Source organism: Streptomyces sp. NPDC003032, from assembly GCF_053591415.1.
Genome location: NZ_JBSFTT010000003.1, coordinates 351843 through 406122 on the forward strand (window position 1 = coordinate 351843; position 54280 = coordinate 406122).

Sequence of the window (54280 nt, forward strand, 5' to 3'; positions counted from 1 at the left end):
TCCGTCTTGCCGGTGAGCAGGTCGAGCGCGATGAGCAGCAGCAGGAGCCCGCCCGCGATCATCAGCGCCGGGACGGAGACGTGCAGGTAGTCGAGGATCTGGTGGCCCACCAGACCGAAGACCGCGATGACGCCGAAGGCGACACAGACGGCCTGGAAGGCCATCCGCTGCTGCACCTTGGCGGGTCGGCCCGCGGTCAGGCCGAGGAAGATCGGGGTGATCCCAGGGGGGTCCATGATCACGAAGAGAGTGAGGAAAAGGGAGCCGAAGACGGCGACGTCGAACACAGTGATGGCCTTGCGGAGAGTCGTACGAAGGAGCCGCACCGGACACCGCCGGGCGCGGGGCACGGCGACCACCGGCACGCAGCAGCGGAACAGTGGAGCGAGGGAGAGGGGGTGAAAGGGAGGGGCAAGGGAGGAGAACGGAACCGTGGAGAAGGGGTGCGCGCGAGCGCGGAGGCGTTACGCCGCCGGGCCTCCGCCCGCTCCGGGCACGGGGAACGCCCCTGTGGCCCGGCGCGTGATCTCGCCGTAGATCTCGGGGTCGGTGGTGAACTCCCCGAGCACGCATGTCTTGCGACTGCCGTGGTAGTCGCTGGAGCCGGTGACCAGCAGACCGAGGTCCGCGGCGAGGCCGCGCAGCCGGGTGCGGGTCTCGGGCGCGTGGTCCATGTGGTCGGCCTCGATGCCGTCGAGGCCCGCCGCGGCGAGTTCCGCTATCGCGTTCTCGGGCACCACCTGGCCGCGCTTGACGGCGGCGGGGTGCGCGAAGACGGTGACGCCGCCGGCCGCCTTCACCAGGCGGATCGCGTCGAAGGGGTCCAGCTCGTGCTTCTCGGCGTACGCGCGGCCGCCGTCGGCGAGCCACTGCGGCGTGAAGGCGTCGGAGACGGTGGGCACGACGCCCAGTTCGACGAGGGCCTCGGCTATGTGCGGGCGGCCGACCGAGCCGTCCCCCGCGATGCGCGCGACCCGCTCCCAGGTCACGTCCACGCCGAGTTCCTGGAGCTTGCCGACCATCGCCTTGGCGCGCGGCACCCGGTCGTCGCGCACCAGCTCGCGCTCGCGGGAGAGCTCCGGCTCCTCGGGGTCGAAGAGGTACGCCAGCATGTGCAGCCCCACGCCGTCGAGGCGGCAGGACAGCTCGGCGCCGGTGACCAGGGTCAGGCCGGGGGGCAGGGCGGCGATCGCCTCGGCGTGGCCGCGCGTCGTGTCGTGGTCGGTCAGCGCGACGACGTCGAGACCGGCGGCTGCCGCGTTCCGCACCAGTTCGGCCGGGGTGTCCGTGCCGTCGGACGCGGTGGAGTGAGTGTGCAGATCGATGCGCACGGCGCTGACTCCAGGCTCTGACGGGGGCGGACGAAGGGGACGCTCAAGGATAACGGGAATCGAATGCTCGCCCGCCCGCCCCGCCCAAGGCGCCCCCGCCGGCCCGCTCAAGGCCCCTCAAGGCCCCTCAAGGCATGAGCAGCCGCGGCGAGAGCGCCCCGCACGGCACCAGGTCCGTCTCGGCGCCCGCGTCCCGCAGATCGGTCAGCACCAGCTCGTCGTACATGAGGAGCCCCGACTGCTCCGGCCACGCGATGGCCCACAGCCACAGGCCCCGCGCCTCCCCCGCGAAGACGGCCCGGTCGTCCGGCGTCCCCGACAGGTGCCACAGCGGCGTGGGCCGCCCGGCGGCGAGGACCTTGGTCTGCGGCGGCTTCTCGACGCTCATATAGGGGCCGGGGTCGGGACCGTCGACGCCCGCATACCGCGCGCCGAGGCCGACGCCCAGTTCCTCGGCGACGAGCACCAGTTCACCGACGCCGCCGAGCGGCGCGGGCCCCGAGCAGGCCACCGCGGTGGCGCGCCCGCCGCTGCGGTCGTCGCCCGCGCAGGCCACGCCCGTGTACAGCCAGCCGACCGGCAGGGGCCACGGCATCCACACCGGCACCTGCGCGCGGTGCACAACGACTTGGAGGGCCTCGACGCTGGGCGGGATCACGGGCTGCAGCGGGTGCACGGTGCCGTGCACATCGCACTGCCAGGAGTCGGCAAAGAGACCGGGAGCCCTGACCCGGCCACCACACTTCGGGCAACTGGGTTCGCCCCTCATAGCGACCAACGGTCCTCTCCGGTCGTCGCCCCGTCAAGGACGATCACCCGTCCGGTGGCCCTGTCACCAGGGAAATTTAGATGTATCTTGCACCATTTAGGCTGTCTAATTTAGTATGTGTATTCGCCAACGAAATCCCTCAGTGGAAGCAGTGAAGGAGCGGCTGCATGAACAGCAGCACTGGATCGGTCAGCATCCTGCGGCAGCCCAAGGCCGTCTGGGCCACGGCGGGCGCCTCCGTCGTCGCCTTCATGGGCATCGGGCTCGTCGACCCGATCCTGCCCTCCATCGCCAAGGGCCTGGACGCCACCGCCAGCCAGGTCTCCCTCCTCTTCACCTCGTACTTCCTGATCACCGCCGTCGCCATGCTCGTGACCGGCTTCGTCTCCAGCCGCATCGGCGGCAAGAAGACCCTGCTCCTCGGCCTCGCACTCGTCGTGGTCTTCGCGGCTCTCTCCGGTACGTCGGGCTCGGTCGGTGAGCTGGTCGGGTTCCGGGCGGGCTGGGGCCTCGGCAACGCGCTCTTCGTGTCGACCGCACTCGCCGTCATCGTCGGCGCGGCGGCCGGTGGCAGCGCGGCCGCGATCCTGCTGTACGAGTCGGCACTCGGGCTCGGCATGGCGTGCGGGCCACTGGTCGGCGCGCTGCTCGGCGACGCCAGCTGGCGCTACCCGTTCTTCGGCACCGCCGCGCTGATGGCGATCGGCTTCCTCTGCATCACGGCGTTCCTCAAGGAGCAGCCGCGGCCCGCGAGGAAGACGTCCCTGCTCGACCCGGTGAAGGCGCTCGGCCACGGCGGGCTCGCCTCGGCGGCGGCCTCCGCGTTCTTCTACAACTACACGTTCTTCACCGTGCTGGCCTTCACACCGTTCGTGCTGAACATGACCCCGTACAAGTCGGGCGCCGTCTTCTTCGCCTGGGGCGTGCTGCTCGCGGTCTTCTCGGTGATCGTCGCACCCCGGCTCCAGAAGCGGTTCGGCTCGCTGAAGGTGCTCGGCGGTTCGCTGGTGCTGCTCGCCGTGGACGTACTGGTGCTCGGCTACGGCAACCACGCGACGGCCATCGTCTGCACGGTCCTGTCCGGCGCCTTCATCGGCGTGAACAACACCGTCTACACCGAGCTGGCCCTCGGCGTCTCCGACGCGCCCCGGCCGGTGGCCAGCGCCGGCTACAACTTCGTACGGTGGTTCGCCGCGGCCGCGGCGCCGTTCTTCGCGCCGAAGATCGAGGAGTGGAGCGACATCCACATCCCGTTCGTGGTCGCGGCCGTCACGGCCGTGCTCGGCGCCGTCGTGGTCCGGGTGCGCCGCACCTCGCTCGCACACGACGCCGAGGAGCTGGAGTCGAAGCACGCCACGGAGGACGGCGTCGGCGTCTTCGCCAACTGACGCCGCCGTTCAGGGATTTCACCGTTCAGGGATTCACCGATCAGGGATCGATCAGGGGTTTCAGTCCAGGGACACGGACTTGCGCAGCGGATCGCGCAGGTCCGTTCCGCTGTTCAGCCAGCGCTCCTGGAGGGCCGCCGCGCCGTGCACCCGCTTCCACGCGGCCTCGTTCGGCGTCATGGGCAGCAGCGGCAGGAACCGCACGGGGTCCATCGGATCGTCGAGGTCCAGGTCCTCCACCAGGCCGCCGGACTCGGCGACCAGGACCGAGGTGAACGGCGCCCCCGGCCAGAGCGGTTCCCCTACGTCCAGCGAGGCGCCGGGCGCCACGACCAGGCCCTCCACCTGCGGCGACGCGGCCAGCACCGCCAGAGGGCGCAGCACCTTGTCCGTATCGGCGAGTCCACCTCGTACGGAGAGCACCAGCTCGGCGCGCGGGCCCTTGACGGGGTCGGCGAGCGCGGCGGTGGGGTCGGTCATCGGCTGGGCCGACATACCGAGCGTGGCGTAGCGCACTACGTCGCCGTCCGTGAACCGCAGCACTTCGACGCGGTCGGTCCCGAGGAAGGTCACCGCGGCGCGCGCGTCCGGTTCCCCCAGGCCAGTACGGAGACGGGCTTCGACCAGCGCAAGAACATCAGCCATGACGTGAGCATAGAACTCGTCAGTGAAGGGTAAAGCGGGGACTTGACACTTCAGTCGGCTGATAGTGTTGGCCGCTGGTCAGGGCAGCACGCAGAAGCGTCGCTTTCAAGCCCTGCTGACAGACACTGACTCTGCGCCACGGGCGCAGAGGGCGCATGGGACTTCCCTCACGGGGGACCGGCCGGAGGAGGTGGGGCTGCAATGGACCGAAGTCGACCGTGCAGTACCACCCGCTCTTCCGCCCGGTGAATCACGCAGCCCCGTAGCTGCAGAAGCACACGCACGCACACCCCGCATGCACCGCATGCGCCGTCCGTGCCGTGTGCGACGGAAGAGCACTTCGTTTCCACCTGATCTGTCTGAGTTCTCTGATCTGTGTCAGTAGCGAAGCTGCCACCGCGACGGTGCGGTGCTCCCCGCTTTGTGGACGTGCCAAACATCCCGCAGCAGGACGTCCCCATTCCGGGCAGTTCCAACCGTCGTAGGCCGCCTCCCTCGAAGGAGCCTGCCCATGTCGATGATCCGCGACCTTCGTGCCGCCGTCCGCCCCTCGCTCCGCAAGGACGGCACCGCCTACCCCGCCTCGCCCACCTCCTCGTACGACTCCTACGACGCGACCCGTGAGGCCGCGTCCGCCGTCGTCGACTGCGCCGTCTACCAGGACGGCCGGCGCGTGGAGTGCGCCGACATCCTGACCCCGCACGAGGCGATGCTCCACGTACGCCGCGAGGGCGGCTTCGCCTGGATCGGACTGCACGAGCCGACCGAGGGCGAATTCGCCGGTATCGCGGCCGAGTTCGGGCTGCACCCCCTCGCCGTCGAGGACGCCGTCCACGCCCACCAGCGGCCCAAGCTGGAGCGCTACGACGACACGCTGTTCACCGTCTTCAAGACCATCCACTACGTCGAGCACGCCGAACTCACCGCCACCAGCGAGGTCGTGGAGACCGGCGAGGTGATGTGCTTCACCGGACGGGACTTCTTCATCACCGTCCGGCACGGCGGCCACGGCTCGCTGCGCGCCCTGCGCCGACGCCTCCAGGACGACCCCGAGCTGCTCGCCAAGGGGCCCTCCGCCGTCCTGCACACCATCGCCGACCACGTCGTCGACGGCTATCTCGCGGTCGCCGACGCCATGCAGGACGACATCGACGAGGTCGAGACGGAGGTCTTCTCCGCGCCGAGCAAGGGCAAAGGATCCGCGCGCGGCGTCGACGCCGGGCGGATCTACCAGCTCAAGCGCGAGGTCCTCGAATTCAAGCGGGCCGTCTCGCCACTGCTGCGGCCCATGCTGCTGCTCAGTGAGCGGCCGATGCGGCTCGTCGACCCCGACATCCAGAAGTACTTCCGTGACGTCGCCGACCACCTCACGCGCGTCCAGGAGCAGGTCATCGGCTTCGACGAGCTGCTCAACTCGATCCTCCAGGCCAACCTCGCGCAGGCCGCCGTCGCGCAGAACGAGGACATGCGCAAGATCACCTCGTGGGCGGCGATCATCGCCGTGCCGACCGCCGTCTGCGGGGTGTACGGCATGAACTTCGACCACATGCCGGAGCTTCACTGGCGGTTCGGCTACCCGATGGTGCTCGCCCTCATCGGCGGCGTCTGCTTCGCGATCCACCGGACCCTGAAGCGCAACGGCTGGCTCTGAGCGCCACCGATAGGCTGCCGCCATGACTGCTGACCCGCTGACTGCTGACCCGCTGCTCGGCCGCGCCCTCATCGAGGAGGCCGGCAAGAAGTCCGGCCTCATCTGGGTGCAGGGTGAGGACTCGCCCGTCCGGGCCCTGTGGCACGTCTGGCACGACGGTGCGGCGCACGTCGTCGGTGACGGACCCGGCGAGCAGCCGCTGCCGGGGCTCGTCGACGGGGGGCACGCCGAGGTGACCGTACGCAGCAAGGACAAGGGCGGGCGGGTCGTCGCCTGGACGGCGACCGTGCGGGAGCTTGCGCCCGAGTCCGAGGCGTGGGAGGCGGCTGTCGCCGAGCTCAAGGGGAAGCGGCTCAATGCGGTGGATGCCGAGCGGATGACTGCGCGGTGGGCTTCGGAGTGTCGGGTCGTGCGGCTCACTCCGCGTGGGGCGGTGGGCGAGTTGCCCTCGGGGTCTCTGGCTGCGGCGCCCTTGGCCACTGGGGCTACTACGCGGCAGGCTGTGCCTGCGGGGCTTCCTCGGCTGTTGTTCCGGCGCAAGCGCCGTTGAGGGCCGGTTCGTCCTCGCCCTGCGGGTGGGTTCTGGTTGCTCGCGCAGTTCCCCGCGCCCCTGAAGCTCGCCCCTGCGGGGCTTGCTTCTTCGGGGCTTGCTTCTTCGGGGCTTGTTTCTTCGGGGCTTGCTTTCTCCTATGACGTCGGGAGTTGTTTGCCGTAGTCGACCATCTCGGTCCTCGGTGGCTCCTGGAGGGGGAAGTCCTTGTTCCAGTCGGTGAGTTCGAGGGTGCCCGCGTGGCCGCCTCGCTCCAGGCGCAGGGGGTACGGCTTTCCGTCCAGGGAGACGCTCAGCGTGCCGCCGGCGCCCTTGTCACCGGTGATCTTGATGGTGCGTACGGTGCCCGATTCGCCCCGGTCGCCCTTGGCGAGCCGGCCGTGCAGCGTGAGCATGCCCTCCAGAAGCACGTCCTTGTCCGTGAAGCCGCTCAGCTGCTGGTAGGCGGGATCCCCCTGCGGGACCTTCACGTACTTGCCGTCGAGCTTGGCCGCCGCGGTCTCGTCCGCCTTCTGGGGCGTTCCCTCACCCTGGCCGCTCTCGTGCGTCCAGAACCCCGAGTCGGCCTTCAGGAACAGCTGCTCCCCGACGCGCAGCAGCTGGAACGTCTGCCCCTTGGAGGTGACCGAGCCCGTGCCGCCCTCGTCCTTGAGCCGCATGTCGAGGGTGTACGTGTGGCCCTTGCTCACCACCGTCCCGGAGAGCCGGACCGCCGACGCCGCCTCCGCCATCCGGGACGACTTGCTCTGGATCTTCGGCGCCGACAGCTTCCCGACGCCGTTCGTGCCCGCGTCCGGATCGTCCTCGGCGCCGCCGCCGCAGCCGGTCAGACTCATGACCGCCGCGACCGTGCCCGCGCACACCGCGCTCACGAACGCTGCCCTGCGGGCTCGGCTGGCCAGGGGAAGTGCGGTCACAGGTGGCGCTGCCTCTCGTGCGGACGACCTCTACGGCTTCGGCAGTACGGCAGCGTACCTGTGTCGGCCGAGCGGTTCGGCGCCAGTCCGTACGGACCCTCCGCCGGGGCGTATCCGACCGGGACGGGCTAGCCTGAAGCCCGTATTGCCGGACAGAACGGCAGGAATTACTTCGGGCTCGTGAGAAGGAGGCGCACGCATGGCGGCAGGTGCCCCCCGGGTCTTCGTCTCGCACCTCGCCGGCATCCCCGTCTTTGACCCCAACGGCGACCAGGTCGGGCGGGTGCGTGACCTGGTGGCGATACTCCGCGTCGGCCGCAAGCCACCTCGGCTGCTCGGTCTCGTCGTCGAGCTGGCCACCCGGCGCCGCATCTTCCTGCCCATGACCCGTGTCACCGGCATCGAGTCGGGCCAGGTCATCACCACCGGCGTGGTCAACGTGCGGCGCTTCGAGCAGCGGCCCACCGAGCGGCTCGTCCTCGGCGAGATGCTCGACCGCCGTGTCCACCTCGTGGAGACCGGCGAAGAGGGGACCGTCCTCGACGTGGCCGTCCAGCAGCTGCCGGCCCGCCGCGACTGGGAGATCGACCGTGTCTTCGTACGCAAAGGGAAAGGCGGAACGTTTCGGCGCAAGGGCGAGACGCTCACCGTCGACTGGTCCGCCGTGGACGGTTTCTCGCTGGAGGAGCACGGGCAGGGAGCCGAGAACCTCCTCGCCACCTTCGAACAGCTGCGCCCCGCCGACCTCGCCAACGTCCTGCACCACCTGTCGCCGAAGCGGCGGGCCGAAGTGGCCGCCGCCCTCGACGACGACCGGCTCGCCGACGTCCTCGAAGAGCTCCCCGAGGACGACCAGATCGAGATCCTCGGCAAGCTCAAGGAGGAACGTGCCGCCGACGTCCTGGAGGCCATGGACCCCGACGACGCCGCCGACCTCCTCGCCGAGCTGCCCGAGGACGACAAGGAGCGCCTGCTCACCCTGATGCAGCCGGACGACGCGGCCGACGTGCGGCGTCTGATGGCGTACGAGGAGCGCACGGCCGGCGGCCTGATGACCACGGAGCCGATCGTGCTGCGCCCGGACGCGACGGTCGCCGACGCCCTCGCGCGGGTGCGCAAGGAGGACCTCTCCCCCGCGCTCGCCGCACAGGTGTACGTATGCCGTCCGCCCGACGAGACGCCGACGGGCAAGTATCTGGGCACCGTGCACTTCCAGCGGCTGCTGCGCGACCCGCCGTACACGCTCGTCGGCTCGATCCTCGACGACGACCTGCAACCGCTCGCGCCCGGCGCCACGCTGCCCACCGTCGCCGGGTTCTTCGCTGCGTACGACATGGTGGCGGCCCCCGTCGTCGACGAGGGCGGCGCGCTGCTCGGGGCGGTCACCGTCGACGACGTACTGGACCACATGCTGCCCGAGGACTGGCGCGAGACGGAGTTCCACCTGGAAGAGGAGGCAGCGGACCATGGCGGCGGCTGACCGGGAGCGCGAGAACCGCGCCGAGTCCAGGAGCCCACGGTTCCGCCTCGACCAGCCACGCACCCCGCGGCCCAAACTGCTGCCCGACTACGACCCGGAGGCGTTCGGGAGGCTCTCGGAGCGGATCGCCCGCTTCCTGGGCACCGGCAGGTTCATCGTCTGGATGACGGTCGTCATCATCCTGTGGGTGGTGTGGAACATCGCGGCCCCCGACCACCTGCGCTTCGACCAGTACCCGTTCATCTTCCTCACGCTGATGCTCTCGCTCCAGGCGTCGTACGCGGCCCCGCTGATCCTCCTCGCGCAGAACCGCCAGGACGACCGCGACCGGGTCAACCTCGAACAGGACCGCAAACAGAACGAGCGGTCCATCGCGGACACCGAGTACCTCACCCGCGAGATCGCCTCCCTGCGCATGGGCCTCGGCGAGGTGGCGACGCGGGACTGGATCCGCTCCGAGCTCCAGGACCTGGTCAAGGAGCTGGAGGAGCAGCGGGCCGAGCAGCGCGCGGAGAAGCGCGTCGTATTCCCGTCGGAGGGCGGGCGCGGACGTGACGTAGGCGACCGCTGACGGCCCTTTCCCGGGCGGGGTTACCGCGCCGTACTATCGGCGTATGGCTACGGAAGACGCGGTGCGTGAAGCACTGGCGACGGTGAACGACCCCGAGATCCAGCGACCCATCACCGAGTTGGGGATGGTCAAATCAGTGGATATCTCCGCTGAGGGGGCGGTAGCGGTCACCGTGTACCTGACGGTCTCCGGCTGCCCGATGCGCGAGACCATCACCAAGAACGTCACGGACGCGGTCGCCGCCGTCGAGGGCGTCACGCGTGTCGACGTCACCCTCGACGTGATGAGCGACGAACAGCGCAAGGAGCTGGCGTCCGCGCTGCGCGGCGGCACCGCCGAGCGCGAGGTCCCCTTCGCCAAACCCGGCTCGCTCACCCGGGTCTACGCGGTCGCGTCCGGCAAGGGCGGCGTCGGCAAGTCCTCGGTGACGGTGAACCTCGCGGCGGCGATGGCGGCGGACGGCCTGAAGGTCGGCGTCGTCGACGCGGACATCTACGGCCACTCCGTGCCCCGCATGCTGGGCGCCGACGGCAAGCCCACCCAGGTCGAGAACATGATCATGCCGCCGTCCGCGCACGGCGTGAAGGTCATCTCCATCGGCATGTTCACCCCGGGCAACGCCCCGGTCGTGTGGCGCGGCCCGATGCTGCACCGCGCCCTCCAGCAGTTCCTCGCGGACGTCTACTGGGGCGACCTCGACGTGCTGCTGCTCGACCTGCCGCCGGGCACGGGTGACATCGCGATCTCCGTGGCACAGCTCGTCCCGAACGCCGAGATCCTCGTCGTGACGACGCCTCAGCAGGCGGCGGCCGAGGTCGCCGAGCGGGCCGGTTCCATCGCCGTACAGACCCACCAGAAGATCGTGGGCGTCGTCGAGAACATGTCGGGGCTGCCCTGCCCGCACTGCGGCGAGATGGTCGACGTGTTCGGCTCGGGCGGCGGCCAGAGGGTCGCCGAGGGCCTCACGAAGACGACGGGCGCCACGGTGCCGGTCCTCGGCTCCATCCCGATCGACGTGCGGCTGCGCGAGGGCGGCGACGAGGGCAGGCCGGTCGTCCTGACGGACCCGGAGTCCCCGGCCGGTGCGGCGCTGCGCGCGATCGCGGGCAAGCTGGGCGGCCGCCAGCGCGGCCTGTCGGGCATGTCGCTGGGGATCACGCCGCGCAACAAGTTCTGATCCGGGGGCGCGCCCCGAAGGGGCGCGGGGAACTGCGCGACCAGCCACGACGGGCCCGCGCGGAACCCCGTGCCCCACGCAGCGCTACGCGTACGCCCCGATGTCCTCGATGACGGAGAAGCCTAGGCCGTACGCGCTCATGCCGCGCCCATAGGCACCCAGGTGGACGCTCCCCTTCGTGGAACCGGCGAGGACCCACCCGTACTCGGACTCGCGGTAGTGGAAGGGCGTGGGCACCCCGTCCACGGGCAGCGACAGCGTCGACCAGTCCGCGCCCTCCAGGTCGTCCGCGAGGACCCAGGCCGTCTCCGTCTGCTGGTCCAGCCAGTCGTCGCGCCGAGTGTGGTCCATCTGCCCCGGCCAGGTGTACGAGAGCAGGCCGACGCCGGCGAGCCAGGCCGCCGAGGAGACCGACGTGGCCTCCAGGACGCCCGTGCCGTCCGAGCTGCGCCGCACCGGGTTGGCCGCGACGGTCACCACCACCGCGAAGCGCTCCTTGTCGCTGTCGCCGAGATTTCCCTCGGGGCGGACCGACGGTTCGTCCCCGTGGCCGATCGAGCCGTGCTCCACGGAACCGTCCGCTGTCGCGCCGACCTGCATCAGCCAGCGCTGCCCCGTGAAGGCCTCGTCAAGGCCGTACCAGGGGAAGGGCGCCAGCAGGTAGCCGTCGACCGTGCGCCGGGCGGAGGGCACCGCTTGTGCGGTGCCCTCCGCGGCCGGCGCCTGCGCGCCTACCCGACTTGTCGTCTCCATGTACCCGGCCGCCTCCTCGCTCTCGTCCGTCCGGAGCGGCCCACCCCCCTCGGGCGTCCTCACGCCGGACAACAAGGCAGGATAGCCACACCGATCGGCGGCGAGTGTTCAGGCGCTGCCTCAGGTGGCGTCCGCGTCGAACGGCGGGCGGTCGCCGGAGTCGGCCTTCGTGGGCTCCTCGGACTTCTTCCGCATGTCCACGCGGGCCCCGCCGGAAGAGGCCGCCGCGGCCTGGGAACCGGCGTCGGAGGAGTCGCTGTCGCGGCCGTGCACGGCGTCCGCGACCTCGTTCATCTCCTTCTTCAGGTCGAAGCCGTTGCGGATTTCCTTGAGCCCCAGCTCGTCGTTGTCGAGCTGCTTGCGGATGAACTTCTTGGGGTTCAGGTCGTCGAACTCGAAGTCCTTGAACTCCGGGCCCAGCTCTTCCCTTATGTCCGCCTTCGCGCTGTCCGAGAACTCGCGGATCTTGCGGATCGTGCGGGAGACGTCCTGGATGACCTTCGGCAGCTTGTCGGGGCCGAAGATGAGCACGGCGAGGACGACCAGCGCCACTATCTCGAGTGCGCCAATGTCATTGAACACCTAGAGCTCCTTGCGATGTCCTCAGCCCGCAACAGGTCGTCGTCCGAGGTCTGGACCGGGTCCACGGTACCCGGCGCTCATGTCTGTCCGGTAGCCGCTGCACGACAACGGAGAAGGACGTGGCCGGCCCTTTACTCAGTCACCTACTCAGTCACTACTCAGTCACCGTCCGCCGAGCCGAGCACCAGGGTCACCTCGCGGTCACGGCCGTCGCGCTCGACCGTCAGATCGAGGCGGTCCTTGGGGCGGTGGGCGCGGACCTTGACGATCAGTTCGTCGCTGGAGTGCACGGGGGCGCCGTCCACTTCGGTGATGATGTCGCCGGGCTTGAGGCCCGCCTTGTCGCCGGGGCCGTCCGTGTTGACCGCGGGGCCGCCGCCCTTGCCCTTCTCCGCGATGCGGGCGCCGTCGCCGCTGAACTCGGTGTCGAGCGTGACGCCGATCACGGGGTGCGTGGCCTTGCCGAAGTTGATCAGCTCTTCGGCGACGCGTTTGCCCTGGTTGATCGGTATGGCGAAGCCGAGGCCGATGGAGCCGGCCTGGCCGCCGCCCGAGTCCGAGCCGTCGTCGGCGGAGCGTATGGCGCTGTTGATGCCGATGACCCGTGCCTTGGAGTCGACCAGCGGGCCGCCCGAGTTGCCCGGGTTGATGGGCGCGTCGGTCTGGAGTGCGTCGACGTACGAGACGTCGCTGCCGTCGCCCTTCTCGCCGCCCGCGGTGATGGGCCGCTCCTTGGCGCTGATGATCCCGGAGGTCACGGTGTTCGCCAGGTCGAAGGGGGCGCCGATGGCGACGACGGGGTCGCCGACCTGGACGTTCTCGGAGTTGCCGAGGGTCAGGGGCTTCAGGCCCCGCACGTTGGAGACCTTGACGACCGCGAGGTCGTAACCGGAGTCGCGGCCGATGACCTTCGCCTTGGCGGTCTCGCCGCCGCTGAACGTCACCGATATCTCGCCGCCGGTGCCCGCGGGCTCCACGACGTGGTTGTTGGTGAGGATGTGGCCCTTGCCGTCGAGCACGAACCCGGTGCCGGTGCCCTGCGCCGATTCGCCCCTGACGTGCAGGGTCACGACGCCGGGCAGCGCCGCGGCGGCGATACCGGCGACGCTGCCCCTGGGGCGGTCCTTGGACTCCGGGTCGGTCTGCGGGAGTTCGATCGCGTCGACGCGGTTGCGCTCCAGGTACGACCCGAGTGCGCCGCCGATGAGCCCGGACACGAGGGCGACCAGAGCAACCCCGACAACGATGATCCGCCTGGCCCGCGTGCGCTGCCTCTCCTCACTGGCCGGAGGCACCGCACCGGTCTGCTGAAGGGGCGCGTTCCAGGGATCGTACGGCTGCCGAGGAGCACCGGCACCGAGGACACCCTGGGGCTGCGCGGGCGGCGCTGTGGGCGCGCCCTGGGGCTGCATCGGGTGCGGGGCGGCCCCGCCGTGAGGCTCCGCAGGCGGCACCGCGGGCGCGCCCTGCGGCTGCGTCACATGCCCGGAGGGCCCACCCTGAGGCCCCGCGGGCAGCACCGCGGGCGCGCCTTGGCCGTGGGGACTGCTGCCGTACGGGGTCCCGGGGGCGGAGGCGGGCGGAGGCGCGGCATGCGGGGGCGTGGCGCCGGGGAGCGGCGCGGGCGCGGGTGCGGCTTGCGGGGGCGTGGGTCCGGGGAGGGGCGCGGGCCCGTGGGCGGCGTGCGGGGGCGTGGCGCCGTGGGCCGACATGCCGTGCGGGGGCGTGGCACCGCCATGCGTGACCGGTGAGAGTGAGGTGCCGTGGGCTGGGGTCGCCACCGGGCGCTGTACCGGGGGCGCGGGCGCCCACGGTCCCGGCTCGCCGTACGGCGGGGTGCTGTACGGGTCCGGGTCATGCAGGGGGCGTGGCCGCTCGGCCGGCGCGGCGTCGCCGGAACGGACGGTTCCGGCAGCTGGGGTGCCCTGCGGTGGAACGGCCGGCGCGGGGTCGGTCGGGGCACCGCCCGGACCGGGAGCGGCACCCGGCTCGGGGGCGGCGCTGGGCTGCTGGTCCGTGCCCGTCTCGGCACCCGGCCCGGGGGCGGCGCTGGGCTGCGGGGCGGCACCTTGCAACGGGGCGGCGCCCCGCTCAGGGGCGGCGCCAGGCTGCGGGCCCACGCCCGAGTCGGAGGCAAACCCCGGCTGCGGGGCACGGGTCTGTTCAGGCGCGGTACTGGGCTGTTGGGTGACCTCCGCCGGCGGGGCAGCGCCCTGCTCGGGAGCCACCCCAGGCTGCTGGGCCCCGTCCCACTCCGAGGCAGCCCCCTGCTCAAGGGGGCCCGGCGTATTTGGCCGGGGGCGGCTCCACCACTTGGCCTTCGTGGGCTTGCCCTCGTCCATGCTCTCCCCACAACTGGCCCGCGGCGGACGCCGATTAGATGCTGAACTCCGCGCCGCCAAGTCCCCCCGGCAGGCACGGCTCACCGAGATTCAACCAGGTTCCCGCGCCGAAGCGCAGGGCACCCGTCGCGTCAGTGGACCTGCGAGGTGCCCTGCAAGGGGCCCGAACCGGGGGGCGCGGCGGCGGTGTTCACTGGATCCGCGCCTCCCGCCCCCGTGGGGCCCACCGCGGGCGGCCGCGCGAGGCCGGGCGTAACGGGGGCGTGGTGGACCGGCTGCGGCGGGCGTATCAGCGGGGAGAGCGTCGCGGCGCCCGCCAGCAGCGGCGCCGTCAGTTCGTACGCCGCGTCGTGCGTGCGCGGCGGCCGCGCGGCGTCGGGCAGCAGCGGTCCCGTCACCTCGGTCGGCGCGACCGGCGCCGACAGGACGCCCGGGCGCTGGCCCTGCGCCGACAGCGGATTGCCGGCGCCGCGGCGCCGCACGGAGTCGGGGGTCGCGGTGACGCCCGAGCCCTGGGCGCGCTGCGGCGTCACGTTGCTGTTGGCCTTGGAGCCGCCGGCGCGGGGGTCGCCGGGGTCGGTGGGGGCGCCCGTGGTGACGCCGCCCAGCGCGATCGCCGCCAGCGACACCGCGCCCGCCGCGGCGAACGCGAAGCGGCGCCCGCGCCAGAGCGAGCGATCGCCCTCGTGCCGGGTGACGTCGTGGATGCGGAAGCCGCGCCCCTCGCTCGGCAGCACCGCGGCGTGGGCGCCGGACGGGACATACCCCACGAAGGACTCGGTGCTCACGCCGAAGAGCCCGGTCCGCGGCAGTCCGGCGGAACCGGATGATCCGGTGGCGAACCCCTCCCCGTCGCCGGGGTGTCCTGGACCGCCGGGCGGCGGTTCGGAGCCGCCCGCCGGCAGACCTTGGAGGCGGGCGAGGAAACTCTCGCTGGGCGGTGGCGGCGCCGCCTGCGCGAAGACGCTCTTGAGCCGGCGCTGGGCGTCGGCCTCGGTCTTGCACATCGGGCAAGTCGCCAGATGCGCGAGGACACGCTCGCGCGCGTCATGGCCCAGCTCCCCGTCCACCAGGGCGGCGAGTCGGTCCCCCAGATGCTGCTCCGCGTCGGCCAGTTGCCGCTCGGCGGGATTCGACCGTGATCCACTCACGCGGGCGCGCCCCCTCCTCCCAGCGCCACGGCTCCGGTGACCGCGAGCGAACGACGCTCGGCGCGGGCTTCGGGAGAGCGGTGCTGCAGGGCCTTGCGCAGCTGCGAGCGGCCCCGGTGGATACGGCTGCGGACGGTGCCGAGCTTGACGCCCAGTGTGGCGGCGATCTCCTCGTACGAAAGGCCCTCGATGTCGCAGAGGACCACGGCGGCGCGGAATTCGGGCGCGAGGGTGTCGAGCGCCTGCTGGACGTCCGCGTCGAAGTGCGTGTCGTTGAACACCTGCTGCGGCGACGGCTCGCGGCTGGGCAGACGCTCCGCCGCGTCGTCCCCGAGGGCGTCGAAGCGGATGCGCTGCTTGCGGCGCACCATGTCCAGGAAGAGGTTCGTGGTGATGCGGTGCAGCCAGCCCTCGAACGTGCCGGGGGTGTAGGTCGAAAGGGACCGGAAGACACGGACGAAGACCTCTTGGGTGAGGTCCTCGGCGTCGTGCTGATTGCCGGTCAGGCGATACGCCAGGCGGTACACGCGGCCGCTGTGCGTGCTGACGATCTCCTCCCAGGTGGGCGGAGTCCACGCCTGCGATTCCGCGTCAGCGGCAAAGGTCGCGGTCTGAGCGGAGTCGTTGGCACGGATGCGGTCAGCGGTGTCGGTCACGGATTTCGGCTCACCCGCCAACCCGAGAAAACGCCGGAGCGCTCCTCCCCGATCCGCGGACGCAGCCGCACCTCCCCTGTCGGCTCTGGTGGTGGCCAGTGGAGCCCCTACCATAACCACCTCGCCCGTTAGCTCCGGATAAGCGTTTTTACGTGAATTTGGTACGGGCTTCTCTGCGAGTGTCCTGTCGCTTCGACGCGCCCGCTTCCGGTCTTGATCCATCCGTTACCCCCGCCGTCCTCCCACCCCCTATAAACGCCCGGTCCCATCTGCGAGTTCCCGGCCCCAACGGATACAGTCACGGCCAGGCAACCACGGGGACAGGAGAGGGCCATTACCGGCAACCGGCAGACGAGCTGGGCGTTCGCCGACGCCTTTGTCGCCGAGGACGAGGCGCTGCGCTGGGCCCGTGACCGGGCCCGGGAGGCAGGGCTGCGCTCGGTGTCGCCCGGCACCGGCGCCGCGCTCGGGATGCTCGCCGCCACGGCTGACGCGAAAGCGGTGGCCGAAATCGGTACCGGGGCCGGAGTGTCGGGCATTCATCTGCTGCGCGGCATGCGGCCCGACGGCGTACTGACCACCGTGGATCCCGAGCCTGACCACCAGCAGTTCGCCCGGCAGGCGTTCCGCGCCGCCGGCTTCGCGGGGAACCGCGCGCGGTTCATCCCGGGGCGTGCGCTCGATGTGCTGCCGCGCCTCGCCGACGGCGGTTACGACCTCGTGTTCTGCGACGGCGACCGCATGGAGTCCCTCGAATGTCTCGCTGAATCGTTGCGCCTGCTGCGGCCCGGCGGGCTCGTCTGCTTCGAGGGCGCCTTCGCGGACGGCAGGACCGTGGACTCCGGGCCGCAGCCCGTGGAGGTGCTGCGGCTGCGGGAGCTGCTGCGGGCGGTTCGGGAGAGCGCGGATCTCGTGCCGTCGTTGCTGCCGGTGGGGGATGGGCTCCTCTGCGCCGTCAAACGGTAGCGCGGCGCCGGCGGGAGCGGTCTCCTGCTGCCTCGTCGGCCTGTCCCGTCAATTCGGCTTGCCGTCATCCGCTCGTCATCATCCGGGGGCATTCGTAGCGGGTCGCGCAGTTCCCCGCCCTCTTTGGGACCCGGCACCTCAGCGCCCTTCACTCCTTTGGAGCGCCCCTCCGGTCCCGGAAAAAGAGCACTGCCCCGGCATCGTCGTACGATGCCGGGGCAGTGAAAATTTGTGCGCGCTTCCGCGTCAGCCGACGACCTTCTTCAGGGCGTCGCCGAGTGCTTCGGCCTCGTCCGGAGTCAGTTCGACGACAAGTCGTCCGCCGCCTTCGAGCGGAACGCGCATGACGATGCCCCGCCCCTCCTTGGTCACCTCGAGCGGGCCGTCGCCCGTCCGCGGCTTCATGGCCGCCATGCTCGTTCCCCTTCCTGAAACCAGCTCATCGCAGCCGACAACCCAGGTGTCACCGGCATCGAACACATTGCTTCCAGGCCATTATCCCGCATGGCGGGACCCGATGACCAACATCGGTCGGCATCGCTTGAGCAACGCGCGTCCGCAAAACCACCCAATTCGGCGATGTGGCTGCGATACTTCGCCGCCCCATAGGCCTCACAGACCAGAAATTCTTTGACGCAGGTCACATATCCGGCCTCGTGCCGGACCCCGATGATCTCCGTCATGCTGATGTCCACGTACTGGACCAGCGGAGGGGACCACCATGGCCGACAGCGTGCTCTACGAGGTGAGCGACGGACTCGCGACGATCACGATCAACCGTCCCGAGGCGATGAACGCCATGAACACCGAGGCGAAGGTCGCCCTGCGGGAGGCCGTGCGGGCGGCCGCCGCCGACGCGGCCGTGCGGGCGGTGCTGCTCACCGCGACGGGGCGCGCCTTCTGCGTCGGGCAGGACCTGAAGGAGCACATCGGCTTCCTCGCGGCGGACCGCGAGGCGGGCACCGGGCAGACCATGAGCACGGTCAAGGAGCACTACAACCCCATCGTGCGGACGCTGACGGGCATGCCGAAGCCGGTCGTGGCCGGGGTCAACGGCGTCGCCGCCGGTGCGGGCCTCGGTTTCGCGCTCGCCGCCGACTACCGCGTGGTCGCGGACACCGCCAGGTTCAACACCTCGTTCGCCGGGGTCGCCCTGACCGCCGACTCGGGCGTCTCCTGGACGCTGCCGCGCGTGGTCGGTCCGGGCCGCGCCGCCGACCTGCTGCTCTTCCCGCGCAACATCACCGCGCAGGAGGCGTACGACCTGGGCATCGCCAACAAGGTCGTGCCCTCGGACGAGCTGGCCGCCGAGGCGGTGAAGGTGGCCCGCACCCTCGCGGAGGGGCCGACGCTCGCGTACGCGGCGCTCAAGGAGTCCCTCGGCTACGCGGCGGAGCACTCCTTGGACGATGCGCTGGACAAGGAGGAGGAGCTCCAGGGCAGGGCGGGCGCGTCACAGGACCACTCGATCGCCGTCCAGGCCTTCATCGCCAAGGAGAAGCCGAAGTATCTGGGCCGCTAGGGCCTATGCCGGAAGCGCCGCCTCGCGGGCCACGCAGTCCGCGAGGTGGTCGTTGACCAGGCCGCAGGCCTGCATCAGGGCGTACGCCGTGGTGGGGCCGACGAAGCGGATGCCGCGCTTCTTGAGGGCCTTGGACAGGGCCAGGGACTCGTCGGTGATCGCGGGCACGTCGGAGAGCGCCTTGGGCGCCTCGCGGGACGCGGGGTCGGGGGCGAACGACCAGATCAGCGAGTCCAGTTCGCCCTCGGGCCAGTCGGCGAGCACGCGCGCGTTGGCGAGCGTCGCGTCGATCTTGGCGCGGTTGCGGATGATCCCCGGGTCGGCGAGGAGCCGCTCGCGGTCCTCGTCCGTGAACCGGGCGACCGAGGCGATCTCGAAGCCGGCGAAGGCCGCGCGGAAGCCCTCGCGGCGGCGCAGGATCGTGATCCAGGAGAGGCCGGACTGGAAGGCCTCCAGGCAGAGCCTCTCGTAGAGCGCGTCGTCGCCGTGGACCGGACGGCCCCATTCCTGGTCGTGGTACGCGACGTAGTCCTCGGTGGACAGGCCCCAGGGGCAGCGCAGGCCGCCGTCCGGGCCCGCCAGCGCGCCTGCTTCTATGCTCACTGCTCGTCGCCGCCCTTGTGATCGTTCTCGCGTGGTTCGTACCCCTCGAAGAGGGCTCGGCCCGCGACCGCCGTGGCCTGGGCGCCCGCCAGGGCCGACTCCAGCTCGGCGATGCGGGAGTCCCGCTCGGCCAGTTCCGCGCCGAGGCGTTCGAGGGCGTCGTCCACGTCCGCCATGTGATAGCCGCGCAGGGTCGTCGGGAAGCGCAGCTCGTCGACGTCGGCCCGGCGCAGCGGCCGGTCGTGGGGCAGCGGGTCGGTGAACCGCTCGGGCGGGGCGTCGGGAAGGGCCGCGCTCTCGCCGCCGCCGACGACGGCGAGGGTGACCGCGCCGACCACCACCACCAGGGCGATGACCAGGAACAAGAACAAGACCATGTCGTCAGGCCCCCACGCTCGACTCCCGTGCTGAAACTGTCAGGGTCCGATCGTGCCATGCGCCTGTGACAGTTAAGGTCGCAGGCGGCCGAACCGCGACAAGGACCCAGGAGGGCCACAGGGGATGCTCAGGCTTGGCAGGCGCGAGTTCGACGCGCATGAGCCGGTGATCATGGCGATCGTCAACCGGACCCCGGACTCCTTCTACGACCAGGGCGCCACGTTCCGCGACGAGCCGGCGCTCGCCCGGGTGGAGCAGGCGGTGGCCGAGGGCGCCGCCATCATCGACATCGGCGGGGTCAAGGCGGGCCCCGGCGAGGAGGTGACGGCGGAGGAGGAGGCGCGCCGCACGGTGGGCTTCGTCGCCGAGGTGCGCAGAAGGTTCCCCGACGTGGTGATCAGCGTCGACACGTGGCGGCACGACGTCGGCGAGGCGGTCTGCGAGGCCGGCGCCGATCTGCTGAACGACGCGTGGGGCGGCGTCGACCCGAAGCTCGCGGAGGTCGCCGCGCGGTACGGGGCGGGCCTGGTGTGCACGCACGCGGGCGGCGCCGAGCCGCGGACGAGGCCGCACCGCGTCACGTACGACGATGTGATGGCCGACATCCTGCGCGTGACGGTCGGCCTGGCCGAACGCGCGGTCGCACTGGGTGTGCCGCGCGAGTCGGTCCTCATCGACCCGGGGCACGACTTCGGCAAGAACACCCGGCACAGCCTCGAGGCCACCCGCAGGCTCGGCGAGATGACCGGGACGGGCTGGCCGGTCCTGGTCTCCCTGTCCAACAAGGACTTCGTGGGCGAGACGCTGGACAAGCCGGTCAAGGAGCGCGTGATCGGCACGCTGGCGACGACGGCGGTCTCGGCGTGGCTGGGCGCGCAGGTCTACCGCGTCCACGAGGTCGCGGAGACCCGGCAGGTGCTGGACATGGTCGCGACGATCGCGGGGCACCGGCCCCCGGCGGTCGCCCGCCGGGGGCTTGCCTGAGCCTTCGGAGAGCTCTACTTTCCGACTTCCTTGGTCACCAGGGAGATGGCCTCCTCCACATCGTCCGTGACGTGGAAGAGGAGCAGGTCGGCCTCGGATGCCTTGCCCTGGGCGATGACCGTGTTCCTCAGCCAGTCGATCAGGCCGCTCCAGTACTGCGAGCCGAACAGGACGATCGGGAAGCGTGTGACCTTGCGGGTCTGTACGAGGGTGAGCGCTTCGAAGAGCTCGTCCAGGGTGCCGAGGCCGCCGGGCAGCACCACGAACCCCTGCGCGTACTTCACGAACATCGTCTTGCGGACGAAGAAGTAGCGGAAGTTCACCCCGATGTCTACGTAGGGGTTCAGTCCCTGCTCGAAGGGAAGCTCGATACCGAGGCCGACCGAGGTGCCCTTCGCCTCGACGGCGCCTTGGTTGGCGGCCTGCATCGCGCCGGGCCCGCCGCCCGTGATGACCGCGAAGCCGGCTTCCACGAGCGCCTTGCCGATCTCCACCCCGGCCGCGTACTCCGGAGAGTCCGTGGCCGTACGCGCCGATCCGAAGACGCTGATCGCGGGCGGCAGTTCGGCGAGGGTGCCGAAGCCCTCGATGAACTCGGACTGGATGCGCAGGACCCGCCAGGGGTCGGTGTGCACCCACTCGGAAGGGCCGTCGGAGTCGAGGAGACGCTGATCGGTGGTGCCTGCCTGGACCTTGTCGCGGCGGCGCAGCACCGGGCCGAGCCGCTGCTCCTCGGGACGCTTCCTGGCAGCGGGGCCTTCGGGGTTGGTCATCGTCTGCTCCCTCCATGCGTGCGTGACTCACAGCGTAGGTCTACGCGGGTTACGCCCGAGGGACCTCGGGATGTCCGCTACCGGGAGGCCCACCGGCCTAGGCGGTCAGCCAGGCCCGCAGCCGCTCCTCCGCCTCCGGGATCAGCGAGGCCCTGACGCGCTCGTCGATCTTGTGGGCGAGCAGCGGGTCACCGGGGCTGAAGTTCACCGCGGGCACGCCGAGCGCGCTGAAGCGGGAGACGTCCGTCCAGCCGAACTTGGGGCGGGCCTCGCCGCCGACGGCCGCCATGAACGCGGCGGCGGCCGGGTGGGTGAGGCCGGGGCGGGCCGCGCCCGTGTGGTCGTCGACGATGAACTCGTCGACGCCGCAGTCCGCGAAGTAGTCGCGTACAAAGGCGAGGGCCTCCTCCTCGCTGCGGTCCGGGGCGTAGCGGAAGTTGACGGTGACGGTGCACTCGTCGGGGATGACGTTGGTGGCGACGCCGCCCTCGATGCGGACGGCGTTGAGGCCCTCGTGGAACTGGAGGCCCTCGACGAACGGCTTGCGCGGTTCGTAGGCGGCGAGCTTCGTGAGGATCGGGGTGGCCGCGTGGATGGCGTTGGAGCCCATCCACGCGCGCGCGGAGTGCGCCCGCACCCCCTTGGTCTTGAGGAGGACCCGCAGCGTGCCCTGGCAGCCGCCCTCGACCTGGCCGTCGGTCGGCTCCAGGAGGACCGCGAAGTCGCCCGCCAGCCAGTCGGGGTGCGCCTCGGCGACGTGCCCGAGGCCGTTCAGGTGGGCGGCCACCTCTTCGTTGTCGTAGAAGACGAAGGTGAGGTCGCGGTTGGGCTCGGTCACCGTCTGGGCGATGCGCAGCTGGACGGCGACGCCCGACTTCATGTCGCAGGTGCCGCAGCCCCACAGGATGCCGTCCTCGTCGAGGCGGGAGGGCACGTTGTCCGCGATCGGCACCGTGTCGATGTGCCCGGCGAGGACGACCCGCTCCGCGCGGCCGAGGTCCGTGCGGGCCACCACGTTGTTGCCGTGCCGGTCGACCGTGAGGTGCGAAAGGCCGCGCAGGGCCGTCTCGATGGCGTCGGCCAGCTCCTTCTCCGAACCGCTGGGGGACGGGAAGTCGACGAGCCGGGCGGTGAGCTCGGCGGCGTCCAGCGTGAGGTCAAGCGGGGTCTGGGACATGCGCAAGACCCTAACTCCAGAGGAACCGCGCAGGGCGCGTCGGCCTGTCAGTGGACTCCAGTACCTTGGACGCGTGCCTGAGCCCCCCACCCTCCTCCGGCGCGGCCGTCTCAGCCGTCTCACGGCCGCGGTCGTCGTGCTGCTCGCCGTCGCGGGCTATGTGGCGGTGCAGTACGTGTACGGGGGCAAGCCCGCTCCCCGGTGCACGGTGGTGTCGGCGAACGACGACGGAGCGTCGTACGAGTTCACGGCGGAGCAGGCGCGCAACGCCGCGACGGTCGCCGCCGTGGGCACCTCGCGCGGCATGCCCGAGCGCGCCGTGACCATCGCCCTGGCGACGGCGCTCCAGGAGTCGGGGCTGCGCAACATCCGCCACGGCGACCGGGATTCGCTCGGCCTCTTCCAGCAGCGGCCCACGCAGGGCTGGGGCGATGAGCGTCAGATCATGGACCCGGCGTACTCGGCGGGGCGTTTCTACGAGCATCTCGCCGAGGTCCCCGGCTATTCGAGGCTGCCGCTGACCGTCGCCGCGCAGCGGGTGCAGCGCAGCGGCTATCCGCAGGCCTACGCCAAGCACGAGCCGGACGCCTTGCTGCTCGCCGCCGCGCTCACCGGCCGCGCGCCCGCCACCTTCAGCTGCGAGGGCCGCCCGGGCACGGACCCCGGTGGCCCGGCGCGGGTGCGGGCGGCGCTCGTGCGGGACTTCGGCCGCGAGGTGCGGCCCGGCGTGCGGGGGCGGACGGTGGCGGTCCCGGTGCCCGCCACGGCGGCGGCCGACGGCAGGGCGCCGCGGCGCGGCTGGGAGGTGGCGCACTGGGCGGTGGCGCAGGCCTCGGCGCTGCGGGTGGAGAGCGTGTCGTACGGCGGCCGGGAGTGGCACGCCTCGGGTTCGGGGTCGTGGCGCAAGGTGCGGACGGACAGGGCCGCGGGTCCGGGCGGCGCCGCGGACGAGGTCCGAATCGTCACTGGGCAGTAGTGCGGCGGGTCGCCCGATCGGGGGACGGCGATCACCACGGACGGACGGGCCGCCCGGCTTCTCCGCTCCCGCCTCGCGTCCACGCCACATGCCTTGCGGGCGAAGGGGATGAAGGATTCAGCAGCACATCCGGCCGAAGAGCTTTTTGCCCGTTTTTATCCGGAGCCGATAATGCGACGCATTACCAACTCTTTACGTTGGCGCACCGCAACTTTCGCGGGCTTCGAGCGGTAGTCACGGCGTCCGAACGCCGGAAGCCATCCGGCCGGGACGCCGGAGCCGATCCGGCTGGACACCCCTGGACACCCCAACGTTCTCCCCCCGTCTGAAGGAGCATCATGTCCCTCCCCCTGACCCGTCGGATCGCCCGTGCCGCGCTGCTCAGCGCGGCTGGCGCAGCCTCCGTGGTCGGTGCGGCCGGCTCCGCGAGCGCCGTTGGCCTGCCCGCCGCCCCCGAGCTGGGCGGGCTCACCGCCCTGGACGGCGACGGTCTGGGCAACACCGTCGACGGCGCCGCCCAGACCGCCACCAAGGCCGCCGGTGACACCAGCGGCAAGACCGTGAAGAAGGCCGTCCCGACCGCGGGCAAGGTCGTCGGCCAGGGCGCCAAGACCGCGGCCCCCGCCGCACAGAAGGCCGCCGGTGACGTCGCCGGCAGCGCGGGCCAGGTGCTCGGCGACACGGCGGGCACGGCCACCGGTGCCGGTCTGCCCACCGACGCGGTGGGCAAGGGCGGCCTGGCCACCGACGTGCCGCCCAAGAACCTGCCGCTCGGCTGATCACCAGGCACCCGCACACAGGGCCCGGAGCCACTGGCTCCGGGCCCTCGTCATGCGCGTACGAACGTCATGAGGAACGTACGAGTGTCACGCCAGGCGCTCGACCGCCGCCGCCACCCGCTCGTCCGTCGCCGTCAGCGCCACGCGCACGAAGCGGTCGCCCGCCGGGCCGTAGAAGTCGCCGGGCGCCACCAGGACGCCGAGCCCCGCGAGGTGGCCGACGGTGTCCCAGCAGGACTCGTCGCGCGTGGCCCACAGGTACAGGCTCGCCTCGCTGTGCTCGATGCGGAAGCCGTGCTTCACCAGGGCGTCGCGCAGGGCGGTGCGCCGGGCCGCGTACCGCTCCCGCTGCTCGCGCACATGCTGGTCGTCGCCGAGCGCCGCCACGACGGCGGCCTGGGTCGGCGCGGAGGTCATCATGCCGCCGTGCTTGCGGATCTGGAGCAGATCACCGAGGACGGCCGCGTCACCGGCGATGAACGCGGCGCGGTAGCCGGCGAGGTTCGACCGCTTGGAGAGCGAGTGGACGGCGACGATGCCCTCGTACGAGCCGCCGCACACGTCCGGGTGCAGGACCGAGACCGGGTCGGCCTCCCAGCCCAGCTCCAGGTAGCACTCGTCGCTGACGAGCAGCACGCCGTGCTCGCGCGCCCAGGCGACGGCGCGGGTCAGCTCTTCCTTGGCCAGGACGCGACCGGTGGGGTTCGACGGCGAGTTGAGCCACAGGAGCTTGAGGTTCGTCGGGTCCAGCTCGGTCCCGACGGCGGCAGCCGCGAATGTCTCCGGGTCGTAGGAGACGTACTCCGCGCGGGCCAGGCGCGCGCCCACCTCGTACGTCGGGTAGGCCAGCCGCGGGTAGGCGACCACGTCGCCCGGGCCGAGGCCCAGCTGGGTCGGGAGCCAGGCCACCAGCTCCTTGGAGCCGACGACCGGCAGGACCTCGCGGTGCGTGATGCCCCGGGCGCCCAGGCGCCGTTCGCACCAGCCGGTGATCGCGTCGCGCAGCTCGGGGGTGCCCCACACCGTCGGATAGCCCGGCGAGTCGGCGGCGGCGACCAGGGCCTTCTGGATCAGCTCGGGGACCGGGTCGACCGGCGTACCGACGGACAGGTCGACGATGCCGCCCGGGTGCGCGGCCGCCGTGGCCTTGTAGGGCTCCAGCCTGTCCCAGGGGAAGGCGGGAAGCCGATCGGAGACTGCGGACACGTGCTCACTCCCGTGGTGCGCTTGTTCGTTGGGATTGCCCGGGGCGCCTCGGTGGAAATGCCTCGGTCCCGTACGGCTGGACGTGCCGTACGGGACCGGGGCGGCGCTCAGGCTGCCGTTACTGGTTCTGCGGCGGCAGTGCGGCGATGAAGGCGTGGTCGCGCTCGATCAGACCGAGCTTGCTCGCGCCACCGGGCGAACCGAGCTCGTCGAAGAACTCGACGTTCGCCTTGTAGTAGTCCTTCCACTCCTCCGGAGTGTCGTCCTCGTAGAAGATCGCCTCGACCGGGCAGACCGGTTCGCAGGCTCCGCAGTCGACGCATTCGTCCGGGTGGATGTACAAGGACCGGGAGCCCTCGTAAATGCAGTCGACCGGGCACTCCTCGATGCACGCCTTGTCCTTGACGTCGACACAAGGCTGCGCGATGACGTAGGTCACGCTGTCGTTCCTCCTCGATACGGGCGTTGGCGGGCCGTCTTCAGGCTCCGCTCGCCTGGCGCGCGGGAGCGCGGCGTCGTCGATGCCCGCACCTAGTATCTCCGTTCCCGGGCAAGATCCGAACAGGAGGGGCGTACAGAGCTGTGGAATTCACTGCGGGCGGACGGCTTGAGGTGCGTATCACCCCTGCTGACGTGGGGAAAAGGGTGTCGGTGCGGCGCCTGAGCGAAGGGGGTGCAGCCGACGGTAAGTTCACCGACACGGTGGGTGTTCTCACATCGTGGAACGATGGTGTGGTGCTCATCACACGGCGGACCGGCGAGAGTGTCCGCATCCCGGAACAGACCCTGGTCGCGGGCAAGGTCGTACCGCCGGCGCCCGCTCGCCGCCGAGGGCCCGCCGCCTCGTACGAGGAGCTGGCGCGGGTCTCCGCGCGAGCCTGGCAGCCGGTGGAGAGCGAGCGGCTCGGCGACTGGGAGCTGCGGGCCGCCGCCGGATTCACGCGGCGGGCCAACTCGGTACTGCCGCTGGGCGATCCGGGGCGGCCGCTGGACGAGGCGCTGACGTACGTACGTCACTGGTACGCGGCACGGGGGCTGCCCGCCTACGTCCAGACCGCGACGGGCGCCGAGGGCACGCAGGAGTTGCTCTGCGCCGGGTTGGAGGCGCGCGGCTGGGAGCGCGAGGTGAGCGCCGAGCTGCACATCGGCGGGCTCGCGCCGGTCGCGGATCTGGACGCGGACGTGTCGCGCGTAGACCTGTCCCGGTCCTGCGACGAGAGCTGGCTGCGGCGGTACGGGCGGGCCGGGGAGTCGGCACCTCATGTGCCCAAGGTGCTGGCGAGCGGGCCCTCGGTGTGGTTCGCTTCCGTGCCCGGGAGCGGTGACTCCACGGCGGCCATCGGGCGGTGCGTGGTGGACGGGCGCTGGGCGGGGTTCATGGCGGTCGAGGTGGACCCCGAGCACCGGCGGCAGGGGCTCGCCACCGCGGTGATGGCCGCGCTGGCCCGGCGGGCCCTGCTCGACGGCGCGTCGGCGGCCTGGCTGCAGGTCGAGGACGGCAACGACGGAGCGCGGGCGCTGTACGGCCGGCTGGGCTTCGCCGCGCACCACGCCTATCACCACTACCGGCACGGCGGGGCCTGAGCGGGAGCGGCCCGGCCGGGCACACGCAACGCGGGGCCCGAGCACGGCGGCCCGGCGGGGCAGCACGGCACGGCACGGCAACAGCGCCCGGCGAGGGCATGAGACACGAGGCACGTATGCACGCGGAGTCCGGCGAATGGCGGCGGCGGTTCGCCGAAGAGGCACGGTCCGAACGGCCCGGACTCGCCCTGCTGTGTCTGCTGATCGGCGCGGAGGCGGACCCCTCCCTGGACGAGGCGGGGATCGACGCCGCCGACATCGAGCTGGACCGGCTCGCGGGGCTGCTGCCGTTCCGCCCCGGCGGGCCGCGGGCGTGGGCGTCCGCGATGGCCGAACTGCTGGGTGAGCAGTGCGGCTTCGAGGGGACGCCGGGCGACTACCAGCGCCTGGAGTCCTCCCTCCTGCACCAGGTGCTGCGGCGCCGCAGAGGGCTGCCGATCCTGCTCTCCGTGGTGTGGATGGAGGTGGCGCGGCGGGCGGGCGCCCCGGTGTACGGGGTGGCGCTGCCGGGCCACTTCGTGGTCGGCTTCGGGCCCCGCGACGAGCAGGTGCTCGCCGACCCGTTCGACGGGGGGCGGCTGCTGACCGGGCAGGACGCGGAGCTTCTGGTGGCGGGGACCGCGGGCACCGGCGTCCAGCCGTCGATGCTGACGCCCGCCGACCCGCTGAACATCGTGCAGCGCATCCTCAACAACATCCGCGCCTGGGCGGCCGCGCGCCCCGAGCGCTCGGAGGTCGCGCTGTGGGCCCTCGACCTCTCCCTGCTGCTGCCCGCGCACCCGGCGCGGCTGCGGTACGAGCGTGCCCAACTCCTCGTCCAGCGCGGCGACTTCCTCGGCGGCGCCGCGGAGCTGGACGAGTACGCCGATGTGGTGACGGCGGTGGAGCCGACCACGGCGGACCGGGTGCGCCAGCAGGCGCGCGCGGCCCGGGCCATGCTGAACTGAGCGGGCGGGGCGGGCGCGGGCCGCGTCTGAGCGACGTATCGATCGGGCCGACCGGGCAACACCGACGTATGCATCCCCGACTCCCCGAAACCACCGAGTGGCGGCGGCTGTTCGCGGCCGAGGCCGGGGCCCCGCGGCCCGATCTCGCGCTGCTGTGCCTGCTGATCGGCGCGGAGGCCGACCCCTCCCTCGACAGGGAGGGCATCGACCGGGCGCGGCACCTGATCGCACGCCTCGCGGAGCAGGCCGCGTACGGCCACCGGTCCTGCGGCGCCGACGACGCCCGCGCCTGGGCCAGGGTCCTCGCCGAACTCCTCGGCGGGCACTGCGGATTCAGGGGCAGACCCGGTGACTACCACCGCCTGGAGTCCTCCCTCCTGCACGAGGTGCTGCGGCGCCGCAGAGGGCTGCCGATCCTGCTCTCGGTGCTGTGGATGGAAGTGGCGCGGCGCGCCGGGGCACCGGTCCACGGTGTGGCGCTGCCGGGGCATTTCGTCGTCGGTTTCGGCACCCCGGACGATCAGGTGCTCGCCGACCCCTTCGCCGGCGGGCGCGTCCTGACCCGCACGGACGTGGAGCTGCTCGTCGTGGCGGCCACCGGTGCGCCGCTCGCGCCCTCGATGCTGTGCCCCGCGGACCCGCTGGACATCCTGGGCCGCGTCCTGGACAACATCCGCGCCTGGGCCGCGCCCCGCCCGGAGCGCTGCGACGTCTCGCTCTGGGCGATCGACCTGTCCCTGCTCCTGCCGTCGCCGCCGCCCCGGCTGCGCTACGACCGTGCCCAACTCCTCGTACAGAAGGGGGACTATCTGGTGGGCGCGCGGGAACTCGACGCGTACGCCGATGAGGTGGACGGAGAGGACGCGGCGACGGCGGACCGGGCGCGGCGGCAGGCACGGGGCGCGCGGGCGCTGCTGAACTGAGCGGGCGGGCGGTCAGCCGGTCAGAGCCAGCCCTTGTCGCGGGCGGCCCTGACCGCCTCCGCGCGGTTGCGGACGGCGAGCTTCTGAATCGCCGTCGAGAGGTAGTTGCGGACCGTGCCCGGCGAGAGGTGCAGGGTGGCGGCCAGTTCGGCGTTGGTGGCACCGTCGGCCGCCGCGCGCAGGACCTCGCGCTCGCGGTCCGTCAGGGGGTTCGCGCCCCCGGCGAGGGCGGCCGCCGCCAGCGTCGGGTCGATGACCCGCTCCCCCGCCAGGACCCTGCGCACCGCCGCGGCGAGCTGGGCGGCGGGGGCGTCCTTGACCAGGAACGCGTCGGCGCCGGACTCCATGGCGCTGCGCAGATAGCCGGGGCGGCCGAAGGTGGTGAGGATGACGATCTTCAACGCGGGGAACTCGGCGTGCAGTCCGGCCGCCGCCTCGATGCCGGTCATCCCGGGCATCTCGATGTCGAGCAGCGCCACGTCCACGTCGTGGTCGCGCGCCGCCGTCAGCACCTCGTCGCCGCGGGCCGCCTGGGCGACCACCTCGATGTCCGGCTCCAGGCCGAGGAGGGCGGCGAGGGCCTCGCGGACCATCGACTGGTCCTCGGCGAGCAGCACCTTGATCACACCGCTCCCGCCGTCCGCCACACCGTGGCCGTCCTCGCCGCTCATGAGGGGGATCCTACGGCCGCCCCGGCCAGCGGGACGCGGGCCGACAGGCGGAAGCCGCGGCGGGCCGCCGGGCCCGTCTCCAGGGCGCCGCCGACCGCCTCCACGCGCTCGGCCAGGCCCGTCAGGCCGTTGCCCGCGGCCGAGCCGCCCGTGCCGCCCGTGCCGTCGTCCTCCACGGAGAGTTCGAGGAGCGGCCCCGCCAGCGTCTGGCGTGCCGTGAACGTCACCGCGCAGCGCCGGGCGCCGCTGTGCCGTACGACGTTGGTCACGGCCTCCCGCAGCGCCCAGGCGAGCGCCGCCTCGGCCTCCTCCTCCGGCAGTTCGGCGGGCGCCTCCAGGGGGACGTCGGCCTCGATGCCCGCGGCGGACAGCGCCGTGCGGGCGCCCGCCAGTTCGCCGGCCAGGGTGCGCCTGCGGTACCCGGAGACGGCCTCGCGCACGTCCACCAGGGCCTGGCGGCTGACCTGCTCGATGTCGGCCACCTGCTGAGCGGCCTTGTCGGGGTGGTCGGGCAGCATCCGCCCGGCCAGCTCGCTCTTGAGCGTGATCAGGGAGAGCGAGTGGCCGAGCAGGTCGTGCAGGTCCCTGGCCAGCCGCAGCCGCTCCTCATTGGCGGCCAGCTGGGCGACGGTGGCCCGCGCCTCACGGAGCTGGACCGTCGTACGGACCAACCGGCGTACGCCGCTCATCGCGAACCCGATGAGGACGTTGAGCACGGCGAGGTTCCCCAGGAGGTCCTGGAGGCTGTCCGTACGCAGGCCCACGCCGATCATCACGGCGGTGACCGCGGGGACGACCCAGGCCGCGTGCCGCATCGGCAGCACCGCCCCGGCGGACACGGAGACGTAGACGAAGAGGCCGAGCCAGTCGCTGCCGAAGCTGTACGCGAGGACGACGGCCAGCACGAGCAGCGCCGCGAACGACACGCACACCGCACGCCGGTCGAGCACCTTCGAGGTGAAGCGGAAGACGAGCGAGAGGTAGCAGACGGCGAAGGCCGTCAGACCCAGGCAGCCGAGCGCCGTGGCCGCGCCGCCGCGCTCGGCCGTCACCAGGTCCCGCACCGGGCTCGCCAGGAAGACCAGCCAGACGCCGATCCAGAGCGCTTTGGCGAGGATCTGGCGGCGGCCCATGACGGGCCGTCCGAAGGTGAGCAACGGATGGGCCTCTCCGAAGCGGCCGGTGTCGCGCGCGTCCTCGGCGCGGTGGGTCTCGCTCACGCCTTCAGTGTGTCCTTCCGGTACAGCCACGCCGCGCCGCCCGCGAAGAGGAGGAAGTAGGCGACCAGCAGCGTGACGTCCTTCGCGTGCGGGGCCTCGCCCAGTTCGATGGCCTGCCCGAGCGCAGCGTACGCGTGCGTGGGCAGCCAGGACGCGACGTCCCGCAGCCACTGCGGGAAGGTCGTCGTGGGCATCCACAGGCCGCCGAGGAGGGAGAGCCCGAAGTAGACGATCATCGTGATCGGGCGGACCGCGTCGCCGGACGCGAGATAGCCGATCGCCACGCCGAGCGCCGCGAAGCAGAGGCTGCCCGCCCAGATCGCGCCGGTCAGCGCCAGCCACTGCCAGGCATCGAAGCGGACGTCCTTGAAGATCGCGGCGACCGCGAACACCACGAGGATGGACGGCAGGCTGACCACCGCCGCGCTCGCCGTCTTCGCCAGGACGTAGCCGCGCCCGGGGAGCGCCGTCAGGCGCAACTGCCGCACCCAGCCGCTCTCCCGCTCCTTCGCGATGCGCTCGCTGTTGCCCATCAGGACGGCGGTGAGGGCGCCGAAGGACGCCATCGAGACCATCATGAAGGCGGGCACGGACAGGCTGGAGTCCGGCACCTTGTCGGCGCCGCCCTGCGTGCCCGCGATGATCAAGAAGAGCATCGACGGGTAGATGACGGAGAAGAAGAGGAACTTGCGGTTGCGCAGGGCGCGGGTGATCTCCAGCTTGATCAGGCCCCGCGAGGCCAGAGCGTTCGTCATCGGGTCTTCGCCTCCTCGGCCTCGGTGATCGCCACGAACGCCTGCTCCAGGCCGAGCCCGGCGACTTCGAGGTTGCGCGGGTACACGCCGAGCCCGTACAGCGCGTGCACGGTGGCGTCGGCGTCGGTGGACTGCAGACGGACCGTGTGGCCCGAGATGTCCAGCGCCGTCACGAAGGGCAGCAGCTCCCGCAGCCGCCCGGTCAGCGCCGCGTCGGTCTGCGCACCGGTCTCGGCGCCGGTCTCCGCGAGCTCGAAGGAGACCTTGCGGGCGCCCGCCTTCGCCTTGATCTCGGCGGCGGTGCCGTCCGCGAGGAGGCGGCCGCGGTGCAGGACCAGGACGCGGTCGGCGATCGCGTCGGCCTCCTCCAGGTAGTGCGTGGCGAACAGGACCGCGCGGCCCTGGTCCGCCTGCTCCCGCATGGTGGCCCAGAACGCCTGGCGGGCGGTGACGTCCATGCCGGTGGTCGGCTCGTCGAGGACGATCAGGTCGTTCGCCCCGGCCGTGGCGAGTGCGAAGCGCACACGCTGCTCCTGGCCGCCGGAGAGCTTGTCGACCTTGCGGTCGGCGATCTCCGTGATGCCCGCGTGGGCGAGCACGTCACCGATCCGGCGGGGCCTCGGGTGCAGATCGCAGGCGAGCCGCACCAGCTCGCGCACGGTGACCTCGCCCATCAGGCCGCCGCTCTGCAACATGGCGCCGACCCGGCCCGCGGTGATCGCCTCGCGCGGTGAGGTCCCGAAGACCCGTACCGTGCCGCTGTCCGCGCGCCGCAGGCCGAGCAGCAGGTCGAGGGTGGTGGACTTGCCCGCGCCGTTCGGGCCGAGGAGCGCCACGGTCTCGCCGGGGCGCAGGTCGAGCGTGAGGCCGTCCACGGCGCGGACGCCGCCGTAGCTCTTGGTCACCTCTGTGAAGGTCACTGCTGTCATGTGATCCATCGTCGTCGGCGGCGGACGACGGGGGCAGTGTCGTGTGTGTGGGGCCCGGGATGACATCTGTCATCCCGGACCCGTTACTGGAACCAGAACTAATACCAGTACTAGCCGGCGTTCGTCTCGATCACGCCGATCCGCTCCGCGGGCGTCTTGCCGATGAGCGCCTTGTTCATGGCGCCCGCCACGTCCGTCGGCTGGACCGGCGTCTTGTCGCCGTTGCCGCGCTGGATCAGGATGCCGTCGAAGACGTTGCCGTACAGCTTCCTCAGCTCTTCGAGGTTGTAGTGCGGCTGGAGGGTGCCGTCCCCGGCGACCTTGGCCTCCAGGATCTTCGGCAGGGACATCGCCGGGCCGAAGGGGATCGACTTGGCGCCCGCCTTGATCATGACGTTGGCGGACATCGCCGGCTTCGCGAACCGGGTCATGAACTTGTCGACCTCGGCCTTGGAGACCGTCGGCTTGCGCGTGGTGACCGGCACCTGGACCGTGTCCGCGCCGCCCGTCTCGACCTGCTTCTTGTACGCCTCCGCGACAGCCGTCGTCGACGCCTTGGCGTCGATTCCCTTGCCGACCTTGCCGTAGACGGGGACGGCCTTGCCGGGCACGAACTTGACCGTGCCCTCCTGCGCGGAGCCGGAGCCGCCCGCGGCGCGCTCCAGGGCGGCCGCCAGCTTCTCCTCGTCGACGGGCATGACCGGCTCGACGACACGCTGGTTGCCGAAGAGCGAGCCGACCACCGAGACGGGGTTGTAGTCACTGCCCGCCGCCGCGCGGACGGTGGCCTGACTGTCCAGGGTCAGGCCCGCCTGGTCCGGCTTGAGCGTGACCTGCTCACCGGCGACCGACAGCTTCAGGGGCTTGGCGACGCGCTCACCGAGGGCCTCGTCGAGCTTCTTGACGGCCTCGTCGCGGGTGCCGCCGCCGATGTCGACGCCGAGCACCGTGGTGCCCTTCGGCACGTCCGCGTGGTTCATCAACAGGCCAGCGCCGTACGCCCCGCAGGCCACGACGACCACGGCGACCGCGAGGAGGACCAGCTTGTTGCGGCCCTTCTTCTTCGGCGCGGGCTTCGGCGCGGACTTCCGGGCGGGCTTCGGGGCGGGCGGCACGTCGGAGCGCACCGGCTCGGGCAGCTTCGGCGGGGTGTGCGCCATCGGCCCGTCGCCCTGCGGCCCGTGGGCGAACGGAGAGGTGTCGTGCGCGGGCGGCACGACGGGGATGCCGCTGGTCAGCGTCTCCCCGGAGACGTTGCCGCCCGGCGTGGGGGCGCCGGGGCCGCCGGGCAGGGAGCCGGGGCCGCCGGGGGGCGGCGAGAGCTTCTGCGGCGTGAGGATCGCGGTGTCGTCGCTCATGGCGCCGGAACGCGGCGGAGGTCCGGCGGGGTTGGCGAGGCCACCGTGACCCGAGGGGCGGGCACCCGGCGTGGGCGGCGCGAGCGGGCTGTCGCCGGTGACGGGGCCGCCGGTCGGGCCCGCGGGGCCCCTGGAGTCCTGGGAGCCGCCGGGGCCGGGGCCTCCGGCGAAGTACGGCAGGTCGCCCCGCGTCGGGTCGCCGCCCTGCGGAGCACCCGCGCCGAGGGGGCCCGACGCGACGGCGCCGGACACGTCGAAGGGGCCCGTGCCGGGACCACCGGGGCCACCGGGGCCGCCGGAACCACCCGGGCCGCCCGAACCGGCCGCCGAGGGGCCGCCGTTGCCCGGGGCCGCGCCCGCGCCGCCCGGCGCGCCGCTCTCGCCCCGCGCGGGCTTGCGCGGCGCGAACCAGTCGCTCGTCTTCTCCTCGGCGGCGCCGGGACCTCCCGCGCCGCCCTCACCGGGAGCGGAGCCCCCACCAGAACCGGAACCGGCACCACCGCCGGAACCGGAACCGGAAGAGAAGTCTCCGCCGGCCCCACCGGAAGCGGCACCCATCGCGCCACCCGCCTCTCTCGCACCGGGCGCCCCCGGCGCGGCGACATCCCGGCGGCTCTCGTCGTCCGCCTGTGCGGCGTCCCCGCGCGAGCCGCCCTCGTCACCGACGGGCGTACGCATGACGACCGGCGGGATGGGCCGCGACCCGGGGATGTTGATCCGGATGCGCGTGGTCAGCGTGGTCTGGGTCTCGGGCTCGCCGGGCCGCCCGTCGGCGGCCTGCCGCCGCCGGCCGTCCGCGCCGTCCGCGGCTGCGCCCTGCGCGGAGGAGCCGTACGGCGGCGTCCCCGAGGGGTATGCGGCTCCACCGCGCCCCTGGGGCCCGGAGGACGAACTGTCAGTTTCACGACTCAAGGCAGGTTCTCCTGGTTGACTCCGCCGCCCGTCTCACCTCGTCCGGGGTCCCCCCGGCCGGAGGTTGGGGGAGGCTCGGCGGCCGCACCACCATACTGGCCGCCGTCGGCGCTCCTCCTGCGACCGGCGTCAAACCCGTGCGGAACACGGGCCGAAGTGGTACGTCACTTGCCAAGTCGGGCGGTGGCTCCGCCCGGTTGCGGTCGCTGCCCGAGCGTGGCGCACATCACAGCCACCGCCATTCCGCCGAGCAGGAAGCCGTACGAGCCGAGGCCCGCGCCGAAGAGGAAGTCCCCCTCGGGTCTGGTGGCGGTGAGCAGCATGACCGCGACCAGCCAGCCGGCGGCGGGCGCGACGGCCCCCGCCTTGGTGCCGACCGCCCGTGCCCCGCCGTAGAAGGCACCGGCGGCGCCGAGAAGGGCGAGCAGCAGCCCGGCGGGGAAGAAGCCGCCTTGGACGAGCGCGCCCGCGGCGCCCACGACGGCGCCGAGCACGAACAGTCCGGCGTACGCGGCGACTCGGCCCGCTCTCAGCGGCTGCGCGAGGAAGCTCCCGGCGGGCGCCGCGGGCGCCGCCGCCGACGGGGAAGACGGAGTCGGAGCGGCGCCCGAGGACGACGCACGAGATCGCGTACTCACAGCGCGGTCACCTCAGCCACATCCGTCACCCTTTCGAGTCCCGCAAACAGGTCCGCCTCGGGAGCCGGGCCCTGTGTCGACGCTTCTCCCCGCACCAGTTCGTAGTACTCCACTTCGAAGATGGGCTGCGCGAGACCGTTGGAGAGGACGAAGAGCGGCTCGCTCACCGTGATCTGGGTGGCATGGGCCCGCATCGCCGCCGCCTTGGCCGCCTTGAAGGGCCCGCCGTCGATCTCCGTCGTGATCCGCTCGTCGTCCGTGACGCCCGGCACGTCGGCGACGGCGGCGGGCGTGGTGAACGGCGAGAACCGCAGCGGCCCCGCCATCCACCGGAAGCGCTCCTCGACCACGGACCGCGGCGCGCGGTTCCAGTAGATCTTGCCGATGGTGTGCGGCCGCCCGAGGTCGCCGCGGAAGGCGGGATCGGCCGCGAGGTCGGCGGCGCGCATGGCGACGCGGTGCGCCTGGATGTGGTCGGGGTGGCCGTACCCCCCGTCGGGGTCGTATGTGACGAGGACCTGCGGCCGGACCTCGCGGATCACCTCGACGAGGTGGGCGGCCGCCTCGTCGAGGTCGGCCGACCAGAAGGCGCCGGGCCGGTGGTTCTGCTCGGCGCCCATCATCCCGGAGTCGCGGTAGCGGCCGGCGCCGCCGAGGAAGCGGTGGTCGGTGACGCCCAGCTCCTTCATGGCGGCGGCCAGTTCCCCGACGCGCCAGGCGCCGAGGGAGTCCTCGCGGTCGGCGGCGAGGTGGGCGAGCTGGGCCGGGATGACCTCGCCCTCCTCGCCCAGCGTGCACGTGACCAACGTGACATGGGCGCCCTCGGCCGCGTACTTGGCCATGGTCGCGCCATTGTTGATCGACTCGTCGTCGGGGTGCGCGTGCACGAGCAGCAGGCGCCGGGCGGGCGGTTCCGTCATGGGACCACCCTACGAGGCCCCGCGGACCCTCCCTACGAGGACCGCGAGGACGGGTCAGAACTTGATGTCGCCGATCATCCCCGCCACGTTCGTCGTCAGCTCGTTGATCGTCGGCGCGATGGACGAGCTGGCCAGGTAGAAGCCGAGCAGCGTACAGACGACAGCGTGCCCCGCTTTCAGTCCTGACTTCTTGACCAGCAAGAAGACGATGATCGCCAGCAGCACCACCGCCGAAATCGAGAGTGCCACGGCGGTCACCTCCAAGTCGTTGCCGTAACCCAGTGCGGACGCCAGCAGGTTCATACCCACCAAGCGCTACGGATCATAACTATCCGTGCGGACGCATGACTCGGAGCACGGCAGCACAGGGGGGCGCATGCGCCATAGGGTCGGGGGATGACCACCGAGAACCCCGGAATCCCCAGGCCCGACGGAAGCCAGGAACAGCGGCTCTCCTTTCCGCGTCACAACGCCCGTACGCAGCGGTTCACCCTCGGCGCGCCGCGTGCGTTCACGGTGGCGCCCGACGGTTCGCGAGTCGTTTTCCTGCGTTCGTCCTCCGGTACCGACCGGGTGCATCAGCTCTGGGTCCTGGACCTGGCGGACGGTGTCGCCGAACGCGTGGCGGCCGATCCGGCCCTGCTGCTTGGCGGCGCGGCCGAGCGGCTCTCGGCGCGCGAGCTGGCGCGGCGCGAGCGCAGCCGGGAGGGCGGTGCGGGCATCGTGGAGTACGCGACGGACGCCGCGGTGGAGTTGGCGGCGTTCGCGCTGTCGGGCCGGCTCTTCGCGGCGGAGCTGCGCGCGGGCACGGCGCGCCAACTTCCCGCGCGGGGCCCGGTGATCGACCCGCGCCCCTCGCCCGACGGCCGGCATGTCGCGTATGTCTCCGGGGGCGCCCTGCGTGTGACGGGCGCCGACGGCGAGGGGGACAGGGCGCTGGCGGAGCCGGAATCCGGCCACGAGTCGACCGTCACGTACGGCCTTGCGGAGCATGTCGCGGCGGAGTCGATGGCGCGCCACCGCGGCTTCTGGTGGTCGCCCGGCTCCGACCGGCTGCTCGTCGCGCGTGTCGACGACGCCCCCGTCCGGCGCTGGTGGATCGCGGACCCGGCGCACCCCGACCGCGAGCCCACGACGATCGCGTATCCGGCGGCGGGCACGGCCAACGCGGACGTACGGCTCTTCGTCCTCGGCCTGGACGGATCGCGTACCGAGGTCGTGTGGGACCGCGTCCGCTTCCCTTATCTGGCCCGGGTGCACTGGTCGTCGGACGGCGCCCCGCTGCTGCTCGTGCAGGCCCGCGACCAGCAGAGTCAGCTGTACCTCGCGGTCAACCCGGAGGACGGCTCGACGCGGATGGTGCACGCCGAGGAGGACCCCGACTGGCTGGAGCTCTTCCCCGGAACCCCCTGCTGGTCCCCCAGCGGCAAGCTGGTGCGCATCGTCGACGAGGGCGGCGCGCGGGTCCTCGCCTGGGGGGAACGGCCGCTGACCGGTCCGCAGTTGCACGTCCGCGCGGTCCTCGACGTGGCCGAGCAGGACATTCTCGTCTCGGCGTCGGCGGGCGCGGGCGCGGCCGACCCGGAGACCGGCGAGGTGCATGTCTACCGCGTCAACGAACTGGGTGTGGAGCGCCTGTCGCGGGAACCCGGTGTCCATTCGGCGGTTCGCGCGGGCGGTCTCACCGTGCTCGTTTCGGCCACGCTGGACCGTCCCGACGCTCGGGTGCGGGTGCTGCGCGACGGCAGGCAGGTGGCCACCGTCGCCTCACACGCCCAGCGTCCGGGGCTCACGCCGCGCGTGACGCTGACCGAAGGGGGCACGCGGCGGATTCCGTGCGCCGTCCTGCTACCCACTGATTACAAGGTGGCGGACGGTCCGCTTCCGGTACTGCTCGATCCGTACGGCGGCCCGCACGGACAGCGCGTCCAGAGCGCGCAGGGCGTCTTCCTCACCTCCCAGTGGTTCGCCGACCAGGGGTTCGCGGTGATCGTGGCGGACGGCCGCGGCATGCGGGGCCGCTCCCCCGCCTGGGAGAAGTCGATCAAGAACGACCTCACGCTCACGCTCGACGACCAGGTCGAGGCCCTGCACGCCCTCGCGGCGACCGGGGAGTACCCCCTGGACCTGGACCGGGTGGCGATCCGCGGCTGGTCCTACGGCGGCTACCTCGCGGCGATGGCCGTGCTGCGCCGCCCCGACGTCTTCCACGCGGCGGTGGTCGGCGCCCCGGTGACGGACCTGCGGCTGTACGACACGCACTACGAGGAGCGGTACCTGGGCGACCCGGCCCGGACCCCTGAGACGTACCGCCACAACTCGCTGGTCTGGGACGACGGCCTGGTCGAGGCGGCCGAACCGCACCGCCCGATGCTGATCGTGCACGGCCTGGCCGACGACAACGTGGTGGTGGCGCACTCCCTGCGGCTCTCCTCGGCCCTGCTCGCCGAGGGCCGCCCGCACGAGGTCCTGCCCCTGACGGGCGTGACGCACATGACGCCGCAGGAACAGGTCGCGGAGAACCTGCTGCTGTTCCAAGTGGACTTCCTCAAGCGGTCGTTGGGCCTCACCTGAGAGACCCGCGGGCCCCGGCTACGGCACGACCTGCTTCTCCTCGGCGAAGTGGCAGGCCGAGTCGTGCGCCGCGGGCCCGCCCTCGTACCGGAACTCCGCGGGCACCGCGAGCGCCGGCACCTCAAGGGCGCACCGCTCCCGCGCCTTCCAGCAGCGCGTGCGGAAGCGGCAGCCCGAGGGCGGGTTGGCGGGCGAGGGCACGTCGCCGCTGAGGATGATCCGCTCCCGGTGCTCGCGCGCCCCGGGGTCGGGGACCGGCACGGCGGAGAGCAGTGCCTGCGTGTAGGGGTGCGTCGGATGCTCGTAGATCTCCTCGTCGGAGCCGGTCTCGACGATCCGGCCGAGGTACATGACGCCGACCCGGTCCGAGATGTGCCGCACGATCGACAGGTCGTGGGCGATGAAGACGTAACTCAGGTCGAACTCGTTCTGCAGCTGCTCCAGAAGGTTGATGACCTGCGCCTGGACGGAGACGTCGAGCGCGGAGACCGGCTCGTCGGCGACGATGACCTCGGGTCTGAGCGCGAGGCCGCGCGCGATGCCGATGCGCTGGCGCTGGCCGCCGGAGAACTGGTGCGGATAGCGGTTGATGTACTCGGGGTTGAGCCCGACCACGTCGAGGAGCTCCTGTACCCGCCGGCGCCGTGAGCCCTTCGGCGCGACCTCGGGATGGATCTCGTAGGGCTCTCCGATGATGTCGCCGACGGTCATCCGCGGGTTCAGCGAGGTGTAGGGGTCCTGGAAGACCATCTGGATGTTGCGGCGGACCGCCTTCAGCGCCCGGCCGGAGAGCTTGGTGATGTCCTCGCCCTTGTAGCGGATCTCGCCCGCGGTGGGCCGCTCCAGGTTGACCAGCATCTTGGCGACCGTCGACTTGCCGCAGCCCGACTCGCCCACGATGCCGAGCGTCTCGCCCTGGGAGAGGTCGAAGTCGACGCCGTCCACGGCCTTGACCGCGCCGACCTGCTTGCGGAAGAGGACGCCCCGGGTCAGCGGGTAGTGCTTGACGAGGCCGCGCACCTGGAGGATCGGTTCGTGCCCGGGTTCACCGTGACGCATCGATCGTCTCCTTCCAGAAGTGGCAGGCGCTCCTGCGCTCGGCGACCAGGCCTTCGTACGTGACCCGCGCGAGCGGTGGGTCCTCGGTGACGCAGACGTCCTGGGCCAGGGGGCAGCGGGGGTGGAAGGGGCAGCCGGGCGGGATGTGCATGAGGTTCGGCGGCAGGCCCTTGATCGCGTAGAGGGCCTGGCCCTTCTGGTCCAGGCGCGGGATGGATTCGAGCAGGCCGCGGGTGTACGGGTGTGCGGGCGCCCGGTAGATCTCGTGGACGGGGGCCTTCTCGACGATGCGGCCCGCGTACATGACGGCGATGGTGTCGGCGACGTCCGCGACGACCCCGAGGTCGTGCGTGATGAGGATCAGGCCCATGTTCAGCTCGCGCTGGAGCTCCGCGAGGAGGTCCATGACCTGCGCCTGCACGGTGACGTCGAGGGCGGTGGTCGGCTCGTCCGCGATGATGAGGGAGGGCTCCAGGGCCATCGCCATGGCGATCATGATGCGCTGGCGCATGCCGCCGCTGAACTGGTGCGGGTACTGGCCGACGCGCTCCCTGGCGGCCGGGATGCGCACCCGGTCCATCAACTCGATGGCCCGGGCCTTCGCGTCCTTGCGCGACATGCCCCGGTGGACGACGTACATCTCGCCGAGCTGTTCGCCGACGCTCAGGACCGGGTTCAGGGACGACAGCGCGTCCTGGAAGATCATCGCCATGCCGGCGCCGCGGACCTTGCGCCGCTCGTCCTCCTTGAGCTTCAGGAGGTCCCTGCCCTGGAAGAGGATCTCGCCCGCCGTGATCCTGCCGGGCGGTGTGTCGAGGATGCCCATGATGGCCTGGGCGGTCACGGACTTGCCCGAGCCGGACTCGCCGAGCACGGCGAGCGTCTCGCCCGCGCTGACGGCGTAGTCGACGCCGTTGACGGCCTTGGCGACGCCGTCCCTCGTCCGGAACTCCACGTGCAGGCCGCGCACTTCGAGCAGGGGGGCCATGGGTGCCACGGGTGCCATGGGCGCCTACCTCAGCTTCGGGTCGAGGGCGTCGCGCACCGCGTCGCCGAGCATGATGAACGCGAGCACGGTGACCGCCAGCGCGCCGGCCGGCCAGAGCAGCATGTGCGGGGCGTTGCGGATGTACAGGGACGCGGCCGAGATGTCGATGCCCCAGCTGACGGTCGGTGGCTTCAGCCCGACGCCGAGGTAGGAGAGCGTGGCTTCGAGGGCGATGAACGTACCCAGCGCGATGGTCGCGACGACGATCACGGGGGCGACGGCGTTCGGCGTGATGTGGCGCAGGAGCATCCGCGAGTTGGAGGCGCCGAGCGCCCGCGCCGCCTGGACGTAGTCGTTCTGCTTGGCGGTGATGACGGAGCCGCGCGCGATGCGGGAGATCTGCGGCCAGCCGAGCAGCACCATGAAGCCGACCACGGGCCAGACGGTGGAGCTGGTGACCACGGAGAGGAGCACCAGGCCGCCGAGGACGACGGGGATGGCGAAGAAGACGTCGGTGATGCGCGAGAGGACCGCGTCCCACGCCCCGCCGAAGAACCCGGCGAGACCGCCGAGGACGCTGCCGAGGAGGGCGACGCCGAGGGTGGCGCACACGCCGACGGTGACGGAGACGCGGGTGCCGTGGACGACGCGGGTGTAGACGTCGCAGCCCTGCTCGTTGAAGCCGAAGGGGTGGCCGGGCGCGGAGCTCTTCTGGGCGTTGGCGAGGTCGCAGGCCAGTGGGTTGCCGGTGGCGATGAGCGAGGGCCACAGCGAGATGACGACGAGGAAGACGATGATCAGGCCCGAGACGATGAAGACGGGGTTGCGCCGCAGATCCCGCCAGGCGTCGGACCACAGGCTGCGCGCGGGGGCGAAGGGGCCGGTGCCGTCGGGTCCGCCGGGGCCCTTCTCCGGCGTCCCCGCCTTGTTCAGCGAGGTCGCCTCGCTCGCGGCGAGGTCCATCGCCCCGCCCGCACCGGTCGCCGCGATCGCGCGCTCCGGCTGATGGGGTTCAGGCATAGCGGATCCTCGGGTCGAGTACGGCGTACAGGAGGTCGACGATGAGGTTGGCCAGCAGGAAGACCAGGACGAGGACGGTCACGAAGCCGACGACGGTCTGGGTGCTCTGGCGGAGGATGCCCTGGTAGAGCTGGAAGCCGACGCCGTGGATGTTGAAGATCCGCTCGGTGACGATCGCGCCGCCCATCAGCGCGCCGACGTCCGTGCCGATGAAGGTGATCACGGGGATGAGGGAGTTCCGCAGCAGGTGCCGGGTGATGACGCGGCGCCGGGGCAGGCCCTTGGCGATGGCGGTGCGGACGTAGTCGGCGCGCCGGTTCTCGGCGATGGAGGTGCGCGTCAGACGGGTCACGTACGCCAGGGAGACCGAGGCGAGGACGAGCCCGGGGATCAGGAGTTCGTCGAAGGGCGCCTCGCTGGAGACGGACGGTTTCATGACGCCCCACTTGACGCCGAGCAGCAGTTGCAGCACGAGGCCGGTCACGAAGGTGGGGACGGAGATCACGACGAGCGTGAGGATCAGCACGCCGGTGTCGATCGGGCGCCCGCGCCGCAGTCCGGTGAGCACGCCCAGCGAGATCCCGATGACGATCTCGAAGACGATCGCGACGACGGTCAGGCGGATGGTGACCGGGAAGGCGGCCGACATCAGCTCGGTGACCTTCTGGCCGTTGAAGGCGGTACCGAAGTCGCCGGTGAAGACGTTGCCCATGTACGTCAGGTACTGCTGCCACACCGGCTTATCGAGGCCGAACTCCGTCTTCAGCCGGGTGGCCGTGGCGGGGTCGCACTGGCGGTCGCCGCAGAGGCCCGCGACGGGGTCGCCCATCACGTTCACCATCAGGAAGATCAGCAGCGTGGCGCCGACGAAGACCGGGATCATCTGCAGCAGACGCCGGATCACGTAACGTCCCATGGCCGCCTCCCGCGTCTCAGTCGACCTTGATCTGGTCGTACACCGGCACGCTGAACTGGTTGAGCGAGACGTCGGAGACCCTGTCGGAGTAGCCCGCGCTGCCGTTCTGGTACCAGAGCGGGATGGCCGGCATCTGCTGCGCGAGGATCTTCTCGGCGTCCCGGAACTTGGCGACGGCCTTGGCGTTGTCGGTCTCCGCGTTGGCCTCGCCGACGAGCCTGTCGAACTCCTTGTCGGAGAACTTGCCGTCGTTGGAGGAGGCGTCGGTGAAGTAGTTCGGCTCCAGGAAGTTCTGGATGAGCGGGTAGTCCATCTGCCAGCCCGCGCGCCAGGGCCCGTCGAGTTCCTGCCGGGAGGCCTTGCTGCGGAAGTCCGCGAAGGTGCCGACGGGGTTGCCGACGCAGGCCTTGTCCTTCTCCAGCGCCTTGTTGATGGAGTTGCAGACGGCGTCGACCCACTCCTTGTGGGAGCCGGTGTCCGCGTTGTACGTGACCTTCAGCTGCCCGCCGGGGATGCCGCCGCCCTCCTCGACCAGCTTCCTGGCCCCGGCGGCGTCGTACTCGCAGGCGTCGCCGCAGAGTCCGGCCTGGTAGCCGCCGTCCTCGCCGAGCACCGGGGAGGTCCAGTCGGTGGCGGGGGTCCGCGTCTTCTGGAAGATCTTCTCGGTGATCTGCTCGCGGTTGATCGCCATGGACAGGCCCTGGCGGACCTTCTCCATGCCCGGCTTGTTCCACTTGCTGTCGTAGAACGGGAAGGCGAGGGTCTGGATGATGCCCGCGGGGGTGTTGATGTACCGGTCGCCGAGGTCGCTCTTGGCGTTCCTGAGCTGCGCGGCGGGCACGTCGTCGACGAGGTCGAGGTTGCCCGCCATCAGATTGGTGTAGGCGGTGTTGTTGTCGGTGTAGACCATCATGTCCACACCGCCGTTGCGCGCCTTGTCCTCGCCCGGGTACGCGTCCCACTTCCGCAGGGACATCTTCGAGCCCTTGGTGTACGAGTCCACGGTGTACGGCCCGTTGCCGACGGGCTTGGAGATCCAGGCGTCGTGGTCGTCGTAGAACGCCTTGGGCAGCGGCGCGTAGGCGGGGTAGCCGAGGGTGTCGGGCCAGGTGGAGAACTTCTGGGTGAGCTTGACGGTGAACGTCCTGTCGTCGACGACCTTCAGCCCGGTCAGGGTCTTGGCGCTCGGGTCGCCCTTCTCCGGGTGGACCTTGTCGTAACCCTCGATGTAGCCGAAGAAGTAGGCGTTCTTCTGGTTGTTCTTGAGGTTCGCGCCGTAGTTCCAGGCGTCCACGAAGGACTTGGCGGTGATCTTCTCGCCGTTGCTGAACGTCCAGCCGTCCTTGATCCTGACCGTGAAGTTCCGCGCGTCCTTGGTCTCGATGGACTCGGCGATCATGTCCTTGGCCTCACCGGTCTTCGGGTCGTACCGCTTGAGACCCCGGAAGATCATGTCGAGGATCTTGCCGCCCTGGACCTCGTTGGTGTTCGCCGGTTCGAGCGGGTTCTGCGGGTCGCCCCACGAGGAGCTCACGATGCCGGAGCCGTCGCCGCCACCACCGCCACCGCCGTCGCTTCCCCCGCCGCCGCAGGCGGTGGCCGCGAGGGCGACGGTCACCGCGCATGCGGCCCACTTGGCGTGCGTGGCTCCACGCATGGAGTCCTCCTCTTCCGGGCTTTCACCGTGATCCGACTCGCTTACCGCCAAATATCGCCGCAGGCGGTATGAACCGCACATTTACCCCACCCGTATGAGTCCGGGCCCACTCCTGACCCACTCCGGGTCCGCTCCAGGTCCACCCCGAGTCCACTCCGAGTCGACTCCGAGCCCATCCGGACGTACGCATTTCGAGACAGTCCCGCCCGAATATCGGACACATTGCCCGGCTTGCCCAAAATAGCCTCGCCTTGTCCATCACGCTTGATTACGCCAAGGCAATGTCATGGGCTTTATTGCGTAAAGACTTGACCAAGAATCCCAAGAGCCCATCAAGGCGGCCGAACATTCATTGACCGCGTGGGAAACGCCTTGCGAAAGTCGCGCCTAGCCCGTAGGTGCCTGCTTGTCCTGCGGAATCCTGATGTCCCCCTCCGGGCCTGGAGCGCCATGACCTCGCCAACTCCCGCCGCCGCCGCCACGCTTGAAGTGACGGACAAAACCGACGGCATCCCCTCCTCGCCCAAGAACCGGGGCGGCGAGGGCCGTTCGCCGGGGCGGCTTGCCTGGACCCGGTTCAAGAGGGACAAGTCGGGCGTGATCGCCGCGTGCGTCGTGCTCTTCTTCTTCGTCATCTCGCTCTGCGCGCCGCTGATTTCGAAGGTGTACGGGAAGGATCCGTACACGACGTACGGGGTGAACGACCCGAGCCTGTTCAACGAGTTCAGCTATCCGATCAAGCCAAACGGCGGCATCGACAGCGAGTTCTGGTTCGGCATCGAGCCCCAGCTGGGCCGGGACGTGCTGACCTTCCTGCTGTACGGCATGCGCAACTCGCTGCTGATCGCCGCGGCCACCACGATCCTCGTGACGCTCATCGGCATCGCCGTCGGCATCACGGCCGGATACCTCGGCGGCAAGACCGACTACTTCATCGGCCGGGTCATCGACATCCTCCTGGCCTTCCCCTCGACGCTCTTCTTCATCGCCTTCTGGCCCGTGATGATCTCCGTGGTCGTCTCCCCGGAGGACAAGACGCCGACCTGGCTGACGGTCACCAGCCTGATCGCGGTGATGACGGCCTTCGGCTGGGCCTCCATCGCCCGGCTGCTCCGCGGTGAGGTGCTGGCCCTGCGCGAGCGGGAGTTCGTGGAGGCGGCGAAGGTGACCGGCGCCTCGCCGGCCAGGATCATCTTCAAGGAACTGCTTCCCAACCTGTGGACGCCGATCCTCATCCAGGCCACGCTCGCCCTGCCGATGTTCGTCACCGCGGAGGCCGGTCTCGCCTTCCTGGGCGTGGGCCTTCAGGAGCCCACTCCGGACTGGGGCGTGATGATCCAGCGCGCCTCCGAGGTGTACGAGCAGGACATCACGTACATGGCCTTCCCCGGCATCGCGATGGTGGTCTTCGTGGTCGCCTTCAACCTCCTGGGCGACTCGGTGCGCGACGCGCTGGACCCGAAGACCAAACGCTGACACTCCCCAGGCCGGGCACCTGCGACGGGGCAGTGCCGGGCCGTTCACTCCGCTCCTCTTCTTCGACAATCAGGGTTGGTAGCCACATGTCTCTCTCCCGCAGAAACTTCGTCGTCGCGACCTCGGTCGCGGCGGGCGGATCGATGGTCCTTTCCGCGTGCAGCAGCGGCGGCAACGGAGGCGGCGGCAACGGCGGAAAGCACGGTGGCGCCACCGAGTACACGGGCGCCCACGTCAAGATCGGCACCGCGGAGGACTCGAGGGGCCCGGCCCCCGAGGTCGCGGGCGCGCAGAAGGGCGGCACGATCTACGGCGTCGCCGAGGACGACGTGTCGCACATGGACCCGCAGCGCATCTACTTCGCGTACAACTCCTCGGTCGCCATGCTGTTCGCGCGCGCCCTCACCGGCTACTACATCGACCCCAAGGGCGGCATGACCCTCGTCGGCGACCTCGCCACCGACGCGGGCAAGGCCTCCGACGGCAACAAGACCTGGACCTTCACGCTGAAGGACGGCCTGAAGTGGCAGGACGGCAGCGAGCTGACCGTCGAGGACGTCCGCCACGGCTTCGAGCGCTCCTGGGCCCCCTTCATCACCGAGGGCGCCTCGTACGTCCAGATGGCGCTGACCGGCAAGGGCGCCAAGTGGCGTGAGGGTTACAAGGGCCCGTACGACGGTGACCACCTGGACTCGATCGTCATCGACAAGGCGAAGAAGACGATCACCTTCAAGCTGAAGGAAGCCCGCCCGGACTTCAACTTCACGCTGGCGATGACCTCGTACTCCCCGGTGCCCGTGAAGCACGACACCAAGGAGAAGTACGACAAGGCGCCCTTCTCCTGTGGCCCGTACATCGTCAAGCACCGCTCCATCGACAAGTCGTTGACGCTGACGCGCAACAAGCACTGGGACAGGAAGACCGACCCGATCCGCAACGCCTACCCGGACAGCTTCGAGTTCGAGTTCGGGCCGACGGGCCTTGACTCCTGTGACCGCTTCATCGCGGACCAGGGCAAGGACCAGCAGATGATCGCCATCTACGAGCCGATCCCGGCCGAGCGCATGCAGAAGGTGCTCACCACCCCGGCCGTCAAGAAGCGGTCCTTCAACGGCCTGTCCTCCGGCACGTACTACTACGCCATCAACACCAAGCGCATCACCGACGTCGAGGTGCGCAAGGCGCTCAACATCGCCTGGCCGCTGGAGCAGATCCGCCGGATCTACGGCGGCGAGTCCGCGGGTGACCTGGCGACGACCATCCTGAGCCCCGACATCATCGGCCGCGAGAAGTACGACGTCTTCGGCAAGCTGAAGAAGCCGCAGGGCGACCCGGAGCGGGCCAAGGCCCTCCTGAAGAAGGCCGGCAAGCTCGGACAGAAGATCGTCTATGCCTTCCCGCAGCGCCCCACGTACGACAAGACCAAGGTCGTCATCGAGAACGCGCTGAAGGCCGCCGGCTTCGACCCGGTCATCAAGCCGCTCAACTCGACGGACTACTACGACCAGGCCCAGCGCATCGACAACAAGTTCGACGTCATGTGGTTCGGCTGGTCTCCGGACTGGCCGACCGCCTACACCCTCATCCAGCCGCTCTTCGACGGTGAGGCCATCGGCGACGGCCAGAACAACATCTCGCAGACCGACGTCGACTGGATCAACGAGGCGATCAGGAAGAACGCGGTCATCTCGGACCAGAAGGAGGCCGGCAAGGCCTGGGCCGAGCTGGACAAGCGGATCATGGAAGAGGTCGTGCCGATCATCCCGGAGACCTACCAGCGCCGCTTCTACCTGCATGGCTCCAAGGTCGGCGGGGCCCAGCACGACCCGCAGTTCGCCGCGACGCTGATCTACAAGACGTACGTCAAGGCCTGACGAACCGGCCTCGTGGCGGGGCGGAACTCCCTGAGGGGGGTCCGCCCCGCCCCCTCCTCACCCACGGCATCCGTCAGGAAAACCAACTGCCATGCTCCGCTTCCTCCTTCGCCGCATCGTCGGTGGCGCGGTGATCCTGCTGATCATCAGCGTTCTCGTCTTCATCCTCTTCTACGCCGCCCCGCGCGACCCCGCACGGCTCGCCTGCGGCAAGGTCTGCTCCCCCGAGACGCTGGACCTGGTGCGGCACAACCTGGGGATCGCCGACTCGCTGCCGGTGCAGTACTGGCACTGGTTCCAGGGCCTGTTCGTCGGCCGTGACTACGCCTCGTTCGGCAACTGCCCCGCGCCGTGCCTCGGTTACTCCTTCCGCAACCGTGAGCCCGTCCTCGGCACGATCCTGGACCGCTTCCCGACCACCGTCTCGCTCTCGCTGGGCGCGGCCTTCGTCTTCGTCATCTTCGGTGTCGGCACCGGCATGCTGGCCGCCGTCAAGCAGGGCAAGATGCTCGACAAGATCGCCTCCTCCGCCTCGCTGATCGCGTCGTCGCTGCAGATCTACGTCGTCGGCGTCTTCGCCGTGTACCTCTTCACCTACCAGCTCCAGTGGCTGAACCGGCCGCAGTACACGCCGTTCAGCGAGGATCCGGGCGCCTGGTTCTCCGGCCTGATGATCCCGTGGATGGTCCTCTCGCTGATCTTCACGGCGAACTACACCCGGATGACCCGCTCCCAGCTGGTCGAGACCCTCAGCGAGGACTACGTCCGTACGGCGCGCGCCAAGGGCCTCTCCGCCCGCTCGGTCTTCTTCCGCTTCGCCTGGCGGGGCGCGATGGGCCCCATCGTCACGATCTTCGGCCTCGACCTGGGTGTGCTCCTGGGCGGCGCGATCATCACCGAGAAGACGTTCGCGCTGCACGGCATCGGCGACCTGTCGGTCAGGGCGGTCAACACCAGCGACCTGCCGATGCTGCTCGGCGTCGTCCTCGTCGCCGCCACGGCGATCGTCGTCTTCAACATCATCGTCGACGCGGTCTACGCCCTCATCGACCCGCGCGTACGCCTCGCCTAGGGCTAAGGAAGAGAGATCTGATGAGCAGCACCCCCTTCCTGTCCGTACGCGATCTGCGCGTCCACTTCTCCACCGAGGACGGCATGGTCAAGGCCGTGGACGGCCTCGACTTCGACCTGGAGAAGGGCAAGACCCTCGGCATCGTGGGCGAGTCCGGCTCCGGCAAGTCCGTCACCAACCTCGCCATCCTCGGCCTGCACCACAAGGACAGCACGGCGATCGACGGCGAGATCCTGCTCGACGGGCAGGAGCTTCTCACCGCCACCGAGCGGGAGCTGGAGAAGCTCCGCGGCAACAAGATGGCGATGATCTTCCAGGACGCGCTCGCCTCCCTGTCGCCGTACCACACCATCGGCCGGCAGATCGGTGAGACGTACCGCAAGCACACCGGGGCCTCCAAGAAGGAGGCGCGGGCGCGGTCGATCGAGATGCTGACGAAGGTCGGCATTCCCCAACCGGACCTGCGCGTGGACGACTACCCGCACCAGTTCTCCGGCGGCATGCGCCAGCGCGCGATGATCGCGATGTCGCTGGTCTGCAATCCGGCGCTGCTGATCGCGGACGAGCCGACGACGGCGCTCGACGTGACGGTCCAGGCCCAGATCATGGACCTCCTGAAGGACCTCCAGCAGGAGTTCGGCACGTCGATCATCTTCATCACCCACGACCTCGGCGTGATCGCCGACATCGCGGACGACGTCCTGGTGATGTACGGCGGCCGGTGCGTGGAGCGCGGCACGAAGAAGGAGGTGCTGCGCGCCCCCCAGCACCCCTACACCTGGGGCCTGCTGGGCTCGATGCCGTCCCTGGACGGCCCGGTGGACGTACCGCTCTCACCCATCCCCGGGACTCCGCCCAGCCTCCTCAACCCGCCCTCCGGGTGCCGCTTCCACCCCCGGTGCGCGTTCACCGAGCAGGTCGGCGGCGGGCGCTGCTCGGGCGAGCAGCCGCTCCTCGAACTGACCGGGGGACGGGGCGCCGCCTGCCACCTCGGCGCCGAGCAGCGGTCGGAATTCTTCGCGAACTTCACGGGGGTCGCGGACGCCGCCGCTGACTTGGCGGGCACCGCAGATGCCGCGGACGCCGCGGACTTGGCGGGCGACACCGGGCGCGGCGCGCGCGCCGCCGACTGACGTACAAGAGACGGGACTTCACGACGATGAGCAGCACCACTCCCACTCCTCTCCTGGATGTCAGCGGGCTGACCAAACACTTCCCGGTCATGGGCGGGTTCCCGTTCAAGCGGAAGATCGGCGCCGTGCAGGCGGTGGACGGCCTGGACTTCACCGTCGCCGAGGGCGAGAGCCTCGGCCTGGTCGGCGAGTCCGGCTGCGGCAAGTCGACGACGGGCCGCCTGATCACGCGCCTCCTGGAGCCGAGCGACGGGAAGATCTCCTACCGCGGGCAGGACATCACGCACGCCTCCCGCAAGCAGCTGGCGCCGGTCCGCTCGGAGATCCAGATGATTTTCCAGGACCCGTACGCGTCGCTGAACCCGCGCCAGACGGTCGGCAAGATCATCTCCGGCCCGATGGAGGTCAACGGCATCGACCCGGCGGGCGGCAGGGAAGCCCGCGTCCGCGAGCTCCTCGAAACGGTCGGTCTCAACCCGGAGCACTACAACCGCTTCCCGCACGAGTTCTCGGGCGGCCAGCGCCAGCGCATCGGGGTGGCGCGGGCACTGGCCCTGGAGCCGAAACTGATCGTGGCGGACGAGCCGGTCTCGGCCCTGGACGTCTCGATCCAGGCGCAGGTGGTGAACCTGCTGCAGAAGCTCCAGAAGGAGCTGAACATCGCGTTCCTGTTCATCGCCCACGACCTGGCGGTGGTCCGGCACTTCTCGCAGCGGGTCGCCGTCATGTACCTGGGCCGGATCGTGGAGATCGCGGACCGCGAGGACCTGTACGGGAATCCTCGCCACCCGTACACGAAGGCGCTCCTGTCGGCCGTCCCCGAGGCGACGGCGGACGACGTCCCGCGCCGCGAGCGCATCCTGCTCACGGGCGACGTGCCGTCCCCCGTCAACCCGCCCTCCGGCTGCCGCTTCCGCACGCGCTGCTGGAAGGCGACGGACAAGTGCGCGACGGACGACCCGCCGCTGGTCCAGATCGACGGCAACCGCGAGGGCCACCTGACGGCATGCCACTACCCCGAGGACTCGACCCGACTGTCGGTCCCGGCAGCCCGCAAATCCCTCTGACCCACCCGCCGCCCCCTCACTCCCAGGCAGGTCCCCGTCCCCCTCCGACGCCGGACCCCGCACCCGGGACCGGCCCGCCCTCCCCCTTGACCCGAGCGGGGCGCGGCCGGTCCCGCGGCAGCGGTACGCCCGGCGCGGTCCGGCTCCCCCACTCCGTGGGCCCCGCCACGCCCTGCTCTTCGACGCGCTCGACGCCGACACCGAGGTACGGGTCGAGCAGCCCGGGGACCGGGTGGTCACCATGCCGCTCCACACCATGGTGACGCCCCTGCACGCCGACGCGGAGTGGCCTTCGGGCGCGGTACGACTGCGGTCACTGCCCATGTGGGCTCTGGGCAAGGCCGCCCTCACTACGCTGAAGGCATGGAGTACGCCAAGATGCGCGCGATCGCCGAGGAGCTACGACGTATGCCGAGCACCTCGAAGGAGGCTGGAAGGTCGAGATCGGCGCATCCGGACCGTTCCTCGTCATGATGGTCCCCTCCAAACGACACGAGGGGACTGTCCGCCGCATTCGCGACCAGCTCAACAGACAGCTTCCCGCGACTCACCCTGGCTACGTCTGCGAGAACGGCCCCACGATCGAGCACCCCGCGATCGGCCGCATGCGCCGTCCGGACACCGTGGTAATCCCCGAGAAAGTACTCGACGAAGAGGGACTCGCCGTCGACGCGAAGCAGGTACTGGCCGTCATCGAGATCGTGACACCGACCGACCCCGACAATGACTACGGCGACAAGCTCTCCGAGTATCCGGCCATGGGCATCGGCCATTGCCTGGTCGTCGATCCTCGGACCGGCACGACCGTTCGGACCCTGGACGGTGGAGACCGCCGACTTCCGGCGTTACGGAAAGCCGGCGTCCGAGGCCAGCCGCGCGTGCAGCTCTACGTCGTAGCGGACCCCGTCGTACATGAGCTTCTGACGCTGTACGCCCTCCGGCGCGAAGCCGGCCGCGTGGGCCACGCGGCACGAGGCGGGGTTGTTGGTGCGGTGTCCCACTTCCAGTCGGAACAGCCCCAGTTCGCGGAACGCCCAACGCGCCACGGCCCCACACCCGTACGCCGCCACGCCCCCGCCCCGCGCGTCCGGCGCCGTCCAGTACGACACCCAGCCGGTGCCGTGGATCCGGTTCACCTCGCCGACCGAGGCGTTGCCCAGGGCCGTGCCGTTCCCGTCCACCACGACCGCGTCCTCCGCGTCGCCGACGGGCTCGTCCGCCTGCCGCGCCATCTCCGGTGAGGAGAAGGCCGCCAGTACGGTGGCCGCGTCCTCTTCCCTCCAGGGGCGGAGGGCCAGATCACGCACGGAGGCCGGGGTTTCCGTCCGCCTTGAGGGCGCGGAGGAGTCCGTACAGGGCGCCGGAAGCCACCGTGGTGACCTCGTCGGGGCGGTCGCTCTCGCGGAGATGTATGTGACCGGCGGGGTCGCTCGCCAACTCGACGCATTCGCCCTCGCCTCCGGTACTGAACGAGGACTTCTGCCAAATGAGCTGGACCATCTGACTCCCTCACTACAGTTCGTACATGATGTGCTGGATCAGGCTCAGCGAGTCCCGTCTGTCATGCGACTCGGGCGCAGACTCCGGATCGACCGGTGCGAGCGCCAGTTCGGAGAGCCGCTCAAACATCTTGCCGTACTGGTCGTTCGCCTCTCCATCCCCCAGGAAGACTGACTTCAGGGGATGCTCAAGGTAGACAGTGTCCAGCTCTCGTACGGCACCTCCGAAGAGGATGAACGGCCGACTGAACGCCGCGTAGGCTCCCCGCTCGAAGGGGAAGATCTGCAACGTAACGTTGGGCAGCCGGGCGATCTCGATCAGCCGCAGCAACTGCTTGCGCATGGTCCTGGTGCCGCCCGTGTGCACGCGAAGCGCCGCCTCATGAACGATTGCGTGGTACGGAACCGACCTGGGCGCCACCAGGATCCGCTGCCTGGCCCGGCGGAACTCGACGTACCGGTCCACGCGCGCCTGGTCCTGCTCCACCACCGTGACCACCGCGCGTGCGTAGTCCTCGGTCTGGAACATCCCCGGGATGAAGAGCGGCTCGTGGATGCGGACACCGGAGCAACGTGACTCAAGCTCCGCCAGGTCACGCGCTCTTGGCCCGATGAAGCCCCGGAACTCGTCCCACCACCCCGTCCCCCTCTCCTGGGCCATCGCCATGAGCCCGTCGAAGTATGGGCCGTCCGGACACCCGTATTCCCGGAGCAACTTGTACAGCCGGTTACGGGAGACGTCGATGCGTCCTGCCTCAATGTTGCTGATACGGGTCCGATCCGCATCGAGCAGCGCTCCAGCCTGGTCACCGGACAGCCCCGCACCATTTCTCAACTTGCGCAGTTCCAGTCCGAGTCGGCGTTGTCGTTCGCTGGGATTGCTTCTGGGTGGCATACCTGACCTCCTCCGCAGCGGAGTCTCCCCGCTCGAAGACGCGTGGTCCACAAGGTAGTTCCCACACCACCCACACCAGTGACAGCTGGCGGAAACGGTTGCTACACCTCAACCCGTTCCCTACCTTCGGAAGCACCCCAACCCCGCGCGCCGCAACCGGAAGTACCCCCGCCGACGCCAGAGTCAGCGGACCTCGTCACCGACCAGCGCGCCCCCAATGTCACCCTCACCTTCCCGCCCGACCCCGTCTGGGTCCGCACCGCGCGGGAGACGGTCCGCACACTCCTCACCGCCACCGGGCGTACCGAACTCACCTACGCCGCTGCCCTGTTGACCTCGGAGGCCGTCACGAACGCCATCAACGCCTGTGCCGCCAAGGCCTGCACCGCCCCGGTGAGCCTCTTCGCGGGGTGGGCGGAGCCGGGCGGCCCGGCAGTGGGCGGCTCCGGGTCCTCATCCACGACGAAGCCCCCGGCCTGCCCGTCTGCCGGACGCCCGCCGAGGACGACGAGTCCGGCCGCGGCATGCGGCTCATCTCGTACGGCGCCGACGCCTGGGGCATCTGCGGGCACGGGCCCGGCCGGGGCAAGGCCACCTGGTTCGAGCTGGGGGCGCCGGGTGAGTTGTCCACAGGCCCGGCCGTGCCCGAGGGCCCGCCGCTACGCTGAGGAACAGCAGCAGGTGGCCGAGGAGCTCACCGCTGGTTATGAGTGAGCCGTCGAAGTCCGCGACTTCGCGGGCAGCTAGCCCGCGGGCCGGCCCGGCGGCATCAGACACAGGCACGACGAACGGCCGCGCCCCCGGAAGGGACGCGGCCAGTGAGGTGCCGAAGGCTCAGGCCGCCGTCACCACGTTCTTCTCCTCCG

56 protein-coding genes and 1 pseudogene (2 of these 57 only partly in view) are annotated in these 54280 nt (G+C 70.9%); 22 read left to right on the top strand and 35 right to left on the bottom strand.

From position 1 onward, the window contains the following. The 3 genes from ACWDZ7_RS06155 to ACWDZ7_RS06165 form a co-directional block, all read right to left on the bottom strand. A protein-coding gene (locus ACWDZ7_RS06155; RefSeq protein ID WP_451795381.1) for a MarC family protein crosses the window boundary here: on the bottom strand, positions 1 to 287 show its beginning. It extends 313 nt beyond the left edge of the window; only the first 287 of its 600 coding nucleotides appear in the window; the start codon lies at positions 285 to 287; the stop codon falls past the left edge of the window. A 177-nt stretch (positions 288 to 464) separates the two neighbouring features. Next, on the bottom strand, positions 465 to 1331 hold the full coding sequence (locus tag ACWDZ7_RS06160) for a PHP domain-containing protein (protein ID WP_451512643.1): 867 nt from the start codon (positions 1329 to 1331) through the stop codon (positions 465 to 467). Positions 1332 to 1458: 127 nt separating this feature from the next. After that, the gene (locus ACWDZ7_RS06165) at positions 1459 to 2100 is read right to left on the bottom strand and encodes a DUF6758 family protein (RefSeq protein ID WP_451795211.1); all 642 of its coding nucleotides are present in this window, start codon (positions 2098 to 2100) and stop codon (positions 1459 to 1461) included. A 167-nt stretch (positions 2101 to 2267) separates the two neighbouring features. Between ACWDZ7_RS06165 and ACWDZ7_RS06170 the strand changes: the two genes are divergently transcribed. Beyond that, entirely contained in the window at positions 2268 to 3488 is a 1221-nt protein-coding gene (locus ACWDZ7_RS06170) for an MFS transporter (protein WP_451795213.1), read from the top strand. Positions 3489 to 3548: 60 nt separating this feature from the next. Here the strand turns inward: ACWDZ7_RS06170 and ACWDZ7_RS06175 are convergent, their stop codons facing one another. Then, a complete protein-coding gene (locus tag ACWDZ7_RS06175; RefSeq protein WP_451795214.1) occupies positions 3549 to 4133 on the bottom strand; it encodes a suppressor of fused domain protein in 585 nt (194 codons plus the stop codon). A gap of 511 nt (positions 4134 to 4644) precedes the next feature. Here ACWDZ7_RS06175 and ACWDZ7_RS06180 point away from each other — a divergent pair. Together ACWDZ7_RS06180 and ACWDZ7_RS06185 are read left to right on the top strand one after the other, a co-directional pair. Then, on the top strand, positions 4645 to 5784 hold the full coding sequence (locus ACWDZ7_RS06180; RefSeq protein ID WP_451795216.1) for a magnesium and cobalt transport protein CorA: 1140 nt from the start codon (positions 4645 to 4647) through the stop codon (positions 5782 to 5784). Positions 5785 to 5806: 22 nt separating this feature from the next. Beyond that, complete coding sequence (locus tag ACWDZ7_RS06185; RefSeq protein ID WP_451795218.1) at positions 5807 to 6334, top strand: hypothetical protein; 528 nt, start codon at positions 5807 to 5809, stop codon at positions 6332 to 6334. A gap of 137 nt (positions 6335 to 6471) precedes the next feature. Here ACWDZ7_RS06185 and ACWDZ7_RS06190 read toward each other — a convergent pair whose 3' ends face one another. Continuing rightward, the gene (locus ACWDZ7_RS06190; RefSeq protein ID WP_451795219.1) at positions 6472 to 7251 is read right to left on the bottom strand and encodes a hypothetical protein; all 780 of its coding nucleotides are present in this window, start codon (positions 7249 to 7251) and stop codon (positions 6472 to 6474) included. 199 nt (positions 7252 to 7450) lie between these two features. Between ACWDZ7_RS06190 and ACWDZ7_RS06195 the strand changes: the two genes are divergently transcribed. From ACWDZ7_RS06195 to ACWDZ7_RS06205, 3 genes are read left to right on the top strand one after another with little or no spacing between them, the layout of a single operon-like run. Beyond that, positions 7451 to 8731, top strand: coding sequence for a magnesium transporter MgtE N-terminal domain-containing protein (locus tag ACWDZ7_RS06195; protein WP_451795220.1), 1281 nt, complete (start codon positions 7451 to 7453; stop codon positions 8729 to 8731). Continuing rightward, positions 8718 to 9302, top strand: a complete 585-nt coding sequence (locus tag ACWDZ7_RS06200; RefSeq protein ID WP_451795221.1) for a DUF1003 domain-containing protein — start codon at positions 8718 to 8720, stop codon at positions 9300 to 9302. Before ACWDZ7_RS06195 ends, ACWDZ7_RS06200 begins: the two co-directional genes overlap by 14 nt. A 43-nt stretch (positions 9303 to 9345) precedes the next feature. After that, positions 9346 to 10479 (top strand): Mrp/NBP35 family ATP-binding protein, encoded by a 1134-nt coding sequence (locus ACWDZ7_RS06205; protein WP_451795223.1) that lies wholly within the window; start codon positions 9346 to 9348, stop codon positions 10477 to 10479. Between the two features lie 84 nt (positions 10480 to 10563). Here ACWDZ7_RS06205 and ACWDZ7_RS06210 read toward each other — a convergent pair whose 3' ends face one another. The 5 genes from ACWDZ7_RS06210 to sigE all read right to left on the bottom strand — a co-directional run bounded on the left by ACWDZ7_RS06210 (position 10564) and on the right by sigE (position 16077). Continuing rightward, positions 10564 to 11232, bottom strand: coding sequence for a hypothetical protein (locus ACWDZ7_RS06210; protein WP_451795224.1), 669 nt, complete (start codon positions 11230 to 11232; stop codon positions 10564 to 10566). Positions 11233 to 11352: 120 nt separating this feature from the next. Further along, positions 11353 to 11814, bottom strand: a complete 462-nt coding sequence (locus ACWDZ7_RS06215; protein WP_451795226.1) for a sec-independent translocase — start codon at positions 11812 to 11814, stop codon at positions 11353 to 11355. A gap of 158 nt (positions 11815 to 11972) precedes the next feature. Further along, a complete protein-coding gene (locus ACWDZ7_RS06220; protein ID WP_451795227.1) occupies positions 11973 to 14156 on the bottom strand; it encodes a trypsin-like peptidase domain-containing protein in 2184 nt (727 codons plus the stop codon). Positions 14157 to 14287: 131 nt separating this feature from the next. Further along, on the bottom strand, positions 14288 to 15307 hold the full coding sequence (locus ACWDZ7_RS06225) for a zf-HC2 domain-containing protein (protein ID WP_451795229.1): 1020 nt from the start codon (positions 15305 to 15307) through the stop codon (positions 14288 to 14290). Beyond that, positions 15304 to 16077: an RNA polymerase sigma factor SigE gene (gene sigE / locus ACWDZ7_RS06230; protein WP_451795230.1), complete on the bottom strand. Its 774-nt coding sequence runs from the start codon at positions 16075 to 16077 to the stop codon at positions 15304 to 15306. The genes ACWDZ7_RS06225 and sigE overlap by 4 nt, the downstream gene beginning before the upstream one ends. Positions 16078 to 16230: 153 nt before the next feature. Between sigE and ACWDZ7_RS06235 the strand changes: the two genes are divergently transcribed. Beyond that, positions 16231 to 16929 carry an O-methyltransferase gene (locus ACWDZ7_RS06235; RefSeq protein WP_451795383.1) on the top strand — a complete coding sequence of 233 codons (699 nt, stop codon included), beginning with the start codon at positions 16231 to 16233 and terminating at the stop codon, positions 16927 to 16929. Between the two features lie 246 nt (positions 16930 to 17175). Here ACWDZ7_RS06235 and ACWDZ7_RS06240 read toward each other — a convergent pair whose 3' ends face one another. Both ACWDZ7_RS06240 and ACWDZ7_RS06245 read right to left on the bottom strand, forming a co-directional pair. Further along, entirely contained in the window at positions 17176 to 17343 is a 168-nt protein-coding gene (locus ACWDZ7_RS06240; RefSeq protein ID WP_009997451.1) for a DUF3117 domain-containing protein, read from the bottom strand. Beyond that, entirely contained in the window at positions 17331 to 17612 is a 282-nt protein-coding gene (locus ACWDZ7_RS06245) for a hypothetical protein (RefSeq protein WP_451795231.1), read from the bottom strand. Before ACWDZ7_RS06245 ends, ACWDZ7_RS06240 begins: the two co-directional genes overlap by 13 nt. Positions 17613 to 17650: 38 nt before the next feature. On the opposite strand from ACWDZ7_RS06245, the gene chcB reads away from it, so the two are divergent. Beyond that, positions 17651 to 18451, top strand: a complete 801-nt coding sequence (gene chcB / locus ACWDZ7_RS06250; RefSeq protein WP_451795232.1) for a 2-cyclohexenylcarbonyl CoA isomerase — start codon at positions 17651 to 17653, stop codon at positions 18449 to 18451. Between the two features lie 3 nt (positions 18452 to 18454). Here chcB and ACWDZ7_RS06255 read toward each other — a convergent pair whose 3' ends face one another. Both ACWDZ7_RS06255 and ACWDZ7_RS06260 read right to left on the bottom strand, forming a co-directional pair. After that, positions 18455 to 19048, bottom strand: a complete 594-nt coding sequence (locus ACWDZ7_RS06255) for a DNA-3-methyladenine glycosylase I (RefSeq protein ID WP_451795385.1) — start codon at positions 19046 to 19048, stop codon at positions 18455 to 18457. A gap of 2 nt (positions 19049 to 19050) precedes the next feature. Next, a complete protein-coding gene (locus tag ACWDZ7_RS06260; protein ID WP_451795234.1) occupies positions 19051 to 19431 on the bottom strand; it encodes a DivIVA domain-containing protein in 381 nt (126 codons plus the stop codon). A 124-nt stretch (positions 19432 to 19555) separates the two neighbouring features. On the opposite strand from ACWDZ7_RS06260, the gene folP reads away from it, so the two are divergent. Beyond that, positions 19556 to 20416 carry a dihydropteroate synthase gene (gene folP / locus ACWDZ7_RS06265; RefSeq protein ID WP_451795235.1) on the top strand — a complete coding sequence of 287 codons (861 nt, stop codon included), beginning with the start codon at positions 19556 to 19558 and terminating at the stop codon, positions 20414 to 20416. A gap of 14 nt (positions 20417 to 20430) precedes the next feature. Here folP and ACWDZ7_RS06270 read toward each other — a convergent pair whose 3' ends face one another. Further along, on the bottom strand, positions 20431 to 21189 hold the full coding sequence (locus ACWDZ7_RS06270; RefSeq protein WP_451795237.1) for an LOG family protein: 759 nt from the start codon (positions 21187 to 21189) through the stop codon (positions 20431 to 20433). Between the two features lie 97 nt (positions 21190 to 21286). After that, the gene (gene dapE, locus ACWDZ7_RS06275) at positions 21287 to 22366 is read right to left on the bottom strand and encodes a succinyl-diaminopimelate desuccinylase (protein WP_451795238.1); all 1080 of its coding nucleotides are present in this window, start codon (positions 22364 to 22366) and stop codon (positions 21287 to 21289) included. A gap of 73 nt (positions 22367 to 22439) precedes the next feature. On the opposite strand from dapE, the gene ACWDZ7_RS06280 reads away from it, so the two are divergent. Both ACWDZ7_RS06280 and ACWDZ7_RS06285 read left to right on the top strand, forming a co-directional pair. Beyond that, positions 22440 to 23342, top strand: a complete 903-nt coding sequence (locus tag ACWDZ7_RS06280) for a heavy metal transporter (protein ID WP_451795239.1) — start codon at positions 22440 to 22442, stop codon at positions 23340 to 23342. Positions 23343 to 23680: 338 nt separating this feature from the next. After that, on the top strand, positions 23681 to 24121 hold the full coding sequence (locus ACWDZ7_RS06285) for an ATP-binding protein (RefSeq protein ID WP_451795240.1): 441 nt from the start codon (positions 23681 to 23683) through the stop codon (positions 24119 to 24121). Between the two features lie 87 nt (positions 24122 to 24208). On the opposite strand, the gene ACWDZ7_RS06290 is transcribed toward ACWDZ7_RS06285, so the two are convergent. Next, positions 24209 to 25327, bottom strand: coding sequence for a bifunctional succinyldiaminopimelate transaminase/glutamate-prephenate aminotransferase (locus tag ACWDZ7_RS06290; protein WP_451795241.1), 1119 nt, complete (start codon positions 25325 to 25327; stop codon positions 24209 to 24211). 118 nt (positions 25328 to 25445) lie between these two features. Next, positions 25446 to 25766 (bottom strand): ferredoxin, encoded by a 321-nt coding sequence (fdxA, locus tag ACWDZ7_RS06295; protein WP_030573070.1) that lies wholly within the window; start codon positions 25764 to 25766, stop codon positions 25446 to 25448. A gap of 143 nt (positions 25767 to 25909) precedes the next feature. Here fdxA and ACWDZ7_RS06300 point away from each other — a divergent pair, with 143 nt between their 5' ends. The 3 genes from ACWDZ7_RS06300 to ACWDZ7_RS06310 all read left to right on the top strand — a co-directional run bounded on the left by ACWDZ7_RS06300 (position 25910) and on the right by ACWDZ7_RS06310 (position 28781). Then, positions 25910 to 26911, top strand: a complete 1002-nt coding sequence (locus tag ACWDZ7_RS06300; RefSeq protein ID WP_451795243.1) for a GNAT family N-acetyltransferase — start codon at positions 25910 to 25912, stop codon at positions 26909 to 26911. A gap of 98 nt (positions 26912 to 27009) precedes the next feature. After that, positions 27010 to 27858 carry a transglutaminase family protein gene (locus ACWDZ7_RS06305; RefSeq protein WP_451795244.1) on the top strand — a complete coding sequence of 283 codons (849 nt, stop codon included), beginning with the start codon at positions 27010 to 27012 and terminating at the stop codon, positions 27856 to 27858. Positions 27859 to 27926: 68 nt separating this feature from the next. Further along, entirely contained in the window at positions 27927 to 28781 is an 855-nt protein-coding gene (locus ACWDZ7_RS06310; RefSeq protein ID WP_451795246.1) for a transglutaminase family protein, read from the top strand. 20 nt (positions 28782 to 28801) lie between these two features. Here the strand turns inward: ACWDZ7_RS06310 and ACWDZ7_RS06315 are convergent, their stop codons facing one another. The 8 genes from ACWDZ7_RS06315 to ACWDZ7_RS06350 form a co-directional block, all read right to left on the bottom strand. Then, entirely contained in the window at positions 28802 to 29452 is a 651-nt protein-coding gene (locus ACWDZ7_RS06315; RefSeq protein WP_451795248.1) for a response regulator transcription factor, read from the bottom strand. Further along, entirely contained in the window at positions 29449 to 30585 is a 1137-nt protein-coding gene (locus ACWDZ7_RS06320; RefSeq protein ID WP_451795387.1) for a sensor histidine kinase, read from the bottom strand. The genes ACWDZ7_RS06315 and ACWDZ7_RS06320 overlap by 4 nt, the downstream gene beginning before the upstream one ends. A gap of 83 nt (positions 30586 to 30668) precedes the next feature. Beyond that, positions 30669 to 31427 (bottom strand): ABC transporter permease, encoded by a 759-nt coding sequence (locus ACWDZ7_RS06325; protein WP_451795249.1) that lies wholly within the window; start codon positions 31425 to 31427, stop codon positions 30669 to 30671. Further along, on the bottom strand, positions 31424 to 32365 hold the full coding sequence (locus ACWDZ7_RS06330) for an ABC transporter ATP-binding protein (RefSeq protein WP_451795250.1): 942 nt from the start codon (positions 32363 to 32365) through the stop codon (positions 31424 to 31426). The genes ACWDZ7_RS06325 and ACWDZ7_RS06330 overlap by 4 nt, the downstream gene beginning before the upstream one ends. 101 nt (positions 32366 to 32466) lie before the next feature. Next, positions 32467 to 34626 carry a hypothetical protein gene (locus ACWDZ7_RS06335; RefSeq protein WP_451795252.1) on the bottom strand — a complete coding sequence of 720 codons (2160 nt, stop codon included), beginning with the start codon at positions 34624 to 34626 and terminating at the stop codon, positions 32467 to 32469. A gap of 164 nt (positions 34627 to 34790) precedes the next feature. After that, a complete protein-coding gene (locus ACWDZ7_RS06340; protein ID WP_451795389.1) occupies positions 34791 to 35159 on the bottom strand; it encodes a DUF6113 family protein in 369 nt (122 codons plus the stop codon). A 101-nt stretch (positions 35160 to 35260) separates the two neighbouring features. Continuing rightward, entirely contained in the window at positions 35261 to 36184 is a 924-nt protein-coding gene (gene mshB / locus ACWDZ7_RS06345; protein ID WP_451795254.1) for an N-acetyl-1-D-myo-inositol-2-amino-2-deoxy-alpha-D-glucopyranoside deacetylase, read from the bottom strand. A 54-nt stretch (positions 36185 to 36238) separates the two neighbouring features. Further along, positions 36239 to 36433, bottom strand: coding sequence for an SH2 domain-containing protein (locus tag ACWDZ7_RS06350; protein ID WP_358583875.1), 195 nt, complete (start codon positions 36431 to 36433; stop codon positions 36239 to 36241). A 147-nt stretch (positions 36434 to 36580) separates the two neighbouring features. On the opposite strand from ACWDZ7_RS06350, the gene ACWDZ7_RS06355 reads away from it, so the two are divergent. Further along, entirely contained in the window at positions 36581 to 38758 is a 2178-nt protein-coding gene (locus tag ACWDZ7_RS06355; protein WP_451795255.1) for a prolyl oligopeptidase family serine peptidase, read from the top strand. Between the two features lie 18 nt (positions 38759 to 38776). On the opposite strand, the gene ACWDZ7_RS06360 is transcribed toward ACWDZ7_RS06355, so the two are convergent. Genes ACWDZ7_RS06360 through ACWDZ7_RS06380 form a run of 5 tightly spaced genes read right to left on the bottom strand, consistent with a single transcriptional unit; the run spans position 38777 to position 44398 of the window. Further along, positions 38777 to 39817 (bottom strand): ABC transporter ATP-binding protein, encoded by a 1041-nt coding sequence (locus ACWDZ7_RS06360; RefSeq protein ID WP_451795257.1) that lies wholly within the window; start codon positions 39815 to 39817, stop codon positions 38777 to 38779. Next, the gene (locus ACWDZ7_RS06365) at positions 39804 to 40823 is read right to left on the bottom strand and encodes an ABC transporter ATP-binding protein (RefSeq protein ID WP_451795258.1); all 1020 of its coding nucleotides are present in this window, start codon (positions 40821 to 40823) and stop codon (positions 39804 to 39806) included. Before ACWDZ7_RS06365 ends, ACWDZ7_RS06360 begins: the two co-directional genes overlap by 14 nt. A 6-nt stretch (positions 40824 to 40829) precedes the next feature. Then, entirely contained in the window at positions 40830 to 41825 is a 996-nt protein-coding gene (locus tag ACWDZ7_RS06370) for an ABC transporter permease (RefSeq protein WP_451795260.1), read from the bottom strand. Next, positions 41818 to 42741 carry an ABC transporter permease gene (locus ACWDZ7_RS06375; RefSeq protein WP_451795261.1) on the bottom strand — a complete coding sequence of 308 codons (924 nt, stop codon included), beginning with the start codon at positions 42739 to 42741 and terminating at the stop codon, positions 41818 to 41820. The genes ACWDZ7_RS06370 and ACWDZ7_RS06375 overlap by 8 nt, the downstream gene beginning before the upstream one ends. 16 nt (positions 42742 to 42757) lie before the next feature. Further along, entirely contained in the window at positions 42758 to 44398 is a 1641-nt protein-coding gene (locus ACWDZ7_RS06380; RefSeq protein WP_451795262.1) for a peptide ABC transporter substrate-binding protein, read from the bottom strand. Positions 44399 to 44848: 450 nt separating this feature from the next. Here ACWDZ7_RS06380 and ACWDZ7_RS06385 point away from each other — a divergent pair, with 450 nt between their 5' ends. From ACWDZ7_RS06385 to ACWDZ7_RS06410, 6 genes and pseudogenes are all read left to right on the top strand, one after another. Then, positions 44849 to 45874: an ABC transporter permease gene (locus ACWDZ7_RS06385; protein WP_451795264.1), complete on the top strand. Its 1026-nt coding sequence runs from the start codon at positions 44849 to 44851 to the stop codon at positions 45872 to 45874. 86 nt (positions 45875 to 45960) lie between these two features. After that, complete coding sequence (locus ACWDZ7_RS06390; protein WP_451795265.1) at positions 45961 to 47748, top strand: ABC transporter substrate-binding protein; 1788 nt, start codon at positions 45961 to 45963, stop codon at positions 47746 to 47748. A 91-nt stretch (positions 47749 to 47839) separates the two neighbouring features. Then, the gene (locus ACWDZ7_RS06395) at positions 47840 to 48820 is read left to right on the top strand and encodes an ABC transporter permease (RefSeq protein WP_451795266.1); all 981 of its coding nucleotides are present in this window, start codon (positions 47840 to 47842) and stop codon (positions 48818 to 48820) included. A gap of 20 nt (positions 48821 to 48840) precedes the next feature. Further along, complete coding sequence (locus ACWDZ7_RS06400) at positions 48841 to 49953, top strand: ABC transporter ATP-binding protein (protein WP_451795267.1); 1113 nt, start codon at positions 48841 to 48843, stop codon at positions 49951 to 49953. Positions 49954 to 49979: 26 nt separating this feature from the next. Beyond that, the gene (locus ACWDZ7_RS06405) at positions 49980 to 51020 is read left to right on the top strand and encodes an ABC transporter ATP-binding protein (RefSeq protein WP_451795269.1); all 1041 of its coding nucleotides are present in this window, start codon (positions 49980 to 49982) and stop codon (positions 51018 to 51020) included. A 473-nt stretch (positions 51021 to 51493) separates the two neighbouring features. Next, a pseudogene (locus ACWDZ7_RS06410) lies at positions 51494 to 51763 on the top strand (Uma2 family endonuclease); the annotation flags it as partial. A gap of 102 nt (positions 51764 to 51865) precedes the next feature. Here ACWDZ7_RS06410 and ACWDZ7_RS06415 read toward each other — a convergent pair. Genes ACWDZ7_RS06415 through ACWDZ7_RS06425 form a run of 3 tightly spaced genes read right to left on the bottom strand, consistent with a single transcriptional unit; the run spans position 51866 to position 53414 of the window. Further along, positions 51866 to 52327, bottom strand: coding sequence for a GNAT family N-acetyltransferase (locus ACWDZ7_RS06415; RefSeq protein WP_451795271.1), 462 nt, complete (start codon positions 52325 to 52327; stop codon positions 51866 to 51868). Continuing rightward, on the bottom strand, positions 52320 to 52520 hold the full coding sequence (locus ACWDZ7_RS06420) for a DUF397 domain-containing protein (RefSeq protein WP_451795272.1): 201 nt from the start codon (positions 52518 to 52520) through the stop codon (positions 52320 to 52322). Before ACWDZ7_RS06420 ends, ACWDZ7_RS06415 begins: the two co-directional genes overlap by 8 nt. 12 nt (positions 52521 to 52532) lie before the next feature. After that, positions 52533 to 53414, bottom strand: a complete 882-nt coding sequence (locus tag ACWDZ7_RS06425) for a helix-turn-helix domain-containing protein (RefSeq protein WP_451795274.1) — start codon at positions 53412 to 53414, stop codon at positions 52533 to 52535. Between the two features lie 410 nt (positions 53415 to 53824). On the opposite strand from ACWDZ7_RS06425, the gene ACWDZ7_RS06430 reads away from it, so the two are divergent. After that, positions 53825 to 54082, top strand: a complete 258-nt coding sequence (locus ACWDZ7_RS06430) for an ATP-binding protein (RefSeq protein ID WP_451795275.1) — start codon at positions 53825 to 53827, stop codon at positions 54080 to 54082. Between the two features lie 166 nt (positions 54083 to 54248). Here the strand turns inward: ACWDZ7_RS06430 and ACWDZ7_RS06435 are convergent, their stop codons facing one another. Further along, positions 54249 to 54280, bottom strand: the 3' portion of a protein-coding gene (locus tag ACWDZ7_RS06435; protein WP_451795276.1) for an ABC transporter ATP-binding protein. Its footprint extends 1123 nt past the window's final position; only the last 32 of its 1155 coding nucleotides appear in the window; the start codon falls outside the window, past its right edge; it ends in the stop codon at positions 54249 to 54251.

What these genes read in the sequence shown, in the direction of transcription:
- dapE (WP_451795238.1), bottom strand. Translation starts at nt 22,366, where the DNA reads ATGTCCCAGACCCCGCTTGACCTCACGCTGGACGCCGCCGAGCTCACC.
- ACWDZ7_RS06425 (WP_451795274.1), bottom strand. Translation starts at nt 53,414, where the DNA reads ATGCCACCCAGAAGCAATCCCAGCGAACGACAACGCCGACTCGGACTG.
- ACWDZ7_RS06310 (WP_451795246.1), top strand. Translation starts at nt 27,927, where the DNA reads ATGCATCCCCGACTCCCCGAAACCACCGAGTGGCGGCGGCTGTTCGCG.
- ACWDZ7_RS06270 (WP_451795237.1), bottom strand. Translation starts at nt 21,189, where the DNA reads ATGACCAACCCCGAAGGCCCCGCTGCCAGGAAGCGTCCCGAGGAGCAG.
- ACWDZ7_RS06360 (WP_451795257.1), bottom strand. Translation starts at nt 39,817, where the DNA reads ATGCGTCACGGTGAACCCGGGCACGAACCGATCCTCCAGGTGCGCGGC.
- ACWDZ7_RS06205 (WP_451795223.1), top strand. Translation starts at nt 9,346, where the DNA reads ATGGCTACGGAAGACGCGGTGCGTGAAGCACTGGCGACGGTGAACGAC.
- ACWDZ7_RS06355 (WP_451795255.1), top strand. Translation starts at nt 36,581, where the DNA reads ATGACCACCGAGAACCCCGGAATCCCCAGGCCCGACGGAAGCCAGGAA.
- ACWDZ7_RS06305 (WP_451795244.1), top strand. Translation starts at nt 27,010, where the DNA reads ATGAGACACGAGGCACGTATGCACGCGGAGTCCGGCGAATGGCGGCGG.
- ACWDZ7_RS06200 (WP_451795221.1), top strand. Translation starts at nt 8,718, where the DNA reads ATGGCGGCGGCTGACCGGGAGCGCGAGAACCGCGCCGAGTCCAGGAGC.
- ACWDZ7_RS06325 (WP_451795249.1), bottom strand. Translation starts at nt 31,427, where the DNA reads ATGACGAACGCTCTGGCCTCGCGGGGCCTGATCAAGCTGGAGATCACC.
- ACWDZ7_RS06380 (WP_451795262.1), bottom strand. Translation starts at nt 44,398, where the DNA reads ATGCGTGGAGCCACGCACGCCAAGTGGGCCGCATGCGCGGTGACCGTC.
- folP (WP_451795235.1), top strand. Translation starts at nt 19,556, where the DNA reads ATGCTCAGGCTTGGCAGGCGCGAGTTCGACGCGCATGAGCCGGTGATC.
- ACWDZ7_RS06330 (WP_451795250.1), bottom strand. Translation starts at nt 32,365, where the DNA reads ATGGATCACATGACAGCAGTGACCTTCACAGAGGTGACCAAGAGCTAC.
- ACWDZ7_RS06405 (WP_451795269.1), top strand. Translation starts at nt 49,980, where the DNA reads ATGAGCAGCACCACTCCCACTCCTCTCCTGGATGTCAGCGGGCTGACC.
- mshB (WP_451795254.1), bottom strand. Translation starts at nt 36,184, where the DNA reads ATGACGGAACCGCCCGCCCGGCGCCTGCTGCTCGTGCACGCGCACCCC.
- ACWDZ7_RS06315 (WP_451795248.1), bottom strand. Translation starts at nt 29,452, where the DNA reads ATGAGCGGCGAGGACGGCCACGGTGTGGCGGACGGCGGGAGCGGTGTG.
- ACWDZ7_RS06375 (WP_451795261.1), bottom strand. Translation starts at nt 42,741, where the DNA reads ATGGGACGTTACGTGATCCGGCGTCTGCTGCAGATGATCCCGGTCTTC.
- ACWDZ7_RS06400 (WP_451795267.1), top strand. Translation starts at nt 48,841, where the DNA reads ATGAGCAGCACCCCCTTCCTGTCCGTACGCGATCTGCGCGTCCACTTC.
- ACWDZ7_RS06285 (WP_451795240.1), top strand. Translation starts at nt 23,681, where the DNA reads ATGTCCCTCCCCCTGACCCGTCGGATCGCCCGTGCCGCGCTGCTCAGC.
- ACWDZ7_RS06365 (WP_451795258.1), bottom strand. Translation starts at nt 40,823, where the DNA reads ATGGCACCCGTGGCACCCATGGCCCCCCTGCTCGAAGTGCGCGGCCTG.
- ACWDZ7_RS06320 (WP_451795387.1), bottom strand. Translation starts at nt 30,585, where the DNA reads ATGGGCCGCCGCCAGATCCTCGCCAAAGCGCTCTGGATCGGCGTCTGG.
- sigE (WP_451795230.1), bottom strand. Translation starts at nt 16,077, where the DNA reads ATGGTAGGGGCTCCACTGGCCACCACCAGAGCCGACAGGGGAGGTGCG.
- ACWDZ7_RS06180 (WP_451795216.1), top strand. Translation starts at nt 4,645, where the DNA reads ATGTCGATGATCCGCGACCTTCGTGCCGCCGTCCGCCCCTCGCTCCGC.
- ACWDZ7_RS06185 (WP_451795218.1), top strand. Translation starts at nt 5,807, where the DNA reads ATGACTGCTGACCCGCTGACTGCTGACCCGCTGCTCGGCCGCGCCCTC.
- ACWDZ7_RS06175 (WP_451795214.1), bottom strand. Translation starts at nt 4,133, where the DNA reads ATGGCTGATGTTCTTGCGCTGGTCGAAGCCCGTCTCCGTACTGGCCTG.
- chcB (WP_451795232.1), top strand. Translation starts at nt 17,651, where the DNA reads ATGGCCGACAGCGTGCTCTACGAGGTGAGCGACGGACTCGCGACGATC.
- ACWDZ7_RS06390 (WP_451795265.1), top strand. Translation starts at nt 45,961, where the DNA reads ATGTCTCTCTCCCGCAGAAACTTCGTCGTCGCGACCTCGGTCGCGGCG.
- ACWDZ7_RS06370 (WP_451795260.1), bottom strand. Translation starts at nt 41,825, where the DNA reads ATGCCTGAACCCCATCAGCCGGAGCGCGCGATCGCGGCGACCGGTGCG.
- ACWDZ7_RS06260 (WP_451795234.1), bottom strand. Translation starts at nt 19,431, where the DNA reads ATGGTCTTGTTCTTGTTCCTGGTCATCGCCCTGGTGGTGGTGGTCGGC.
- ACWDZ7_RS06245 (WP_451795231.1), bottom strand. Translation starts at nt 17,612, where the DNA reads ATGACGGAGATCATCGGGGTCCGGCACGAGGCCGGATATGTGACCTGC.
- ACWDZ7_RS06385 (WP_451795264.1), top strand. Translation starts at nt 44,849, where the DNA reads ATGACCTCGCCAACTCCCGCCGCCGCCGCCACGCTTGAAGTGACGGAC.
- ACWDZ7_RS06210 (WP_451795224.1), bottom strand. Translation starts at nt 11,232, where the DNA reads ATGGAGACGACAAGTCGGGTAGGCGCGCAGGCGCCGGCCGCGGAGGGC.
- ACWDZ7_RS06240 (WP_009997451.1), bottom strand. Translation starts at nt 17,343, where the DNA reads ATGGCGGCCATGAAGCCGCGGACGGGCGACGGCCCGCTCGAGGTGACC.
- ACWDZ7_RS06220 (WP_451795227.1), bottom strand. Translation starts at nt 14,156, where the DNA reads ATGGACGAGGGCAAGCCCACGAAGGCCAAGTGGTGGAGCCGCCCCCGG.
- ACWDZ7_RS06195 (WP_451795220.1), top strand. Translation starts at nt 7,451, where the DNA reads ATGGCGGCAGGTGCCCCCCGGGTCTTCGTCTCGCACCTCGCCGGCATC.
- ACWDZ7_RS06165 (WP_451795211.1), bottom strand. Translation starts at nt 2,100, where the DNA reads ATGAGGGGCGAACCCAGTTGCCCGAAGTGTGGTGGCCGGGTCAGGGCT.
- ACWDZ7_RS06170 (WP_451795213.1), top strand. Translation starts at nt 2,268, where the DNA reads ATGAACAGCAGCACTGGATCGGTCAGCATCCTGCGGCAGCCCAAGGCC.
- ACWDZ7_RS06395 (WP_451795266.1), top strand. Translation starts at nt 47,840, where the DNA reads ATGCTCCGCTTCCTCCTTCGCCGCATCGTCGGTGGCGCGGTGATCCTG.
- ACWDZ7_RS06420 (WP_451795272.1), bottom strand. Translation starts at nt 52,520, where the DNA reads ATGGTCCAGCTCATTTGGCAGAAGTCCTCGTTCAGTACCGGAGGCGAG.